At 38.1% G+C, this 57,671-nt stretch carries 53 protein-coding genes, 1 rRNA gene, 2 pseudogenes and 1 other annotated feature (1 of these 57 only partly in view); of the genes and pseudogenes, 46 read left to right on the top strand and 10 right to left on the bottom strand.

Annotated elements, in window-relative coordinates; translation table 11 throughout:
• From IGK54_RS11450 to IGK54_RS11430, 5 genes are all read left to right on the top strand, one after another.
• Window positions 1-222: the 3' portion of an LPXTG cell wall anchor domain-containing protein gene (locus IGK54_RS11450; protein WP_048955723.1), read on the top strand. Its footprint begins 180 nt before the window's first position; 222 of the gene's 402 nt are visible here — the last part of the coding sequence; its start codon lies beyond the left edge, outside the window; the stop codon is at window positions 220-222.
• A 46-nt stretch (window positions 223-268) separates the two neighbouring features.
• Entirely contained in the window at window positions 269-493 is a 225-nt protein-coding gene (locus IGK54_RS11445) for a hypothetical protein (protein WP_002378909.1), read from the top strand.
• Between the two features lie 162 nt (window positions 494-655).
• Complete coding sequence (locus IGK54_RS11440; RefSeq protein ID WP_430602999.1) at window positions 656-2,665, top strand: BglG family transcription antiterminator; 2,010 nt, start codon at window positions 656-658, stop codon at window positions 2,663-2,665.
• A gap of 1 nt (window position 2,666) precedes the next feature.
• The gene (locus IGK54_RS11435) at window positions 2,667-2,966 is read left to right on the top strand and encodes a PTS sugar transporter subunit IIB (protein WP_142957664.1); all 300 of its coding nucleotides are present in this window, start codon (window positions 2,667-2,669) and stop codon (window positions 2,964-2,966) included.
• A gap of 14 nt (window positions 2,967-2,980) precedes the next feature.
• The gene (locus IGK54_RS11430) at window positions 2,981-4,348 is read left to right on the top strand and encodes a PTS ascorbate transporter subunit IIC (RefSeq protein WP_002355097.1); all 1,368 of its coding nucleotides are present in this window, start codon (window positions 2,981-2,983) and stop codon (window positions 4,346-4,348) included.
• Between the two features lie 64 nt (window positions 4,349-4,412).
• Here IGK54_RS11430 and IGK54_RS11425 read toward each other — a convergent pair whose 3' ends face one another.
• Entirely contained in the window at window positions 4,413-5,387 is a 975-nt protein-coding gene (locus IGK54_RS11425; RefSeq protein WP_002414146.1) for an alpha/beta hydrolase, read from the bottom strand.
• A gap of 211 nt (window positions 5,388-5,598) precedes the next feature.
• On the opposite strand from IGK54_RS11425, the gene rbsR reads away from it, so the two are divergent.
• From rbsR to rbsU, 4 genes are all read left to right on the top strand, one after another.
• On the top strand, window positions 5,599-6,594 hold the full coding sequence (rbsR, locus tag IGK54_RS11420; protein ID WP_002359151.1) for a ribose utilization transcriptional repressor RbsR: 996 nt from the start codon (window positions 5,599-5,601) through the stop codon (window positions 6,592-6,594).
• A gap of 91 nt (window positions 6,595-6,685) precedes the next feature.
• Window positions 6,686-7,603: a ribokinase gene (gene rbsK, locus IGK54_RS11415; protein WP_185938174.1), complete on the top strand. Its 918-nt coding sequence runs from the start codon at window positions 6,686-6,688 to the stop codon at window positions 7,601-7,603.
• A 15-nt stretch (window positions 7,604-7,618) separates the two neighbouring features.
• Window positions 7,619-8,014, top strand: a complete 396-nt coding sequence (rbsD, locus tag IGK54_RS11410; RefSeq protein ID WP_142957662.1) for a D-ribose pyranase — start codon at window positions 7,619-7,621, stop codon at window positions 8,012-8,014.
• 20 nt (window positions 8,015-8,034) lie between these two features.
• Window positions 8,035-8,922, top strand: coding sequence for a ribose/proton symporter RbsU (gene rbsU / locus IGK54_RS11405; protein WP_142957661.1), 888 nt, complete (start codon window positions 8,035-8,037; stop codon window positions 8,920-8,922).
• A 19-nt stretch (window positions 8,923-8,941) separates the two neighbouring features.
• Here the strand turns inward: rbsU and IGK54_RS11400 are convergent, their stop codons facing one another.
• Window positions 8,942-9,826, bottom strand: coding sequence for a LysR family transcriptional regulator (locus IGK54_RS11400; protein WP_002365269.1), 885 nt, complete (start codon window positions 9,824-9,826; stop codon window positions 8,942-8,944).
• A 107-nt stretch (window positions 9,827-9,933) separates the two neighbouring features.
• On the opposite strand from IGK54_RS11400, the gene IGK54_RS11395 reads away from it, so the two are divergent.
• From IGK54_RS11395 to IGK54_RS11360, 8 genes and pseudogenes are all read left to right on the top strand, one after another.
• Entirely contained in the window at window positions 9,934-10,515 is a 582-nt protein-coding gene (locus tag IGK54_RS11395; protein ID WP_002355105.1) for a DapH/DapD/GlmU-related protein, read from the top strand.
• Window positions 10,515-11,252, top strand: coding sequence for an SDR family oxidoreductase (locus IGK54_RS11390; protein ID WP_002359155.1), 738 nt, complete (start codon window positions 10,515-10,517; stop codon window positions 11,250-11,252). The genes IGK54_RS11395 and IGK54_RS11390 overlap by 1 nt, the downstream gene beginning before the upstream one ends.
• A gap of 180 nt (window positions 11,253-11,432) precedes the next feature.
• Window positions 11,433-12,746 carry an NCS2 family permease gene (locus IGK54_RS11385; protein ID WP_430602995.1) on the top strand — a complete coding sequence of 438 codons (1,314 nt, stop codon included), beginning with the start codon at window positions 11,433-11,435 and terminating at the stop codon, window positions 12,744-12,746.
• Window positions 12,747-12,905: 159 nt separating this feature from the next.
• Window positions 12,906-14,120, top strand: a complete 1,215-nt coding sequence (gene thiI, locus IGK54_RS11380) for a tRNA uracil 4-sulfurtransferase ThiI (RefSeq protein WP_033599395.1) — start codon at window positions 12,906-12,908, stop codon at window positions 14,118-14,120.
• A gap of 129 nt (window positions 14,121-14,249) precedes the next feature.
• The gene (locus IGK54_RS11375; protein ID WP_002365189.1) at window positions 14,250-14,897 is read left to right on the top strand and encodes a redox-sensing transcriptional repressor Rex; all 648 of its coding nucleotides are present in this window, start codon (window positions 14,250-14,252) and stop codon (window positions 14,895-14,897) included.
• 63 nt (window positions 14,898-14,960) lie between these two features.
• Window positions 14,961-15,449: a thiol peroxidase gene (gene tpx / locus IGK54_RS11370; protein WP_002367321.1), complete on the top strand. Its 489-nt coding sequence runs from the start codon at window positions 14,961-14,963 to the stop codon at window positions 15,447-15,449.
• 49 nt (window positions 15,450-15,498) lie between these two features.
• Window positions 15,499-15,738: a binding site (T-box leader), on the top strand.
• A 103-nt stretch (window positions 15,739-15,841) separates the two neighbouring features.
• Window positions 15,842-18,484 carry a valine--tRNA ligase gene (locus IGK54_RS11365; RefSeq protein WP_002375712.1) on the top strand — a complete coding sequence of 881 codons (2,643 nt, stop codon included), beginning with the start codon at window positions 15,842-15,844 and terminating at the stop codon, window positions 18,482-18,484.
• 76 nt (window positions 18,485-18,560) lie between these two features.
• Window positions 18,561-19,963, top strand: a pseudogene (locus IGK54_RS11360) (IS3 family transposase).
• Window positions 19,964-20,046: 83 nt separating this feature from the next.
• Here IGK54_RS11360 and IGK54_RS11355 read toward each other — a convergent pair.
• Both IGK54_RS11355 and IGK54_RS11350 read right to left on the bottom strand, forming a co-directional pair.
• The gene (locus IGK54_RS11355) at window positions 20,047-20,646 is read right to left on the bottom strand and encodes a TVP38/TMEM64 family protein (RefSeq protein ID WP_002355114.1); all 600 of its coding nucleotides are present in this window, start codon (window positions 20,644-20,646) and stop codon (window positions 20,047-20,049) included.
• Complete coding sequence (locus IGK54_RS11350) at window positions 20,639-23,203, bottom strand: YfhO family protein (protein ID WP_142957669.1); 2,565 nt, start codon at window positions 23,201-23,203, stop codon at window positions 20,639-20,641. The genes IGK54_RS11355 and IGK54_RS11350 overlap by 8 nt, the downstream gene beginning before the upstream one ends.
• Before the next feature lie 248 nt (window positions 23,204-23,451).
• Here IGK54_RS11350 and IGK54_RS11345 point away from each other — a divergent pair, with 248 nt between their 5' ends.
• The 4 genes from IGK54_RS11345 to IGK54_RS11330 all read left to right on the top strand — a co-directional run bounded on the left by IGK54_RS11345 (window position 23,452) and on the right by IGK54_RS11330 (window position 26,525).
• Window positions 23,452-24,774 (top strand): bifunctional folylpolyglutamate synthase/dihydrofolate synthase, encoded by a 1,323-nt coding sequence (locus IGK54_RS11345; protein WP_002355117.1) that lies wholly within the window; start codon window positions 23,452-23,454, stop codon window positions 24,772-24,774.
• Entirely contained in the window at window positions 24,758-25,417 is a 660-nt protein-coding gene (locus IGK54_RS11340) for an HAD family hydrolase (protein ID WP_002385286.1), read from the top strand. Before IGK54_RS11345 ends, IGK54_RS11340 begins: the two co-directional genes overlap by 17 nt.
• Before the next feature lie 55 nt (window positions 25,418-25,472).
• On the top strand, window positions 25,473-26,171 hold the full coding sequence (gene radC / locus IGK54_RS11335; RefSeq protein WP_002365188.1) for a RadC family protein: 699 nt from the start codon (window positions 25,473-25,475) through the stop codon (window positions 26,169-26,171).
• A 153-nt stretch (window positions 26,172-26,324) separates the two neighbouring features.
• Window positions 26,325-26,525, top strand: coding sequence for a cold-shock protein (locus IGK54_RS11330; RefSeq protein WP_002355121.1), 201 nt, complete (start codon window positions 26,325-26,327; stop codon window positions 26,523-26,525).
• 105 nt (window positions 26,526-26,630) lie between these two features.
• Here IGK54_RS11330 and rnjA read toward each other — a convergent pair whose 3' ends face one another.
• From rnjA to IGK54_RS11315, 3 genes are all read right to left on the bottom strand, one after another.
• Window positions 26,631-28,316, bottom strand: a complete 1,686-nt coding sequence (gene rnjA, locus IGK54_RS11325; protein ID WP_010823193.1) for a ribonuclease J1 — start codon at window positions 28,314-28,316, stop codon at window positions 26,631-26,633.
• 1 nt (window position 28,317) lies between these two features.
• Window positions 28,318-28,530, bottom strand: coding sequence for a DNA-directed RNA polymerase subunit epsilon (locus IGK54_RS11320; protein WP_002355123.1), 213 nt, complete (start codon window positions 28,528-28,530; stop codon window positions 28,318-28,320).
• 305 nt (window positions 28,531-28,835) lie between these two features.
• Window positions 28,836-29,222 carry a YbaN family protein gene (locus IGK54_RS11315; RefSeq protein ID WP_002355126.1) on the bottom strand — a complete coding sequence of 129 codons (387 nt, stop codon included), beginning with the start codon at window positions 29,220-29,222 and terminating at the stop codon, window positions 28,836-28,838.
• Window positions 29,223-29,450: 228 nt separating this feature from the next.
• Here IGK54_RS11315 and efrA point away from each other — a divergent pair, with 228 nt between their 5' ends.
• The 19 genes from efrA (at window position 29,451) to IGK54_RS11220 (ending at window position 49,872) form a co-directional block, all read left to right on the top strand.
• Window positions 29,451-31,178, top strand: coding sequence for a multidrug efflux ABC transporter subunit EfrA (gene efrA, locus IGK54_RS11310; RefSeq protein ID WP_010818536.1), 1,728 nt, complete (start codon window positions 29,451-29,453; stop codon window positions 31,176-31,178).
• Window positions 31,175-32,944, top strand: coding sequence for a multidrug efflux ABC transporter subunit EfrB (gene efrB / locus IGK54_RS11305; RefSeq protein ID WP_430602991.1), 1,770 nt, complete (start codon window positions 31,175-31,177; stop codon window positions 32,942-32,944). The genes efrA and efrB overlap by 4 nt, the downstream gene beginning before the upstream one ends.
• 97 nt (window positions 32,945-33,041) lie before the next feature.
• Window positions 33,042-33,533 carry a gamma carbonic anhydrase family protein gene (locus IGK54_RS11300; protein ID WP_002355129.1) on the top strand — a complete coding sequence of 164 codons (492 nt, stop codon included), beginning with the start codon at window positions 33,042-33,044 and terminating at the stop codon, window positions 33,531-33,533.
• A gap of 13 nt (window positions 33,534-33,546) precedes the next feature.
• Entirely contained in the window at window positions 33,547-34,698 is a 1,152-nt protein-coding gene (gene wecB / locus IGK54_RS11295) for a non-hydrolyzing UDP-N-acetylglucosamine 2-epimerase (protein WP_425136028.1), read from the top strand.
• A 73-nt stretch (window positions 34,699-34,771) separates the two neighbouring features.
• Entirely contained in the window at window positions 34,772-35,449 is a 678-nt protein-coding gene (locus tag IGK54_RS11290) for an HAD family hydrolase (protein ID WP_002398687.1), read from the top strand.
• Window positions 35,450-35,656: 207 nt separating this feature from the next.
• Entirely contained in the window at window positions 35,657-37,042 is a 1,386-nt protein-coding gene (mltG, locus tag IGK54_RS11285) for an endolytic transglycosylase MltG (RefSeq protein WP_002375722.1), read from the top strand.
• Window positions 37,043-37,302: 260 nt separating this feature from the next.
• Window positions 37,303-37,782, top strand: coding sequence for a transcription elongation factor GreA (gene greA / locus IGK54_RS11280; protein ID WP_002355133.1), 480 nt, complete (start codon window positions 37,303-37,305; stop codon window positions 37,780-37,782).
• Between the two features lie 150 nt (window positions 37,783-37,932).
• Window positions 37,933-38,664 carry a cell wall-active antibiotics response protein LiaF gene (liaF, locus tag IGK54_RS11275; RefSeq protein ID WP_002381168.1) on the top strand — a complete coding sequence of 244 codons (732 nt, stop codon included), beginning with the start codon at window positions 37,933-37,935 and terminating at the stop codon, window positions 38,662-38,664.
• Complete coding sequence (locus tag IGK54_RS11270; RefSeq protein ID WP_002365182.1) at window positions 38,661-39,764, top strand: sensor histidine kinase; 1,104 nt, start codon at window positions 38,661-38,663, stop codon at window positions 39,762-39,764. Before liaF ends, IGK54_RS11270 begins: the two co-directional genes overlap by 4 nt.
• A complete protein-coding gene (locus tag IGK54_RS11265; RefSeq protein WP_002355137.1) occupies window positions 39,739-40,371 on the top strand; it encodes a response regulator in 633 nt (210 codons plus the stop codon). The genes IGK54_RS11270 and IGK54_RS11265 overlap by 26 nt, the downstream gene beginning before the upstream one ends.
• 103 nt (window positions 40,372-40,474) lie before the next feature.
• On the top strand, window positions 40,475-41,140 hold the full coding sequence (locus IGK54_RS11260; RefSeq protein WP_002355139.1) for a potassium channel family protein: 666 nt from the start codon (window positions 40,475-40,477) through the stop codon (window positions 41,138-41,140).
• A gap of 54 nt (window positions 41,141-41,194) precedes the next feature.
• Window positions 41,195-41,524 (top strand): HesB/YadR/YfhF family protein, encoded by a 330-nt coding sequence (locus IGK54_RS11255; RefSeq protein ID WP_002355140.1) that lies wholly within the window; start codon window positions 41,195-41,197, stop codon window positions 41,522-41,524.
• 203 nt (window positions 41,525-41,727) lie between these two features.
• On the top strand, window positions 41,728-42,666 hold the full coding sequence (locus tag IGK54_RS11250; protein ID WP_002373102.1) for a glycosyltransferase family 2 protein: 939 nt from the start codon (window positions 41,728-41,730) through the stop codon (window positions 42,664-42,666).
• Between the two features lie 209 nt (window positions 42,667-42,875).
• Window positions 42,876-43,946: an ABC transporter ATP-binding protein gene (locus IGK54_RS11245; RefSeq protein WP_002355142.1), complete on the top strand. Its 1,071-nt coding sequence runs from the start codon at window positions 42,876-42,878 to the stop codon at window positions 43,944-43,946.
• Window positions 43,946-44,821, top strand: coding sequence for a carbohydrate ABC transporter permease (locus IGK54_RS11240; RefSeq protein ID WP_002355143.1), 876 nt, complete (start codon window positions 43,946-43,948; stop codon window positions 44,819-44,821). Before IGK54_RS11245 ends, IGK54_RS11240 begins: the two co-directional genes overlap by 1 nt.
• Window positions 44,822-44,825: 4 nt before the next feature.
• The gene (locus tag IGK54_RS11235; protein WP_002355144.1) at window positions 44,826-45,644 is read left to right on the top strand and encodes a carbohydrate ABC transporter permease; all 819 of its coding nucleotides are present in this window, start codon (window positions 44,826-44,828) and stop codon (window positions 45,642-45,644) included.
• The gene (locus IGK54_RS11230; RefSeq protein ID WP_002359171.1) at window positions 45,628-46,917 is read left to right on the top strand and encodes an MBL fold metallo-hydrolase; all 1,290 of its coding nucleotides are present in this window, start codon (window positions 45,628-45,630) and stop codon (window positions 46,915-46,917) included. The genes IGK54_RS11235 and IGK54_RS11230 overlap by 17 nt, the downstream gene beginning before the upstream one ends.
• Window positions 46,918-46,940: 23 nt before the next feature.
• A complete protein-coding gene (locus IGK54_RS11225; protein ID WP_010824159.1) occupies window positions 46,941-48,221 on the top strand; it encodes an extracellular solute-binding protein in 1,281 nt (426 codons plus the stop codon).
• 97 nt (window positions 48,222-48,318) lie between these two features.
• Window positions 48,319-49,872, top strand: a complete 1,554-nt coding sequence (locus IGK54_RS11220) for a bifunctional metallophosphatase/5'-nucleotidase (protein ID WP_002407966.1) — start codon at window positions 48,319-48,321, stop codon at window positions 49,870-49,872.
• Window positions 49,873-49,937: 65 nt separating this feature from the next.
• Here the strand turns inward: IGK54_RS11220 and IGK54_RS11215 are convergent, their stop codons facing one another.
• Together IGK54_RS11215 and IGK54_RS11210 are read right to left on the bottom strand one after the other, a co-directional pair.
• Window positions 49,938-50,900 carry a phosphoglycerate dehydrogenase gene (locus IGK54_RS11215; RefSeq protein WP_002355148.1) on the bottom strand — a complete coding sequence of 321 codons (963 nt, stop codon included), beginning with the start codon at window positions 50,898-50,900 and terminating at the stop codon, window positions 49,938-49,940.
• Window positions 50,901-51,048: 148 nt separating this feature from the next.
• Window positions 51,049-52,059, bottom strand: a complete 1,011-nt coding sequence (locus IGK54_RS11210; protein ID WP_002368301.1) for an NAD(P)/FAD-dependent oxidoreductase — start codon at window positions 52,057-52,059, stop codon at window positions 51,049-51,051.
• Between the two features lie 204 nt (window positions 52,060-52,263).
• Between IGK54_RS11210 and IGK54_RS11205 the strand changes: the two genes are divergently transcribed.
• Both IGK54_RS11205 and IGK54_RS11200 read left to right on the top strand, forming a co-directional pair.
• Entirely contained in the window at window positions 52,264-52,854 is a 591-nt protein-coding gene (locus tag IGK54_RS11205) for a peptidylprolyl isomerase (protein WP_002355150.1), read from the top strand.
• A 164-nt stretch (window positions 52,855-53,018) separates the two neighbouring features.
• Window positions 53,019-53,225, top strand: coding sequence for a DUF3955 domain-containing protein (locus IGK54_RS11200; RefSeq protein ID WP_002355151.1), 207 nt, complete (start codon window positions 53,019-53,021; stop codon window positions 53,223-53,225).
• A gap of 33 nt (window positions 53,226-53,258) precedes the next feature.
• Here the strand turns inward: IGK54_RS11200 and IGK54_RS11195 are convergent, their stop codons facing one another.
• A complete protein-coding gene (locus IGK54_RS11195) occupies window positions 53,259-54,425 on the bottom strand; it encodes a MalY/PatB family protein (protein WP_010822123.1) in 1,167 nt (388 codons plus the stop codon).
• A 183-nt stretch (window positions 54,426-54,608) separates the two neighbouring features.
• On the opposite strand from IGK54_RS11195, the gene IGK54_RS11190 reads away from it, so the two are divergent.
• The 4 genes and pseudogenes from IGK54_RS11190 (at window position 54,609) to IGK54_RS11175 (ending at window position 57,639) form a co-directional block, all read left to right on the top strand.
• The gene (locus IGK54_RS11190) at window positions 54,609-54,977 is read left to right on the top strand and encodes a CvfD/Ygs/GSP13 family RNA-binding post-transcriptional regulator (protein WP_002365178.1); all 369 of its coding nucleotides are present in this window, start codon (window positions 54,609-54,611) and stop codon (window positions 54,975-54,977) included.
• Between the two features lie 64 nt (window positions 54,978-55,041).
• Window positions 55,042-55,413: a hypothetical protein gene (locus tag IGK54_RS11185; protein ID WP_002385270.1), complete on the top strand. Its 372-nt coding sequence runs from the start codon at window positions 55,042-55,044 to the stop codon at window positions 55,411-55,413.
• Window positions 55,397-55,645: pseudogene (locus IGK54_RS11180) on the top strand (hypothetical protein). The gene IGK54_RS11185 and the pseudogene IGK54_RS11180 overlap by 17 nt, the downstream one beginning before the upstream one ends.
• Before the next feature lie 433 nt (window positions 55,646-56,078).
• Window positions 56,079-57,639, top strand: a 16S ribosomal RNA gene (locus tag IGK54_RS11175).
• The last annotated feature ends 32 nt before the right edge of the window (window positions 57,640-57,671 follow it).

Raw genomic sequence — 57,671 nt, 5'->3', positions numbered from 1 at the left:
ACAGAACAACCAGTCACTAATAAAGATAAAAAAACGTCACAACAACAAGACAAAGTGAGCAGAAAAAACACTGCTAAAACGAATCCCACAGCTGCACAGACGTCCTTACCAAGGACAGGTGAACGAAATAGCACATGGCTTTACAGCCTTGGTATTGCCTGTTTACTCGTAGCACTAATAAGTTTCTATTATTTGAATAAAAAAAGGAAAAAGGAAAAATAATGTGCTGTTTTTATAAACAGAGTCAATTGTAGAAGGAGGAATATAGATGGAGATTACGATGTGGATTTGGATTTGTGCTGGCTTGGCCGTCCTTTGTTTTGCTTTATTTTTACTGTTCTTAGTAAATAGCATGAATTTTGTTCATCAAGCAAAGCCTAAGCAGTCTTTAGTAAAACAATCAATGTTTAGTTGGCTGCTTCTGGTGATGTGTGGTGGCTGGGTAGCAATAGCTATCTTGCTGAATATCGCATTACAAACACAATTAACATAATGACAACCCGTTGTAAGTTTTTAAGAAACTTGCAACGGGTTTTTGTTAACTTTAAAATAAAGAACGGTACAATTTATCAAAAAAGTACAGTAGACATTTGTACCCAACTTAGATAGAAATTAAAGCGCTATCATTATATGATGATTACAGGAGGACACAGCTGTGAATTATAAAATAAGTTATCTCCTTGACGAGTATGCAGGGCAAAAAATTGCGCTCTCTTTGGCTCAACAAATAACCGATCTTTCGCAACGAGAATTAGTGACACAACTTTCGACAATAGGCGGAGAAGTTCAACAGAATACCGTCAGCATTCCAAACCTTTCCGCAAATGAATGGGGAAAACAACTTTTTCAACAACGTCAAGTGATCTATAGCGAAACAGAAAGACAAGCACTTATTTTTTTGCTCACTTATTCAGAAATCGAAGAACTATCGGTGTATCATTATCAAAATTTTTTAGACGTTTCGAAAGGCACTATTTTAGCGGACATCAAAAAAGTCCGACACCAACTAGCAACTGAAAACATTGCTTTATCCTACGAACGAAAACGAGGGTTTTACCTAGAAGGAGATGAATTTCGGATTCGTCGTTTCGGGAAAAATTGGCTTGCCCGCCTCTTACAACAAAAGTCGGGCACCTTCGCTTTATTTTGCTGGCTCAGTCAGCATCAAATGAGCCAATACGCAAAAATGCGTGACGGCATTCAATTAGCCGTCCAGGAAGCGCAGCTTCAACTAGTACCCAGCAGATTGGATGAAATTAGTTACTTTCTTGCTTTTTCTCAAAAAAGATTAGGCAAATATGGAACAGTCGTCTGGCCTGAGAACCAGTTAATTCAGTCCTTACGGGCTTATCCCGTCAGTCGTCGTATTTTAAGTGATTTAGTTGGGCCAGTGGCGAATGTAGAAACTGAGAGTCTTTTTTTCACGATTTGTTTAATGACAGCCTTGCAAGGAGAATTGCGAGATACGAAGTTAGAGTTTTTATTAGATATTTCTGGTGAAATTATTCGGAAAATGGAATTATTGGCCGTCGTTCAATTTGAACAGCCTCGTGAATTGCTCATGAATGTGTATTATCATCTGGTTCCTGCTTATTTTCGGATTAACTATGGCTTTTACTTGCCGAATGTTTTAATCAAGGATATTCGACAATCGTATCGGTCGCTTTATCATCTTTGTGAACAAGCGTTAGCTCCTTTAGAAAAATTAACGAAACGTTCAATCCCGCCAGAGGAAATCGGTTTTTTCACCATATTATTTGGTGGAGAAATTTTCGGGCAAAAAAATGAACAGCGGCAAGAAAAGCTAAAAGCGCTAATTGTTTGTCCCAGTGGCATCAGTTCTTCGTTGATTTTGCAATCGGAATTGCGTCGGCTATTTCCAATGATTGAATTTAAAGAAACAAATGCGGTGAGGGAAATAGAGAATGTATCTGAAAAAAGCTATGACATCATTTTCTCAACGGTCCCTATTGAAACAGCCAAAAAGGTTTATCTTACCAAGCCCATTATGAGCTCTTTGGAGAAAAATCAATTGATGCACCAAGTCCAATCAGATTGGCTATTGCCAGGTATTTCCATGCCAGATGTTAAAGATATTTTAGATGCGTTAAAACCTTATATTTCCTTAAAAAAAGGAGTCACAGAAGCGCAGTTATATCGTGTCTTGCATCGTAAAATGAACAAAATTTTAGAAAAAGAGGAGGATCTGCGTCCAATGTTATCGGAATTATTAACAACAGAAACAGTCCAAGTCCTGCCTGAAGTTGCAGACTGGCGAGCGGGAATTACAGAAGCTGCCAAGCCGTTATTAAAAAATGGCAGTATTACGGAAAAGTACATTGATGCGATGATTCAAAAAGTCGAATCGTTTGGGCCATTTATCCATATCTGTCCAGACGTAGCATTGCCTCATGCGCGACCAGAAGATGGCGTTAATCAGTTAGGCATGTCATTACTAAAAATCCAAAAAAGTGTCGATTTATTAGAAGATCCTAAGCATGAAATTCACCTTTTTATTTGTTTAGCTGCTTCAGATAACGAAACACATTTACGGGCCTTATCTAGTCTGACAAAAATTCTATCAAAAAAAGAATCATTACATCGTTTAGTGGCGGCTGAAACCGTCCCAGAAATACTATCAATTATCCAAGAAGGAGAGAAATAAGATGAAGATTTTTACAGTTTGTCAAAGTGGTTTAGGAACAAGTTTTATGGTGCAAATGAATATCCAACAAATTTTAGAGGAAGTCGGTGTTGATACAGATAATTTTCAAATTGATCACACAGATGTCGGGAGTGCCAGTGGTGATATGGCTGATTACTTCTTTGTCGAAAAAACATTGCAAGATGCTTTAGGGTCAATTCCTGCTGAAAAAATCATTCCTTTAAATGCGATTATTGATTACGAGGAAACGAAGGAGAAAGTCTTGAAAGTTTTAGATGACAATGGCATTGCACATCAATAAGAAGGAGGAAAAACATGGAAACTTTATTGAATTTATTTGTTTCAATTGTTAGCCAGCCAGCGATTCTGGTTTCATTAATTGCTTTGTTGGGATTAGTTTTACAGAAAAAGAAATTTTCTGATGTTGTTCAAGGAACGTTGAAAACATTCGTCGGCTTCTTAGTTTTAATTGGTGGCGCAGGGCTATTGGCGAACTCATTAACGCCCTTTGCGGAGATGTTCCAAACCGCATTAAATACACAAGGCGTGGTACCTAGTAATGAAGCAGTTGTAGCGATTGCCTTGCAACAATATGGGACACCAACTGCTCTGATTATGTTGGTGGGCATGGTTGTTAATATTCTGTTGGCGCGTTTTACACGTTTTAAATATATCTTTTTGACAGGTCAAGCGATGATGTACGTTTCGTGTTTGACAGCCGTTATTTTAGTGGGGGCCGGTTTTAGCGTTAGTTTACCAATGATTCTTTTAGGTGGTTTATTTGAAGGAACTTTATTAACAGTGACACCTGCTCTTTGTCAGCCCTTTATGAAACAAATTACTGGAAATGATAAAGTAGCAATGGGGCATACAGGGAATATTGGTTATGCGGCAAGTGGCTTTATTGGAAAAGTCTTTGGGAATAAAGAAAAGTCAACGGAAGATATTAAAATTCCTAAAAGTTTTGGTTTTTTAAGAGACTCAACCATCTCAATTATGATTTTGATGTCGATTGTCTATGTGATTTTGGCTTTGCTGGCTGGGACAGGCTATGTCGAGCATGAGTTAAGCAATGGCGAAAATGCGATTATCTTTTCATTAATTCAAGCAGGAACCTTTACGGCTGGTTTCGTAGTGGTTTTACAGGGTGTGCGGATGGTTTTAGGAGAAATTGTGCCAGCTTTCCAAGGAATTGCTAAAAAATTAGTGCCTAATTCTAAACCAGCACTTGATGTTCCCATTATCTTTCCTTATGCGCCAAATGCTGTCTTGATTGGGTTCTTTGTGAGCTTTATTGTGGGAACTATTTCAATGTTAGCGATGGTCGGTCTGAATACCACCGTGATTATACCCGGCGTTGTCGGGCACTTTTTCTGTGGTGCCGCGGCAGGCGTTTTTGGAAATTCCACAGGGGGACGTCGAGGAGCGATTTTAGGAGCTGCGTTTAATGGCTTATTAATTAGTTGGTTACCGTTATTTATTTTACCAGTCTTGGGTGATCTACAGTTAGCATCCTCAACGTTTGCGGATACAGATTATTTAATCCCAGGCCTATTTTTAGGCAAATTAGGTGAGGCAGGTCCGAGTCTTTTAGTAGGAGGAATCATTGCTTTTGTAGTGGTTGTTCTTTTGGCTAGCGCTGTTTTGACTATGCGGGAGAAAAAAGTCGCCGAAGAAAACTAAGTGTTTTCTTCTACAAAAAGGCAAGTGGGACAGAAGTCGTTGTGACTTCTGTCCCACTTGCCTTTTACCATTGTTCTTGGATAAACTGTGCAATTTGTTTCCGCGCTTGTCGTCCTTCTGGCAAGTACTGTTTCATTGCGAAAACGTGTTGCATGCCAGGCACCAATCGGCAAGTATCTTGTGGTCGTGGCCCTAATTGTTTTAAAAATTGGTGATAGGAAGGACAAAAAACTTCATGTGTGCCGCCCACGAAAAAAAGTGGCGGAAATTTTTGATAATCAAAGGACAAGCAATTTAAAGAAAGCGTGGAGTGATTAGCCGTGTCATCAATCTCTTGGGCAATTAATTGTAAATAGTTCATGCCAATCATTTTGTCCTTTTTTTGATAACTTTTGGCAACAGGAATGTCTAAATGTCCATCTAACCAAGGAGAAATTAAAACAGCAGCTTTTGGTAATCGTTCAGGGAAATCGATGGCTAAATTCTGCAATACGTTTAAAACCAATGTACCACCAGCAGAATCACCTAATAAAATAACATCTTCAGGATCATAATGCTGTAAAATTTCTTGATAAGCAGCATAGCAATGATTATAAATATCAGCAAAAGACTTATTTGGTGCTAATGGATATACAGGGATAAAATAATCTGTTGCAAAAGGGAGATCTTCAATTAGTTTATAACTAAAGTCTAATTGGCTATAGGCAAGATTCAATGTAAAGCCCCCACCATGCAGGTACAGTACAGCTTTCTTGGTAGGCGCAATAACGGAGTTTGACATGCGATACATCGTAGGAAATTGAGTCATTTCTTGAAGAGGAAAAAGATGACGTAAATGTTTTGGCAAAGTTACTTGTTCATTTAATGATCGTTGCCAATGATAAAAAGCCTTGGTGACTTTCGGATTTCGTTCAAGTCGAGCAATTTGGGAAAGACGTAAAGAATCTTCAAAAAGACAGGCTTTTAAGGATTTTTGACGAGAACGTGCGTGGAACAAATATGCGCTAGCTAACAACAAACCAATCGATTTCTTTTTCAATTAAGGCCCTCCATTCAGCAAAAAGTAAATCATTTTTTCTACAGTATAACATTTTAAAATTAGAACAACGAAATTTGTTGAAGGGATGAAAGGACGGTTTAAACGAATGTACGTATTTATTTGTGGTTGCGTAAAGTAAATGATTGTAGTAAATTAAATGAGATTAAGAGGTCCGGTGAATGGGCGCGTTCACGGCAAGGAGAGAAGTAGGATGACAAATAAAAAGGTTACAATTAAAGATGTTGCCAATGATTCAGGGGTCTCCATTACTACCGTTTCACAAATTTTAAACGGGAATGGGGCACGGTTTAGTGGGAAAACGGTCGAAAAAGTATTGGCTGCAAAAGAGCGATTAAACTATCAGCCCGACTATTTTGCGCAACGTATGGTGATGAAAAAAAGTAAGACGATTGGCGTAATCGTACCTGATATTACCAATCCATTTTTCGCGCAATTGATTCGAGGAATTGAAAGTGTTTTATACAAAGAAAATTTTATACTGATGTTATGCAATGCGGACCAAGATGTTACAAGAGAACATGAATATTTAACAGAGTTGATTCGTCGCAGTGTCGATGGTTTTGTGATTGCAAGTTCTGAAATTTCCAATCAAACGATTAATGAAACGCTACGTGCGAAAAAGATTCCATTTATTGTACTTGACCAAAAAAAAGCAGAAGGCTTTAGCGACGCTGTTTTGACAGACGATTATAGAGGTGGGCAACTAGCAGCAAAGCATTTACAAGAGCAACGACATGAACAGGTCGTCGTGGTAATGCCGCCACATGCGCCAGTCAATATTCAGCAACGTTTAAAAGGTTTTTGTTCTGTTTATACGGAAAAGGTCCAGTTAATCGAAACAGAATTATCAAAAACCGGCGGCTACCAAGCTGTCCCCGAAATTTTAAAAACAGAGAGCACCGGAATTTTTGCTATTAATGATGAAATTGCTTTTGGTTTATATCGAGGATTAGCAGAAGCGGGCAAAAAAATTCCTGAGGATTATAGTATTATTGGTTATGACAATGTTGATATGTGCGAGTATGTTTCGCCGCCGCTAACAACAATTGCTCAACCTGTTTTTCAATTGGGGCAAACTACGGCGACTTTATTATTGGAAAGAATCCATCAGCCTGCAAAAGATTGGGAGGAGCAAACCTTGCCTGTCCAACTGATTGAACGATTTTCGACAGCACCCTTGAAATAGCTTTCAAGGTGTGCTATATTTTTGTTGTGGAATTAAAACGTTTTACTAAAACGTTTTAATTAGAATGAAAAAATAAATTTTATTGAGGTGGATGAAAATGAACACGGTTACAATTATCGGAAGTATCAATTTAGACACAACATTAAGAGTCAAAGAAATGCCAAAACCAGGCGAAACAATTCACGCCATTGAACATTTTACAGCAGGTGGTGGTAAAGGAGCAAACCAAGCAGTTGCAGCGAAACGTTCAGGCGCAGAAACATATTTTATTGGTGCTGTGGGAAATGATGGCGCTGGAGCTATGATGACTGATTTAATGAGTCAAGATGAAATTAATTTAACTGGGGTCACCACTTTAGAAAAAACAGCTACTGGCCAAGCTTTTATTATGGTAGATAACGCTGGTGAAAATAGCATTATGATTTACGCGGGAGCCAATAACGCCTTTACGCCAAAACAAGTACAGGAACATCAAGAAATTATTGAAAAAAGTGATTTTGTGATTGCCCAATTTGAAAGTGCGATTGATAGTACGATTGCAGCGTTTAAAATTGCTAAAAAAGCAGGCGTCAAAACGATTTTAAATCCCGCGCCTGCGTTAGAACAAGTTCCTGAAGAATTACTAAACGTGACAGATATGATTGTACCAAATGAAACAGAAACTGAAATTTTAACAGGCATTAAAATCACAGATGAAGCGAGTATGCGTAAAGCCGCAGAAGCACTTCACCAATTAGGGATTGAAGCAGTAATTATTACAGTAGGTAGTAAAGGCGCCTTTTATGACGTCAATGGACGAAGTGGTATTGTGACTGCTTTTAAAGTGAAAGCGGTTGATACAACGGCTGCTGGCGATACTTTTATTGGCGCATTAAGTAGTATATTAGAGAAAGATTTTAGCAATTTGGAAGAAGCTATTCGTTATGGAAACAAGGCGTCCTCGTTGACTGTTCAACGTTTTGGAGCCCAACCTTCGATTCCTTATCAACACGAATTGGCAGACAAATAAAAAGGAGCGAGCGACATGAAAAAAACAAAAGTTATTAATTCAGATATTTCCCGCGTTATCGCACAAATGGGTCATTTTGATAAATTAAGTATTGGTGATGCAGGCATGCCAGTGCCTCGGACTACAGAAAAAATTGATTTAGCAGTTACCAATGGCGTCCCTAGTTTTATGGAAGTTTTAAACAATGTCCTTGAGGAATTGGCAGTTCAACGAATTTATTTAGCAGAAGAAATTAAAACAGAAAATCCTGACATGTTGACAGCAATTAAAACTCGTTTACCAGAAACTCCCATCAGTTTTATTCCTCATGCAGAAATGAAACAAGAATTAAACAACTGCCATGCATTTATTCGGACAGGGGAAATGACCCCATACGCAAATATTTTATTAGAAAGTAACGTTGTCTTTTAAACGAGAGAGGGGAAATAGAGATGAATGCGACTGCATTATTAATCGGTTTAGGACCGCTTCTAGGTTGGGGGCTTTTCCCAACAATCGCTTCCAAAATTGGTGGTCGTCCAGTAAATCAAATTCTCGGTACCAGTTTAGGAACATTGATTTTTGCCGCTGTATTTTCAATGATTAATGGTTTGACTTTTCCAGCGGGCATGGATTTATTCTTTTCAATTTTATCTGGTGTCGGTTGGGCCTGTGCGCAAATCATTACATTTAAATGCTTCACGATGATTGGGTCATCACGTGCTATGCCAGTAACGACCGCGTTCCAACTTTTAGGGGCTTCTCTCTGGGGTGTCTTTTTCTTAGGGAACTGGCCAGGTGCGACAGCCAAATTGTTAGGCGCATTTGCCTTAGTGTTAATCATGATTGGTGCCAAAATGACGGTCTGGTCGGAAACGGAATCCGCTGAGAGTGCTGGGATTATGAAAAAAGCAGTTCTTCTATTAGCCGTTGGTGAAATCGGCTATTGGGCGTACTCTGCAGCACCCCAAGCGACAGCAATTGATGGCATGCATGCCTTTTTACCACAAGCAATAGGCATGGTAATTGTGGCAGTTATTTATTCAGCAGTTGTCACTATTAAGGGTGGGGAAACATCCCCATTTATAGAAGCTGTTTCTTACAAACAAATTTTTTCAGGCTTTTTCTTCGCCTTTGCAGCGTTAACTTATTTAATTTCAGCGCAGCCAGATATGAACGGCTTGGCAACTGGCTTTATTCTATCCCAAACATCAGTTGTGCTTGCAACGTTGACAGGTATTTGGTTCTTAGGTCAAAAGAAAACAGCCAAGGAAATGACCGTAACGATTATCGGCTTAGTTTTGATTTTGGCAGCAGCTACGATCACAGTGATGATTTAAAAAAGTATTCAACGACCTATTATTCAGGGCGTTGAATACTTTTTTTTATTTGTTCTAAAAATAATGCAGCAGCTGTGGAAAGAACCGTATTTTTGCGCCAAATTAAACTAATTTTGGCTGTTAAAGCAGGATATAGCGGGATAAAACGTAAATTTGTTTGCTTTGTTTCTAGAATACCATCAATGCTTAGGGCGCTACCTAGCCCAGCTTCTACCATCAGTGAAGCGTTGTAAAGTAAGTTGTAGGTCCCAACGATTCGGAACTGATCTAGACTTGCTTCGAGCCAATCAGAGAGTTGGCTCGGAACTTGTGCTTGTCGAGAAATAAATAAAGGTTCTTCTTTTAAATCGGCTGCAGTAATAACATTTTTAGTGGCTAAGGGATGGTCCTTTACAGTAATTAAGCCCCATGTATCTACAATTGGTAATGTTAAATAGCTATATTTTTGTTTAGGTGCAGGCTCAATAATTAAACCAAAATCTAATAATCCTTTGTCTAGCCGTTCTATTACATCATCTGCATTCCCACTGTATAAATGAAGGTGAATATCAGCTGAGTGCTGGCTTGTTATTTGTTGTAGTGCATTCGCTAAAAAAGACATAGCTTTTGTTTCGCCGCCACCAATCGTGATTTCGCCATTAATGAATTCATTTTGCGACAAGTTGGTGACTGTTTTATTCGCTAAGCTTAAAATATCTTGCCCTTGTTTAGCTAAATATTCTCCTTCAGGTGTTAATTGTATTTGTCGATTTCCTCGTATAAATAATGTCACGCCTAATTCTTCCTCTAATTCTTTTAATTGCTTAGATAATGTTGGTTGTGATACATGCAATTGTTTGGCTGCGCCACTAATCGTTTTTTCTTGGACCACTGCTAAGAAATAGTGAATCACTCGTAATTCCATTACTTTCCCTCCTATAACTAAAACGCATACTTATCTATTTATTATAAGTATTAGACAGAGGAGTTGTCACGTATTACGATAAATTTAGCAAAAGGAGGCGATTAGGAATGCTTACAAAAAATCTCCAAGAACTAATTGCAACAGGTAGCATTGATAAAGATGAACCACTATTTCAACTTATTCATCAGATTCAAGAGGAAAATAGTCGCTATTTAATAGAATTAAATCAACAAGCCTATACACATAATGAAGTAAGGAATCTTCTTGCCACGATTATCCAAGACAAAATTGACGAAACCGTTACGATTTTATTGCCTTTTTATACAGATTTTGGACGCAATATACATTTTGGTAAAAATATTTTTATTAATCGGGCAGCTATGTTTGTTGATTTAGGGGGCATTATAATTGAAGACAATGTTTTAATTGGTCCGCGCGTTAATCTCTTAAGTGTCAATCATCCGGAACTGCCAATGAAACGGCGAGGCGTATTGCTAGCACCAATTACCATTAAAAAATTTGCGTGGTTAGGCGCGGGTGTCACTGTTTTACCAGGTATTACGATTGGTGAAAATGCTATCGTAGCAGCTAATGCGACTGTAACTAAAGATGTGCCAGCTAACGCTATTGTTGCAGGAACACCAGCTAAAATTATTCGTTGGATTCAGGAAGATAAGGAGGAAATATAATGAAATCATTATCAGAAAAAGTTATTGTTATCATGGGCGCTTCCAGTGGCATCGGTGAGGCAACAGCCCGTTTACTTGCCAGAAAAGGAGCGAAGTTAGTCATTGCAGCACGTCGACAAGAACGTTTAATTGCTATAAAAAAAGAACTTCCTGAAGCAACGATTCTCGTGCAACAAGCAGATGTAACGAAAGAAGAGGAAGTTCAGCGTGTAATCAAGCTTACAATGGAAAAATATGGACGAATTGATGTTCTTTTTAACAATGCAGGAGTTATGCCAACGGCGCCTCTTATTGAAGCACCAAAAGGAGAATGGCGTCAAATGCTAGATATTAATATTATGGGTGTTTTAAATGGCATTGCGGCAGTTCTTCCAATTATGGTTGAACAAAAATCAGGGCAGATTATTGCTACTGATTCTGTGGCAGGACATGTCGTTTATCCAGATTCGGCTGTCTACTGTGGAACAAAGTTTGCTGTTCGAGCAATTATGGAAGGATTGCGACAAGAACAAAGAGAGAATAACATTAAATCAACGATTATTTCACCAGGTGCTGTACAAACAGAACTTTATCAAACAATTTCTAATCGAGTAGTAGCTGAAACGTTACATCTAGAACAGTTAAGTTGGGGCTTAAAGGCGGAAGACATTGCGCAAGCAGTGGTCTTTGCCATAGACACGCCAGATCGTATGTCAATCAGTGAAATGGTTGTTCGCCCGACCACACAAACGATTTAATTTAAAAAGTATTCCTAGAAAGGAATACTTTTTTTAATCGTGATTGTTCGTTTTTTACAGAATTTAGAATTTGATATTTACTTATTTGTTGGTTTATTATATGATTAAACACGTTGTTTCATTAATAAATTGAATATTTTACGAACATTGTAAAATATTTAGATTTTAGGAGGACGGAACATGAAAGAAAAAATAAGTTCATATTTTGAACTTGAACAATTGAATACGAATATGAAACGAGAAATGTTAGCTGGTTTCACCACATTTATCTCAATGGCGTATATTTTGTTCGTTAATCCAACCGTACTTGGTGCTTCTGGCATGGACGAAGGCGCTGTTTTTACTGCCACCGCTTTAGCGAGTGCTTTAGGTTGTATTTTAATGGGTGTGTTGGCGAAATATCCGATTGCGACAGCACCAGCTTTAGGAATTAATGCATTCTTTGCTTATTCAGTCTCTGTTGGTATGGGGATTCCTTGGCAAACGACATTAGCAGGCGTTTTTGTGGCTTCATTGATATTTATTTTAATTACAATTTTTAAATTACGCGAGCTAATTATTGATGCAATTCCTGCAGACTTGAAATTTGCCATTTCAGGTGGGATCGGGTTGTTTATTGCTTTTCTTGGTTTAAGCCAAGGTGGCTTAATTGTGGCTAATGATGCGACACTTGTTGGCTTAGGACCTTTGAACGTTGGCTCAACGTGGGTCACCATTGTCGGCTTAGTCGTAACTGCAATTTTGTTAGTTCGTCGAGTGCCTGGTGGTATTTTTATTGGGATGGTGATTTCAACGATTGTTGGTTTAGCGACAGGCGTTATTCCAATGCCTGATAAGATTATTTCAAGCGCGCCAAGTTTAGAACCAACATTTTTAGTGGCGTTAGGACATGTGAAAGATATCAATACGATTCAAATGTGGGTCGTGGTTTTAACGTTCCTATTAGTAACATTCTTTGATACCGCTGGTACGTTGGTGGGCTTAGCCAATCAAGCAGGTTTTATGAAGGACAATAAAATGCCGCGTGTGGGGAAAGCTTTAGCCGCTGATTCAACAGCGATGTTAGCTGGTTCTCTACTAGGGACATCGCCAGTTGGCGCGTATGTTGAATCATCTGCGGGGATTGCTGTGGGTGGTCGTTCAGGAATCACAGCTATTACAACCGGGATTTTATTTATTTTCAGTTTGCTATTTTCTCCTTTGTTAGCAGTTGTCACTTCGCAAGTTACAGCACCAGCGTTGATTATTGTTGGTGTTTTGATGGCACAATCCTTAAGCAAAATTAAATGGAATGAGATGGAAATTGCGATTCCTTCCTTCTTAATCTTGTTAGGAATGCCATTGACATACAGCATTTCAGATGGGATTGCCTTAGGCTTTATCTTCTATCCAATTACAATGATTGCGGCAAAACGCGGGAAAGAAGTTTCGCCAATTATGTATGGCTTGTTCTTTGTTTTTGTCGGATTCATGTGGATCCTGAATGCGCAATAAGTAAGAGAGAAAGTTATCAAATAGTTGATTCATAAGACAATGAACTTATGAATCAACTATTTTTTTTCGACTAAGCACTAGAAAAACGCCCCTTATTTGATGTATAATTTGCAAAGACATTGACCTGTGAAGATACAGGAACAGAGAGGAATTAATTGAGTGAAGTATACAGAAATTATGGTTCGCTATGGCGAATTATCAACTAAAGGAAAAAATCGTAAAACGTTTATCATGCAGTTAGCACAAAATGTGAAACGTGCGTTAGCTGATTTTCCAGCATTGAAAATCCATGCAGATCGAGATAGAATGCATATTTTATTAAATGGGGAAGATAGTGAAGAAGTGATTCCAAAACTAAGTAAAGTGTTTGGAATTCAAAATTTTTCGCCAAGTATTCGTATTGAAAAAGAAATGCCAGTGATTCGTGCAATGGTTCAAGAGGTTGTTCGGGAAGTTTATACGCCAGGTAAGACGTTTAAAATTACTGCTAAACGTTCGGACCATTCATTTGAACTTGATTCAAATGGCTTGAATCAAGAATTAGGTGGGGCTGTTATTGAAGCCATTCCGGAAATTCAAGTACAAATGAAAAAGCCTGATATCAACTTAAGAATTGAAATTCGTAAAGATGCGGCGTATTTATCTTATGAAACGATTCGCGGTGCGGGTGGATTGCCAGTGGGCACCAGTGGTCGTGGTATGTTGATGTTGTCAGGAGGCATTGATTCACCAGTTGCTGGTTATTTAGCTATGAAACGTGGCGTGGAAGTGGAAGCTGTCCATTTTGCTAGTCCGCCTTATACAAGTGAACAAGCGTTACAAAAGGCTAAAGATTTAGCTGAAAAATTAGTTCCTTATGTAGGAACTATTCAATTTATTGAAGTGCCCTTTACAGAAATTCAAGAAGAAATTAAACGAGTCGTTCCCCAAGGCTACTTAATGACCATTACACGACGTTTAATGTTACGCTTAACAGATGCAATTCGTGAAATGCGGAAAGGTTTAGTCATTATTAACGGTGAATCGTTAGGACAAGTGGCTTCGCAAACACTTCAAAGTATGGTAGCAATTAATGAGGTTACCTCAACACCGATAATTCGACCCGTTGTTTCAATGGATAAGACAGAAATTATCGAAATTGCCGAAAAAATTGACACGTTTGAATTAGCCATCCAACCCTTCGAAGATTGTTGTACAATTTTTGCGCCACCGCAACCGAAAACACGACCTCGCTTGGATAAAGCGCAAGATTATGAAGCGCGCTTAGACTTAGAAGGTTTAATGGCTCGGGCCTTAGAAGGACTCAAAATTACAGAGATTTCAGCAGAAACAGCGAAAGATAAACAAGAAGACGAATTTGCAGATTTCCTATAAGAAATAAATACAGTGACGGTCGCTTAGACGTCACTGTATTTATTTTGTACTTATTTCACAAACAAGTTGCTCGGAGAGGGGAACCGTGATAAACTGAATATGTGAAGTAGGTAACAAGGAGGACAGAGGATGGAGAAAAAAATGCCTAAAGCAACGGCAAAACGTTTGCCGGTTTATTTACGTTATTTAAAAATGTTAGGGGATTCTGGTGTTAAACGCATTAAATCACGAGAGTTTAGTGAAATGATCCAGATTCCTTCTGCAACGATTCGGCGTGATTTTTCCCACGTTGGTGAACTGGGTCGAAGCGGTTATGGTTACGATGTGCCGTATTTAATTGAGGTATTTAGTAATATTTTAAATACGCAAGAAGAAAAAAGAATTGCTCTGATTGGTTGTGGCAATTTAGGCAAGGCATTATTAAAAAATAATTTTAGACGCAACGAGAATTTGAATATTGTCTGTGCTTTTGATAATGATTCGGCTTTAGTTGGCACCACGATTAATGGGTTATTAGTTCATGATATGTCTGAGTTAGAAGCATTCGTTCGACAAGAAGGGGTCACGGTAGCCATTTCTACAGTACCAAGTCACCATGCCCAAAAAGCCATCGACAAAATTGTTCAAGCGGGTGTGACTGCGATTTTAAATTTTGCGCCAGACCGTGTCAGTGTGCCAGCCAACGTTAGTGTGCAGTATATTGATTTAACAACGGAACTGCAAACACTGATTTATTTTAATGAAACTTTTTCACTAGCAAATAGCCCAAAGCAATAAAATTGTCTTCATAAAAATCCTCTACTATACTTATTATTGAAAGTGGAAAAGGAGGATTTCAGAATGAATGTTACAAGAAAAGGGCACGTATTAGAATTGACAGGTGAACAGCCGGAAGTTGGCACAAAAGCCCCCGTCTTTTCTTTGAAAAATTTAAACAACCAAGAAATCAACTTGGCAGATTATAAAGGTAAAACGGTTTTAATTAGTGTGGTTCCTGATATCGACACACGTGTTTGTTCACTGCAAACGAAACGTTTCAATCAAGAAGCGGCGAAATTAGACGGTGTTCAGATTATCACGATTTCCAATAACACAGTTGAAGAACAAGCAAATTGGTGTGCCGCTGAGGGTGTCGAAATGGAAATGCTTCATGATACTGAAGACTCATTTGGTGCAGCTTATGGTTTGTATATTCCAGAAATGGGCCGTTTAGCACGTGCTATTTTTGTGATTGACCCAGAAGGAACGTTAGTTTATGAAGAAATCGTCTCAGAAGTTTCGTCGGAACCCGATTATCAACAAGCGTTAGAAGCTGCAAAAAAAGTGTAATCCCTCTAGATTACAAATTGACTTTGCTTGCGCTTCATTGTAGAATGAAGCAAAGACAGCGAACAAGAGGAGTATCATTGGCGTCGTTTTAGAGAAAAAGTCGTTCAGGTGCAAGACTTTTACACAACCAGTGAGAAGGTAGCTTGTGAGTCAATGGTTTGAACACAGTACGTTAGTAGAACGATTCGTTTCGTGAACGTTATCTCACGAATGAGTGGCATTTGAATGAATTCAATTCAAATGCAATTTAGGTGGTACCGCGTAAATAAGATGAATCTACGCCCTAAAATACGAAAGTATTTTAGGGCGTATTTTAGTGTTTAGCCCAAAAAAACTCATTTGTAAAATAATTACCGCTCCAAATCGCGTATTTTAAGAAAGAAGGGGAAAAAATGTCAGAAGAAAAAAACTTACCAACGAAATATCAACCGACAGAAATCGAAGCTGGCCGTTATCAAAAATGGCTAGATCAAGATTTATTTAAACCAAGTGGCGACAAAAAAGCGAAGCCCTATTCAATTGTTATTCCACCACCCAATGTAACAGGAAAACTACACTTAGGGCATGCTTGGGATACAACATTACAAGATATGATTATCCGCCAAAAAAGAATGCAAGGCTTTGATACGTTATGGCTACCAGGAATGGACCATGCCGGAATTGCCACGCAAGCAAAAGTAGAAGAGAAACTAGCACAACAAGGAATTTCACGTTACGACTTAGGTCGTGAAAAATTTGTTGATCAAGTGTGGGAATGGAAAGAAGAATATGCTTCTCACATTCGTGAACAGTGGGCAAAAATGGGCCTTTCTTTAGATTACAGCCGTGAACGTTTTACTTTAGATGAAGGGCTATCTGAGGCCGTTCGTAAAGTGTTTGTCTCTCTTTACGAGAAAGATTTGATTTACCGTGGTGAATATATCATTAACTGGGATCCAAAAGCGAAAACAGCATTGTCTGATATTGAAGTAATCCATAAAGATATTGAAGGAGCTTTTTACCACATGAGCTACCCATTATCAGATGGTTCTGGCGTTGTTGAAATTGCGACAACGCGTCCTGAAACAATGTTGGGAGATACGGCGATTGCGGTCCATCCAGAAGATGAACGGTATCAGGAACTTATTGGTAAGACAGTTGTCTTGCCATTAGTCGATAAAGAAATTCCAATTATTGCAGATGACTATGTAGATATGGAATTTGGAACAGGGGTTGTAAAAATCACACCTGCTCATGATCCAAATGACTTTGAAGTCGGTAATCGTCATGACTTACCTCGAGTAAATGTTATGAACGAAGACGGCACGATGAATGAACTGGCTGGAAAATATGAAGGAATGGATCGTTTTGCTGCACGTAAAGCGATTGTCTCTGACTTGAAAGAATTAGGTCGCTTAATTAAGATCGAAACAATGAATCACAGCGTGGGCCATTCAGAACGAACAGGCGTTGTCGTGGAACCTCGTTTATCGACCCAATGGTTTGTAAAAATGGGACCATTAGCTGAAAAAGCAATAGAAAATCAAAAAACAGAAGACGCTGTTGAATTTTATCCACCACGCTTCAATCAAACATTTTTACGTTGGATGGAAAATATTCATGACTGGGTTATTTCGCGACAATTATGGTGGGGCCATCAAATTCCTGCTTGGTATCACAAAGAAACGGGCGAGATGTATGTTGGGATGGAAGCACCAGCCGACAGTGAAAACTGGGTTCAAGATAGTGATGTCTTAGATACATGGTTTAGTTCTGCATTATGGCCATTTTCAACGATGGGTTGGCCGGACGAAGCAAGCGAAGATTATCAACGTTACTTCCCAACAAGCACATTAGTTACTGGCTATGATATTATTGCCTTTTGGGTAAGTCGTATGATTTTCCAAAGCTTAGAGTTTACAGGCGAACGTCCCTTCCAAAATGTCTTAATTCACGGCTTAATTCGTGATGAGCAAGGACGCAAAATGAGTAAATCATTGGGGAATGGGATTGATCCAATGGATGTCATCGAAAAATATGGCGCAGATGCGTTACGTTGGTTCTTATCAAATGGTTCAGCACCTGGTCAAGATGTTCGTTTTAGTTATGAAAAAATGGATGCTTCTTGGAACTTTATCAATAAGATCTGGAATGCAAGTCGTTTCGTTATTATGAATGTAGAAGGTATGACTGCTGCAGATATTGACTTTAGTGGTGAAAAGACTGTCGCTGATCGTTGGATTTTAACGCGCTTAAACGAAACAGTCGCCCGTGTGACAGAATTATTTGATCGCTTTGAATTCGGTGAAGCAGGTCGCCAATTATACAACTTCATCTGGGATGATTTCTGTGATTGGTATATTGAAATGAGTAAAGAAATTCTTTACGGAGAAAATGAAGCAGCTAAACAAACAACACGGAGCATCTTGGTGTACACATTGGATCAAATCTTACGCTTATTGCATCCAATTATGCCATTTGTAACAGAAGAAATTTGGGAAAAAATTCCGCATCAAGGTGAGTCATTGGTTGTGGCAGAGTACCCAGTTGTTCATGAAGAATTTAACGATGAAGCAGCAGCTCGAGGAATGGAAGTTCTGAAAGAAGTTATTCGTTCGGTTCGGAATATTCGAGCAGAAGTGAATACACCACTTTCTAAACCAATTACTTTGTTAATTAAAACAAACGATACAGAAGTAGAAGAATTTTTAACAGCTAATACTAGCTACTTGGAACGCTTCTGTAACCCAGAGGAATTAGTCATCAGTCGTGAAATAGAAGCGCCAGAATTAGCCATGTCCGCTGTTTTAACAGGCGCAGAACTATTCCTACCATTAGCTGGGTTGATTAATATCGAGGAAGAAATTGCTCGCTTAGAAAAAGAATTAGACAAATGGACAAAAGAAGTCAAACGTGTGCAAGGCAAACTTTCAAATGAACGTTTTGTGTCAAATGCACCAGATGAGGTCGTGGAAGCAGAACGTGCAAAAGAAAAAGACTACCTTGAAAAACAAGAGGCTGTCAAAGAACGGATTGCCCAATTACGTTCAATCTAAAAAAGAAAAGACAACAAAACCTGAGCCGACCCCCAAAAGTTAGACCTAGAAATCTAACTTTTGGAGGTTTTTTTGTATGGCAAAATACAGTTTTGAATTTAAACTTAAACTTGTTCATGACTACTTATCTGGTCAAGGAGGTCTAAGGTTTCTCGCAAAGAAGTATGGGTTTAAAGATAGTTCTCAAATAAGCAAATGGATAAATGCCTATAAAGAACTTGGTGAAGAAGGCCTACTTCGCAGTCGAAAAAATAAGAATTACTCTGTTCAATTTAAGCTAGATGCGATAGAGTTATATTTAACAACAGAGTTGTCCTATCAAGAAGTAGCTAATCTTCTAAAAATGAACAATCCATCATTGATTGCGAATTGGCTTAGAACGTATCAGAAGTTTGGTATAGAGGGACTCTCTAAACAGAAAGGACGTCCACCTACCATGTCTAAAAAGAAACGAAATGAACCCCAACCACTACCAAGTGAACGATCTCAAGTAGAGAAACTAGAAAAAGAAAATAGAATGTTAAAAATTGAGAATGCCTATTTAAAAGAATTGAGGAGACTGCGTTTAGAGGACGAACAAAAAATGAACGAATCGCACGAATCATTCACAGTCTCCGAAGACACTTTCGATTAAAAGATATTTTGGAAACCCTAAGGTTTCCAAAATCTACTTACATGTACTGGCAAAAACGCCTCGACAGAACAGCTTCAACACAAATCATCGAAGAAGAAATTCAAGCGATTCGTAAAAAACATCAACATTATGGCTATAGAAGGATGACCCAAGAATTGAAACGACGTGGATTTCAAGTGAATAAAAAGAAAGTCCAGCGATTAATACAAAAGTTAAAGTTACAAGTCAAAGCTTTTACTAAGAAATCAAGAAAATATAATTCCTATAAAGGAACCGTTGGTAAAATCGCTAAAAATTTGATTCGTCGCCGATTTAAAACCTCTGTTCCTCATCAAAAAATTACAACTGATACAACTGAATTTAAGTACTTTGAAGCAGATAACGCAGGCATCTTTCGTCAGAAAAAACTATACTTAGATCCATTTATGGATATGTATAATAGTGAAATTCTAAGCTATAGCCTTTCTACTCAACCAAATGGTAAAACAGTTATGGAAGGTCTGAAAGAAGCAATTTCTCAAACAAATGATTGTCCCTATCGGCGCACCTTTCACTCTGATCAAGGCTGGGCTTATCAAATGAATGTCTATATACAAACATTAAAGGACAACAATATCTTTCAAAGTATGTCTCGAAAAGGAACCTGTTTAGATAATTCTCCTATGGAGAATTTCTTCAGTATCCTAAAACAAGAAGTGTACTATGGAAAAATCTATCAAAGTCAAAATGAATTGAGAGAAGCAATTGAGAACTACATTTATTATTACAATCATCACCGAATCAAGGAAAAACTTAACTGGAAAAGCCCAGTAGAATTTCGACAATTCAATCAAAAAACTGCATAAAAATAGAGTGGAAAAATCCACTCTATAAAAAGTCTAACTTTTTGGGGTCACTACAACCAAACGTTGGTTTTGTTGTCTTTTTGTTATAATTTGCCAAATAATTGAAACAAATACAACATTAAGTAGCTGTAAGTAGCCACAGACCAGAATTTCAATAAAAGAACAATTTTCATGAATTCTTTTAAAGAAATATCTGTAATTCCCGCCACTAAACAAACAATATCATCTGGAGCGAAGGGGACTAACATAGTAAAGATTAAGAGCTTTTTGACATTGTGTTCATTTTTGTCTAAAATCTCTTCAAATTTTTTGTATTTATTGGGTGAAAGGATTATTTTTACAAAGCTACGTCCATAGTAACGAACCAGTAAAAAGCCAATAAACTCACCAATAATCAATCCAAGATAGCTATACAAAAGGCCTTGCAAATTGCCAAACATCAACATTCCTGCAACAGAAGAGATTCCTCCAGGTAGAATAGGAATAATCACTTGGACGATTTGTAAAAGAATGAAACACAGAACCGCATAGTTACCAAACTGTTTAATAAAAGCTTGCAAGGAAGCAACAGAATGAAAAATTCCTCTGGAATATCCCCATAGAATTAAGCCGAAGAAAAGCACCAGTCCAACTAGGGGTAACCACCGAATGAGTCCATTTAAAAATTTTTTCTGATTAGTCATGAGTGGCCTCCTGACGTTTTCGACGGTATTTTTTAAAGCCAAGATAACCAGCCGTTCCCAGTAAAATCGTTCCGCTGACGGCAGTACCGAGATAAATCATTCTTGGATGATAGGCAAAGGTTAACTGCTGTTTGCCAGCTGGAACTTCAACAGCTAAAAAGCCACCTAGAATGCGCTGTGTTTTTAATGGTTCTTTTTGTAGCGACGATTTGACTTGCCAATCTTGGTCATAAGGAATGGACGTATACAGTAACTGAGTGTCATTTCCAGGTACATTCAGTGCGCCATTTAAATGGCCTTTTTTAGTTGCATTCACGTGAAGAGCTTGTTGGCGTAATTTGTCAACCGCACGATTAAAGGCTGTTTGGTCTAAAGTTTGAAGTTGCCAATTGGTTAAATCAACCACTTGTTCAGCAGTTAGTGACAGGGTCACGGTAGTTCCTTTTTCAAAATGCCCTAAATTGAACAGTTGATTGGTTGCAATATAAATCGGCGTCGAGATAACTTGTTGGTTTACCTTCAATTGTGTAACCTTTTTCCATTTTAAATTCGGAATATAAAGATGCAAGTCACCAGTGCTATTCACTTTAAAGGTTGCTTCAATTGTTTCGTTGGTATGATGGGGTTCATTTATCAACGAAGCTGTTTTAAAGTAAGGTTTATCCGTCGGCACGAGCGTTTGCAGGAGTTCTTCTTGGGCATCTAAAGGATCATTTTTTGCTAATTTTAACTTGGTTAATGCGGTTGGCGCCAAAAAGCCCATACCGATCGCTTCATCATTTTCCATGATTTTCGTGGAACCAACTGTTTTTAGCAATTTTTCACTCGTAGGTTTTTCAATTGGTAAAAAGTCATATTTCACATTTAAAAGTAAATTGGTTAGTTGTGAATTATCCACATAGGCAATCCGGCGATCATTTTTTCGATACAAACCTAGCGCACTTAATGTGTCTTGGGTAGTGGCAGTTAAAGTCGAAGTATAGCTAGAAACGCCAGCATAGCCATAAAGTAAAGGATTATTGTAGCCGTTATTGATTTCACGGAACCCTGTTTCTTTGGAAGGAATGACTTGTTTCATGCGATAAAGTTCTGGTGCTGAGGCCATTTTTTCATCGATTAATTGGCTGTGTTTTCGGTAATCTTGGGCAAATGTTGCTTGGCTACCAAAGGGCATGTGTTTAAAAGAAATCCAGAAATTCGTTGTTAATTCTGTGCTGACCAGTAAGAATAAAGCCACGACTACATAGTTTCTTAAGGCCTTTTTGTGTGCTAAACGCAAGCAAACGAAAATCAACCAAATAAAAAGTAAACTTAGCCATAAATAATTGATCGAAATTAAGAGATTCTTTTGTGGACCATAATACAAAGATCCGTAGCCAATGACTAACAGCAGACTAAAAATAATAGGTGCGGACCAAGGAATGGTCACTCTTGTAAGCCAAGCTTCATAGGCAAAGACAATCAATAAAAAGCTAAAGATAAAGACATTTCGGTAAGGGAACCCAGCTGGGCTTTGAAACATGTGCCAGACAGTATTAAAGGCTTCTAACCAAAAGCTTAAAAAGAGAATGAATAAAAGAATTGCTGAAGCTATTCTTTCTTTTAACGCAATTTGTTTCGTTTGAAAATAGGCAACACAGAGGAGTGTCACAAATAATCCAGCAAAAACGGTTGGTAAATGGTCTAAACGCAACTCATAATTAATAGAACCTAAGCCTAATTGCGAGAAGAACGAAGTGTTGAACTTAGGCGTTAAGAAGAACGTCGAGACATCAAAATCTGCTTTTTTTGTATAAAGCATCCCTTCTGCTGCAGGTAATAATAAAAAGCTAGTTGCGGTTCCTGTTAAAAAAGAAACGAGGATGAATAACGGACTTTGTTTAAAAAATTGCCGAATAGCATGGGCTTGGGTATTCTTTTTAAAGAACCAATAGATACTGTACAAAACAGCAAAGAGACAAATCATATAACCCATGTAGTAATTCGTCACAATCGCTAAAAACAGGGTGATACTGTATAAGCCCCATTTGCGTTGATCCCATAAACGTTGGAGTCCCAATAAGATAAGCGGGAATAGAATCAGTGCATCCAACCACATAAAGTTTTGGCTATAGACGGTGACAAAGCCACAGAAACTATAGGACGTTGAAAAAAGTAACGTGGTGCCATCAACTTTTTGATAGGTGTATTTTAAATAGCTAAACATCGTAGTGCCCATCAAGGCAAGTTTTAAGGTAATAATCCATAAAATTGCTATAGGTAATTGTTCATAAGGAAAAAAGAAAGCCAACACATTAAAAGGGCTCAGTAAGTAATAGGCTGCCAAAGGAACAATCGACTCACCAATCTCATTGGAAAAAGAGTAGAATGTAGTTATTCCCTCGTGAAAAGAGCGTTTTAAAAAACTCAAGAAAGGCATATATTGTGTGCCTAAATCACTAACTAATAAGTTGTTGTCACCAAAAGGCGCAAGTTGTAATGTCATCCATACAAGCAACAGAAGTAAAAACGGCAAGAAAAAACTTCCTAACCATAAAAGCTTCGATTTGTTTTTCATCAAAATAAGTCCACCTTTATAAAAAAATCATGAATAAGCGTGTTGAACGCTCTAAAAATAGTTTTTAATTGGCTGGCTGGAATGAACCATCCAGAATGTTAGTTTACCATAAGTTCATTAATGTATCCGCTAATAACGCAAAATTATGAAAAATGCAAAAAGTTTTCAAGAAAAAGTTTCAATTGGTTATTAGTGAAAAAGTCACCTAACTTAGTTATAATGTAGAAGAAGACAAGGAGTTGGACAAGATGCAATTAACAATAGAAGAAGCCATTGAATGGATTCATAGCCGGTTACCCTTTGGTTCAAGACCTGGTTTGGATCGGATTAATGCGTTATTAGAAAAAATTGATCATCCAGAAAACAAAGTGCCAACGATTCATATCGCAGGAACCAATGGTAAAGGCTCAACCGTGACATATTTACGCTGTCTATTAGAAGAAATGGGCTTGAAAGTCGGAACCTTTACCTCTCCTTATATTGAATCATTTAATGAAAGAATTGCGATAAATGGTCAACCAATTTCAGACGAACAATTGATTACCTATGTGGAAAAGTATCAACCAATCATTAAAGAATTAGACCAAATCACTGAAGTGGCTGGAATTACAGAATTCGAAACATTGACAGGAATGGCCTTGGACTATTTCGTGAATGAACAAGTGGATATCGCCGTTGTTGAAGTTGGCTTAGGTGGATTACTTGATAGCACCAATGTCGTGAAGCCATTATTGACGGGAATTACGACAATTGGGAAGGATCACACAGAAATTTTAGGTGAAACAATTGCTGAAATTGCCTATCAAAAAGCGGGTATTATTAAAGAAAAAGTCCCAGTAGTAACAGGCAACATTTGTGCTGATGCGCTAGCAGTCATTGAAAAAGTCGCACAAGAAAAACAGAGTCCAATTTTTCGTTTTGGCAAAGAGTATCAAGTGGAATATCTACATCCTGATACACAATGGGGGGAAGTATTTAATTTCTATGGAGAAATGGGCAAACTGACAAAGATTAAAGTTCCCTTGTTGGGGCGTCACCAAGTAGAAAACGCGGCGGTAGCTATTCAATTATTTGACAAGTATTGCCAACTACAACATTTGCCGTTTAAAGAACGAGACATTACTCAAGGGTTAGCTAAAGCGCAATGGCCAGCTCGAATGGAACGTCTTAGTGATGAACCGTTGATTGTTTTAGATGGTGCCCACAATGATCATGCAGTAAAACGCTTAGTTGAAAACTTGCGCAAAGAGTTTCCACAACACACGATTCATATTTTATTTTCAGCTTTAGCAACTAAAGATGTGGATGAGATGATTCAGGACTTAAAGCAAGTACCGAATGCGCATCTTTACTTAACTAGCTTTGATTACCCTAAAGCTATTGCACTTACAGAAATGGAAAAATATGAAGACGATTTAACAGAAATTGTGTCTTTATGGCAATTTGGCTTAGGCGAAATTTTAGAAAAAATGTCGACAGATGATTTATTATTAGTAACAGGTTCATTATATTTTGTTTCTCAAGTAAGAGAATTACTTTTAACTATAGGAGGAAATGATGAAGAAATTTGATGGCGTAATTTTTGATATGGATGGGTTGCTTTTTGATACGGAGTTGATTTACTATACATCTACTCAAAAAGTAGCAGATGCAATGGGGTTACCATATAGTAAAGAAGTCTATTTAGACTATGTTGGGATTTCCGATGAAGAAGTACAAGAGAATTACCGACGTATTTATGCATCCTATGGTCATGACACAGTGGAAGAATTTATCCGCCGTTCTTATGATGATACCCTGCAAGAGTTTCGATCTGGTAACGTACCTTTAAAACCAGGGGTGGTGGAATTCCTCGACTTTTTAGATGATCAAAAAATTCCTCGATTAGTTGCTTCAAGTAACGTCCGTCCAGCTATTGAAATGTTATTAAGCCATGCTGGGATTCAGGATCGTTTTGTAGGAATTGTTTCAGCAGAGGATGTTAAACGAGCAAAACCGGACCCAGAAATTTTTCAAAAAGCTCGTCAACTTTTAGGAACAGAAGCCCCGAAAACCTTGATTTTCGAAGACTCATTTCATGGGGTAAGTGCGGCTCATAGTGCGGGCATTCCAGTGATCATGGTACCTGATTTATTGCAACCAACTGAAGTTATCCAAGAGAAAACATTACATGTCTTGGAGAGTTTACATCAAGCGCCGCATTATTTAAAATAATAAAAACAATACTCCTTTGCGTAGTTTATTAATGACTAGCAAAGGAGGTTTTTTTATGCAAGTATCGGATCTGTTTATTCGTGAGATGCCGAGTGATTGTTTACCACGAGAACGGCTCTTAGCGATAGGAGAAAAAGCATTATCGAATCAAGAGTTGTTGGCGATTCTGTTACGTACTGGCTCAAAAGAAGCAGACGTGATGACTGTTGCCGCAACGCTGTTAAAACAGTTTAAGCAACTTTCTTATTTGCAGCAAGCCACGTTGAACGAGTTAATGGCTATTAAAGGCATTGGCCAAGTGAAAGCCATTGAATTACGTGCGGCCATTGAATTAGGGTGTCGAATTTATCAAAGTAGTCAAATCAAATTTGGTAAAGTTACGTCCAGCCAACAAGTCGCTCAACGATTACTCCAAGAGATGAAGGGGCTGCAACAAGAACATTTAATTTGTATTTACTTGAATACCAAGAATGACATTATCCAACAGAAAACGATTTTCAAAGGATCACTGAATCAAAGTATTGCTCATCCACGCGAAATTTTTCGGGAAGCGGTTAAATATTCATCTGCTCGCATACTATTAGCTCATAATCATCCATCTGGCAATCCGACACCGTCTCCACAAGATATTCAATTTACCAAACGAATGGAAGAATGTGGCGAAATGATGGGGATTCAATTGTTGGATCATATTATTGTTGGTGATAGCGGATACATTAGTTTGAGAGAAGAGAATTTTTTTGCTTCAGAATGAGGACAATTCTTGCAAAAATATTTTATCACGTGTAAAATGAAAGGGTAATCTTGTTTGGAATTATGTAGACTTTTTAAATTTTTTTAAATATTCTATTGGAAGCGAGCAAAGTTACGACTATTTATGTGCAAATGCACGAGGAGGAACAAAAGAATGGAACAAGGAACAGTAAAATGGTTTAACGCAGAAAAAGGTTTTGGGTTTATCTCACGCGAAGACGGAAGCGACGTATTCGTACACTTCTCAGCTATCCAAGGTGATGGTTTCAAAACTTTAGAAGAAGGTCAAGCAGTGACTTTTGATGTTGAAGATTCAGACCGTGGCCCTCAAGCAGTTAACGTAGAAAAAAACTAATAAAAAATAATCCAAAAACACCTAACGCATGTTAGGTGTTTTTTTGTTAGAAAAAATAGAGAAGAAAAATGTTTGTCCATTTTTCTTCTCTATTAAATGAGAGCTTTATTGATCACTAACTGTGGCAGTCATAATCATTGGCAGAATCATTGGATGACGTTCTGTTTGTTCAAACAAGAAAGGCTGTAAAGCGGTCGTCATGGCTTCGCCTAATTTTGCTTCGGTACAGTTTTTATCTTTCATTGCTTCACGTAGAGCATTGAATAAAAGACGTTGGCCTTCATGAATCATATCACCAGACTCACGCATGTAGACAAAACCACGGGAAAGAATGTCCGGACCAGCCATAATTTCTTTATTTTTAATATCAACCGTTGCTACCGCTAAAACTAAACCTTCTTCAGATAAGATACGACGATCCCGTAAAACAACATTCCCGATATCGCCGACACCATTTCCATCAACGTACACGTCATTAGCGTTGAAGTGACCAGCAGGACGTGCGCTATCAGTCGTTAAAGCTAAGACATCGCCGTTGCCCATGATAAAGCAATTTTCTTCAGGAACCCCTGTATCTTGAGCGAGCGAAGCATGGATTTTTAACATTCTAAATTCACCATGAACAGGCATGAAATATTTAGGCTTCATCAAGCGAAGCATTAATTTTTGCTCTTCTTGTCCACCGTGACCAGAAGTATGGATATTATTGATTTTTCCGTGGATAACTTCCGCACCGGCTTCAGATAATAAGTTGATTAAACGGTTAACACTTGTCGTATTCCCAGGAATCGGTGAACTTGAGAAAACAACCGTATCGCCTGGTTGAATACTAATTTGGCGATGTGTACCGTTAGCAATCCGACTAAGCGCGGCCATAGGTTCTCCTTGAGAGCCAGTACATAAAATCATTGTTTCATTTGCTGGCAATTGATTCAGTTCCGCCGCATCGACAAACGTTCCTTTTGGCACTTTGATGTAGCCTAAGCGTTCGCCATTGACAATGGCATTTTCCATGCTACGACCAAAAACAGCAATTTTGCGACCGGTTTTCACGGCTGCATCAGCAGCTTGTTGTAAACGGAAAATGTTTGAAGCAAAACTGGCAAAGATAATCCGACCATCAATTTTTTCAAAGATTTTTAAAATAGAGGTCCCAATTGTTTTTTCGGATTTTGTAAAGGTGGGTATTTCAGCATTGGTACTATCCGAAAGAAGACAAAGGACGCCTTCTTCACCTAATTTTGCCATTCTGTGTAAGTTGGCTGGCTCGCCAACGGGTGTAAAGTCAAACTTAAAGTCACCTGTTGCGACAATGTTACCAGAAGGCGTTTTAACCACAACGCCCAAGGCATCAGGAATACTGTGAGTCGTCCGGAAAAAGCTAATCGCTGTTTTTCTAAAACGAATCACCGTATCTTCATTAATTTCGTGTAATTCCGCTTCTCGCAATAAACCATGTTCATCTAGTTTGTTGGTAATTAAAGCCAAGGCTAGTGGTCCCGCATAGATTGGGATATTCGCTTGACGTAAAAGATAAGGAACGCCACCAATATGGTCTTCATGACCGTGGGTAATAACGAGTGCTTTGACTTTATGCAAATTTTGAACGATGTAGCTATAATCTGGAATCACGTAGTCAATCCCAAGTAAATCATCTTCTGGGAATTTGATCCCAGCATCAATAATGATAATTTCATCTTGGAATTGTACCCCATATGTGTTTTTTCCAATTTCGCCTAAACCACCGATTGCAAAAACGCCAGTTTCGTTATTTTTTATGTTTACTTTCATGTTAAAACTCCGTTAGAGTGAAGTCCGCATGTTCTTGCTCGTAAGCAAGATGTTTTTCGTCTAATAATTGAACGTATTCAATATTGTATGGGGTATTTTCTTCAACTAATTGGCGCACGATTACATCGCTATCGGCTTCCATGTAAAGAGATTTTGTGTCTTCTCTTTTTGGGTTTCTGATTTTTGTTTCTTGATAGTATACTTTGTAAATCATCGATTCATTTCTCCTTCAGCTACTAATAGTAGCAATTTATAGTTTTTTTCATTTTAAGACAGAAAATTAAACACAACAAAACGAGGTGCTGATCACCTAAAAAAGAATGCTCATCAAAAACATCTGTTAATGATGAAATGAAGCCTCGACTTTGCTTCATTCTGGGTATTTGATTTTATGTGTTCTTTTTTCAACCGTCCCGTGTGTTGTGAATAACAACAATTAAGCTTATTTTATCATAGAATGATAAGGAAGTATAGAAACACTCACTGGACTTTTAAAAAAAACAAACTTCTTGTTTCGCCTTATTCTTGATCAAGTTCGAGTGCCTTTTTTTTAGGACGCCAATACCAACTTAAGCCAATCACGTGGGCTAAATAAACAATCGCTAAAGTCGTAGTCATCAACGTATTTCGGACAATTAAACACGGAATGGCAAATAAAAGAAACATGGAAATAAATAGTTTCCATTTGCCTTTACGAGTAATTTTTTTCTCAAAGAAGGCTTCTTGGATATATTTTTGATAATAAGAAGAAGCTAAAAATTTGTTATAAAGTTTATCTGAACTACGCATCCAAAAAAAGGCCGTTAATAAATAAAAACCAGTGGTGGGTAAAAGCGGCAAAAAGATTCCTAACGTGCCTAAAGCAAACGTACAGGAACCGAGAAAAATGAAGAATAATTTTTTCATTCAAAGGGTCCTTTCAGTTTTTCCCAATTATGGCACAATCAAAAGGAAGTAGCAATTTTAATCGTATAAGTAAATCATTAAAATTATCTATTTTTTAGAAAATCTAAAAGAGAAAGGATAGAAAGAGAAAGGCTGTTTTTTCTAGCCAGACAGCTTGTATTACCGATTTCTTTTTGATACAGTGGGAGTACTAGAAAATTTAAAGTAAGATAAGAAGGAGATGATTAATTGAAGTTAATGTGGCGTTACACAATGCGTTATAAGAAATTACTTTTTGCTGATTTTATTTGTGTGTTTGGTTTTATTTTGATTGAATTAGGTTTGCCGACCATTTTAGCACGAATGATTGACAAAGGAATTATTCCTAGAGATATGGACTATATTTATCAGCAAGGGATTTGGATGGTTGTAATTACGATTATTGGTGTCGCAATGAATATTTTGCTGGGGTACTTTGGTGCCAGAATTACAACAAACATTGTTCGTGATATTCGTGATGATTTATTTGAAAAGATTCAAACTTTCTCACACAGTGAATATGAAAGTATTGGGGTTTCTTCCTTAATTACGCGAACTACCAATGATGCATACCAAATTATGCTCTTCATGGGAAATATTTTACGTCTTGGCTTTATGACGCCAGTGATGTTTATTGCCAGTCTTTACATGGTGATGCGGACGAGTCCGTCGTTAGGAATGTACGTTTTAGGTGCCTTGCCTTTTCTACTGCTAGCCGTTGTCGGAATTGCTCGTTTGTCAGAACCGTTATCTAAAAAGCAACAAAAGAACTTAGATGGAATCAATGGGATTTTAAGAGAAAATCTTTCTGGATTGCGGGTAATACGCGCATTTGTTAATGAAAAATTTGAAGAATCTCGTTTTAATAAAGTTAATGAAACTTACACTAAAAGTTCAAAAAGTTTGTTTCGTTTAATGGCAGCAGCCCAACCAGGCTTCTTTTTCTTATTTAATATTGTGATGGTCTTAATCATTTGGAGCGGGACTGTTCAAATCAGCCATGGGGATTTAGAAGTTGGGAATTTAATTGCTTTTATTGAATATATTTTCCATGCGCTGTTCTCGTTTATGTTATTTGCCAGTGTCTTTATGATGTATCCGCGGGCTGCGGTTTCGGCTTCACGGATTCAAGAAGCCTTAGACATGGAACCAGCTATTCGTGAAGAAGAAGGCGTAACAGAAACAGCTACTAAAGGCTATCTAGAGTTTAAAAATGTAACCTTTGCCTATCCTGGACATGCGGAAAGCCCAGTTATCCGCAATGTAAGTTTTAAGGCGTCACCTGGTGAAACAGTGGCCTTTATTGGGAGCACAGGTAGTGGAAAATCAACATTAATTCAATTGATTCCACGGTTTTATGATGTATCAGAAGGTGAAATTTTAATCGATGGAGTGAACGTAAAAGAGTACCAACTTAGTGCATTACGCAATAAGATTGGCTATATTCCACAAAAAGCGTTACTTTTTACTGGTACAATTGCTGATAATCTTCGCTACGGTAAGGAAGATGCGACGTTAGAAGAAATGGAACGAGCAATTGACATTGCTCAAGCAACAGAATTTGTTTCACAAAAACCGCAAGGCTATGATGAACCTCTTTCAGAAGGTGGCACGAACTTTTCTGGTGGTCAAAAACAACGTTTAGCTATCGCACGGGCGATTATTCGCAATCCGGAAATTTATATATTTGATGATAGTTTTTCTGCGTTAGATTATCAAACAGATGCAAATTTACGAGCGCGTCTGAAAAAAGAAACAACAGAATCCACTGTTTTAATTGTGGCACAACGTGTTGGAACAATTATGCATGCGGACCGCATTGTTGTTTTAAACGAAGGCGACGTGGTCGGAATTGGCACACATCGTGAATTACTTGAGACTTGTCCAATTTACTATGATATTGCGGCTTCTCAATTGTCAGAGGAGGAATTAGCATGAAACACGCCTTTTCTTCTATGAAACGAATCGGTCGCTATATTAAACCGTACCGAGTGACGTTTTATTTAGTTATTTTATTTACAATATTAACCGTGGCCTTTAATGCAGCGTTGCCTTATTTGACTGGATTACCAACGACAGAAATTAGCCGTAATATTGCGGCTGGCGAATCCATTAATTTTGATTATGTAATCCAATGTTTAATTTGGATTTTAGTTGTGGGAACAGGTTATTGTGTGGCACAATTTTTGTCAGGCTTTTTAATGACGAATGTCGTTCAACAATCCATGCGCGATTTACGTCGCGATATTGAAGAAAAAATCAATCGTTTGCCAGTTTCTTATTTTGATAAGAACCAACAAGGAAATATTTTGTCACGGGTGACGAACGATGTGGATGCTGTCAGCAATGCGATGCAACAAAGTTTTATCAATATTGTTTCAGCAGTCTTAGGTATTGTGATGGCGGTAGTGATGATGTTCTTAATCAATCCGCTGATGGCGATTTTTTCAGTGATTATGATTCCGTTGTCTCTGATTATTTCCAGAACAATTGTTAAAATATCCCAGAAATATTTCCAAGGAATGCAAAATTCTTTAGGAGACTTAAATGGTTATGTTCAAGAAAATATGACTGGGTTCAGTGTCTTAAAACTATATGGTCGGGAAAAAGAAACCCTTGAAGGCTTTAAACAAGTCAATCATCGTTTAAATGGTTTTGGTTTCAAAGCATCCTTTATCTCAGGATTAATGTTGCCATTGGTTCAAATGACCGCTTATGGGACCTATATCGGGGTAGCTGTCCTTGGTAGTTACTATGTGGTTGCTGGTGTGATCGTAGTGGGGCAGTTACAAGCGTTTATTCAATATATTTGGCAAATTAGCCAACCAATGGGGAATATTACGCAGTTGTCTGCAGCTTTACAAAGCGCTTCAGCTTCGACCATGCGGATTTTTGAAATCCTAGATGAACCAGAAGAAGAACTTAACGATCAAGATGTTTCTTTGCCAGAACCTATTTTAGGCTCTGTTGAATTTGAAAATGTCAGCTTTAGTTATGACCCAGAAAAACCGTTAATTCGTAATTTGAACTTTAAAGTTGATGCGGGCCAAATGGTTGCGATTGTGGGACCAACTGGCGCTGGGAAAACAACCTTAATCAACTTACTGATGCGTTTTTATGATGTAACAGAAGGCGCCATTAAAATTGATGGCATTGACACGAAAAAAATGAACCGTAGTGATGTCCGATCTGTATTTGGAATGGTATTGCAAGATGCTTGGTTGTATAAAGGTACCATTGCAGATAACATTCGTTTTGGGAAGTTAGATGCCACGGATTATGAAGTTGTGGATGCAGCGAAAACGGCCAATGTGGATCACTTCATTCGGACAATGCCAGACGGGTATGAAATGGAAATCAATTCTGAGGGAGATAACGTTTCCCTTGGTCAAAAACAATTGTTGACCATTGCCCGAGCGGTAATTTCTGATCCAAAAATTTTGATTTTAGATGAGGCGACTAGTTCAGTCGATACACGCTTGGAAGCCTTAATTCAAAAAGCAATGGATCGTGTTATGGAAGGACGAACGAGTTTCGTTATTGCCCACCGCCTATCAACTATTCGTGAAGCTGATTTAATTCTTGTTATGAAACAAGGAGAAATCATTGAAAAAGGTACGCATCATGAGTTGCTGGAACAAGGTGGCTTCTATGAAAAACTATACAATAGTCAATTTGCTGAAGAAGGCGACTATGAGGAATAAAAAAACGGCTGTCTGAAAAGACAGTCGTTTTTCTTGTCTTTTTTACTATGAAAGTGAGGAATTCTTGTCTATACTTAATGAAAAGAGGTGACAGAGTTTGAAAAAAGAATATTTTATTGCTGCTAGTGCAGATGTCTATGGAAACGTACAACTAGCGAAGGATAGTAATATTTGGTTTCAGTCGGTCTTAAGAGGTGACAGTAACACAATTACCATTGGTGAAGGTAGTAATATTCAAGATGGCACGATTATTCATGTTGATGAAGATGCCCCGACAATTGTAGGCAAGTATGTAACGGTGGGCCATCAATGCATGTTACACGGTTGTAAAATCGGTGATGGTGCTTTGATTGGCATGGGTTCAACGATTCTAAATAACGCTATTATTGGAGAAAACAGCCTGATTGGTGCGGGCTCTTTAGTGACAGAAGGCAAAATTATCCCGCCAAATGTTTTAGCATTTGGTCGACCCGCGAAGGTTATCCGTCCGTTAACGGCAGCAGAAATAGCCAGTAATCATACGAACGCCTTACATTATATTCAACGAGCAGAAGAATTTCGCCAACAAAAATACCCGAAACTAACATAGAATTAGGAGGAAAATGATGAAGAAAATTAAAGTAATGACGGTTTTTGGAACACGGCCAGAAGCAATCAAAATGGCCCCTTTAATCAAAGTTTTAGAAGAGCAAAGTCAAGGATTTGACTCTGTAGTAGTCGTAACAGCGCAACATCGCCAAATGTTGGATCAAGTGTTAGAAGATTTTCAAATTACACCGAATCATGATTTAAATATCATGAAAGATGGGCAAACCTTAACAGATATTACAAGTCGTGTTTTGAATTTATTAACTGAGGTTCTTGTGACAGAACAGCCGGATATTGTCTTGGTTCATGGCGATACAACCACGTCATTTGCGGCTGCATTGGCAGCTTTTTATCAACAGATTCCGGTGGGACATGTGGAAGCAGGATTACGGACCTGGCAAAAATATTCTCCGTTTCCGGAAGAAATGAATCGTCAACTGGTAGACGTGTTAACTGATATTTATTTTGCCCCAACCACTCAAAGTAAGGACAATTTAATCAAAGAAAATCATCCAGAAGAACATATTTATGTAACTGGCAATACAGCGATTGATGCGATGGTGTACACCGTTGATGCCCACTATCAAAATGATTTATTGGAAAAAATCCCTACAGACCAACGCATTGTACTAATCACAATGCATCGTCGTGAAAATTTAGGCCTGCCAATGGCAAATGTGTTTAAAGCTGTTCGTCGACTTGTAATGGAACATCCAGAAATTGAAGTCATTTTCCCTATGCACAAAAATCCCAAAGTCCGTGAAATAGTAGCGGAACACTTAGGTGAATTAGCTCGTGTGCATTTAATTGAACCATTGGATGTCAAAGATTTTCAAAATTTTGCAGCGAAAAGTTCTTTAATTTTAACTGATTCTGGCGGTGTGCAAGAAGAAGCTCCTTCCTTAGGTGTGCCAGTTTTAGTTTTACGAGATACAACGGAACGTCCAGAAGGCGTAGCGGCAGGAACATTGAAATTGGTTGGTACAGACGAACAAGTAGTCTATCAAGAGGCGAAAACATTATTGACTGATTCTGATGCTTACCACGCGATGGCGCATGCACAAAATCCGTATGGGGATGGTCAAGCTAGCCGCCGAATCGTTGAAGCCATTGCCTATGAAATGCAGCAATCAGATAAAAAACCAGATACGTTTACAGCAAAATAAATAAAAAGGCAGAGAAACGCTGAAAAGGTGCTTCTTTTGCGTATCTTATTTTGAAGAATCAATTAGACAAAAAATGCTAGAAAGTAGTGAAGTGAAGATGTATCAAACGATTTTATTTGATTTAGATGGCACAATTACGGATTCTGGTAGCGGCATTATGCGTTCTATTTTATACGCAACAGAACAATTAGGCTGGCCAGCTCCTAGCGAGGAGACGTTACGTTCTTTCATAGGGCCGCCTTTATATGAGTCGTTTTTGCACATGGCGCCTTCAGCTGAAGCAGCGCAACAAGCCGTGAGTCATTATCGAGCGTACTATCAGAGAAAAGGTATGTTTGAAAATCATGTGTATCCAGGGATCCCAGAGGTACTAACAAGGTTAAAGGAAGCGGGAGCAAAGTTATACATTGCGACTTCCAAGCCAGAAGAATTTGCTAAAAAGATTATTACTCATTTTGATTTAGATCGTTATTTTACAGGCATCTATGGAGCGAGTATGGACGGTCATCGTTCTAAAAAAGCAGATGTGATTCAGTATGCATTAACGGAAGCTCAATTAGACCCAACCAAAGAAGCAATTATCATGGTTGGTGATCGTAATCATGACATTCTTGGTGCTCAACAAAATGGCTTAGATAGTATAGGTGTCTTGTATGGATTTGGTGAAGAAACAGAATTACAAGAGGCGGGAGCAACATTCCTAGTACAATCGCCTAAAGACTTAGGTGCTATTTTGCTACAAAATTCTTAATAGAAAATGGATTTTCGATAAATTTAGGAGGATTTTAAGATTTATTATCGTTTCAATAGAAAAGCGCCATCATAGGCTTTAAACGTTGTCAATGATGAATTTTTTATCAGGGAATGACGGTCTTTTTATTAAAAACATTTAATTTTAAAGAGGTTTCATGTATAATAGTTTCAGTCATAAACGATAGAATAGTAAGGAGGGTTAGTTTTGGCTAATGATAACCAAAATAACCAAGATCCCAAATCTTCGCTTAGAGATCAAGTAACTGGGTCTTTAAAAGGTAGAAATGATGGCGATCAACCTGATTCCTCTGAAAAAAATGATAGGTCTCCCCAACCTTCATCTGATGAATCACAAGAAACAGCGAGCCGCACAACACAAACACGTGCAGGTTCTAGAGCTGCTCGAAGACGTGGGAAAGACAAGACAACACAGACAGTCGAAGAGCCAACCCCGATTGAAACAGACGAAAAGCCAACAAATACAAAAAAACAAACACGTAAAAAAGAAGATCGTTTAGTCGGTCGTATCGTGTTAATTGTAGTTTCTGTATTGGTTTTAATGATGGCAATCTTTGGGTTTACTTTTTATAAATATGTAGATGCTGGGCTACAGCCACTAGACAAGAACAATAAGAAGCTTGTTCAAGTGCATATCCCAGAAGGATCTTCTAATAAGCAAATTGCTGCGGTTTTAGAAGAAAGCAACGTCATTAAAAGCGGAATGGTTTTTAACTACTACGTAAAATTTAAAAACTTAACAGATTTTCAAGCGGGCTATTATCAAATGTCTCCAAGCATGACACTCGATGAAATTGGTGAAATGCTAAAAGAAGGGGGCACGCCAGAACCAACTAAAATCGCAGATGGCAAAGTAACGATTCCTGAAGGCTACGATATAGATAAAATTGGCGAAGCCATTGAAAAAAATACGGATTTCAAGAAAGCAGATTTCATTGCATTAATGAAAAACGAGGACTTCTTCAATCAAATGAAGGCTAAGTATCCTGATTTACTTGAAAGTGCTGCAACCGCAGAAGGTGTTCGTTATCGCTTAGAAGGCTATTTATTCCCGGCAACTTATGATTACTACAAAAAAGCAACACTTCCTGAATTTGTCGAACAAATGATTGCTAAAATGAACACAGTAATGGAACAATATACGCCGACAATTCATGCAAAGAATTTAACCAATCAGCAAGTCTTAACGTTAGCTTCATTGGTTGAAAAAGAAGGAGTCAAAGAAGCAGACCGCAAACAAATTGCGCAAGTATTCTTTAACCGCTTGGCTGCCGATATGCCGATCCAATCAGATATTTCTATTTTGTATGCTCTAGGAGAACACAAAGAAACTGTAACGTATGCTGACTTGGAAGTGGACTCGTCTTATAACTTGTATAAAAATACTGGTTATGGACCAGGACCATTAGATAGCCCAAGTGAGGAGTCAATTAAAGCAGTCTTGAATCCGACACCAAGTGACTATTTATACTTTGTAGCAGATATTTCTACAGGAAAAGTATACTTCTCAAAAACATATGAAGAACATCAAGTATTAGTAGATCAGTATGTCAATAATTCAAGTAGTGAATAAAATGAAAACATAAAAGAGCTTGGTGAATCAATTTTGTATGATTCACCAAGCTTTTAGATACTCAAAAAGTAATCTGTTTAACAGAGGGAAAGAGTAGCAACTAGAAATTTATATAAATAAAATTTAGCAAAATCACAAAAATTCAATAATTATATTTACAATTTAGAAAAAGCGTGGTACTCTTTTGTGGATTGAAAGCGGAATTTTTTTCAATAACCAACCAAGAACTACGTATCGTTAAGCGAAAAAGGAGAATTAACATGGTAGAAAAAGTATATCCAATGACTCTTGAAGGAAAAGAAAAATTAGAACAAGAGCTAGAAGAATTAAAAACAATTAAACGTAAAGAAATCGTAGAGCGTATTAAAATCGCTCGTAGCTTTGGGGATCTTTCAGAGAACTCAGAGTATGAATCAGCTAAAGATGAACAAGCTTTCGTTGAAGGACGTATTACAACGTTAGAAAATATGATTCGTTTTGCAGAAATCATCGATAATGATGGCGTGGACCAAGACGAAGTTTCCATCGGTAAAACAGTTACTTTCCAAGAATTGCCTGATGGAGAAGAAGAGGAATACACAATCGTAGGAAGTGCCGAAGCCGATCCATTTTCTGGTAAAATTTCTAACGATTCACCGATTGCGCAAGCCTTAATTGGTAAACAATTAGGCGACCAAGTGATTATTGCAACACCTGGTGGCGACATGACAGTTAAAATTACAAAAGTTGAAGCAAACTAAATAATTGAGTAGGGCAGGCAGCTTCCAAGGCCTGTCCTTTCGCAATCTATGACATTTAGGGCTAAAGTCCTATGGTAACCTAAGGCGCAAACCACTATGATTAAATAAAATAAACGAGTAAAATAAATGACATAGGGAGGAGGCAAATCTATGAATAATCCTTGGCGCTTTTTTATCGTCGCAGAAGCATTACTTTTTATTCTGGCGTTATGGCAAATTGTACATAATCCTGGATTAGCTGTTTTATTAACAATTGGCGTTTTACTTGTGGCCTATGTTTCCAGGAAAGCATCTAAAACACATTTTAACAACTTTCAATTCGTCCTCGGCGTTGTTTTTATTGTCATTGGTGCAATGAACAGCACGGCTGTTTGGTTTATGTTGATTTTTGGCGTACTCTTTATCGGCTTAAAAGGCTTTGAGATTTCAGGCGTGGATATAGCTGAGCGAGCACCTTGGCGTAAAAAACAAATGATTATGGTGGAGACGGCGGCAAAAGAACCTAAAAATGGCAAACGATTTAAACGCCGCTGGTTTGCCAACGAACGCATTGGTAACAATATCTATGAATGGGACGATATCAATATTGATTTAATCTCTGGGGACACCATTATTGATTTAGGTAATACGCTACTACCGAAAGAAGACAATATTATTATTATTCGTAAAGGTTTTGGCCGCACGCGAATTCTAGTGCCGTTAGGTGTAGCTATTTTGTTAGAACATTCAACTTTTTACGGAACGGTACGTTTTGAAGAAGAAAAATATCAATTGAAAAACGAATCATTAAAAATTTACAGCAATGATTATGATACCAATCTTCGTCGTTTGAAAATTATGACGAACACTTTAGTAGGAGATGTTGAGGTGATCCGTGTATGACCGATCGGATTTCAAGACGCATGATTTCATTATATGCGTCCCTTAGCACCTTTATTGTTATCTTAATTACATTGTTTTCATATTTTCATTCGATTAAACAAAACCGGTGGTTATTAGAGCTTCTTCAGAGAAAAGTCTTTTATCTACCACTAATTGTGCACATTGTTCTCATATCCTTACTAATAGGCTTATTGACCTTTTTACTGATTTCATTGGTTCAAAAAGGGCAATATGGACGGATTGAAGAAAAACTTCGGTTATTGGCCAACGGTAATTATGAAAGTCCAGTCTTAAACAAACCAACGACCAGTGAAAATCAAGATCATTATCTAACCGAAGTCGAACAAGATATTTGGTCGATTAAAAATAAATTATTAGAGATGTCTAAAGAATTGCAATTATTAAACAGTCGACCGCAATTAATGGATGGGCAAACAAAAGAAGAAATTTTAGAGAACGAGCGGCATCGTTTGGCGCGGGAGTTGCATGATTCAGTCAGTCAACAACTTTTTGCAGCCATGATGATGTTGTCTGCCTTAAATGAACAAGCACAACGAACAGAAACCCCTGAACCATATCGCAAACAACTAGCCATGGTGGCAGAAATCATTAATGCCTCTCAATCGGAAATGCGCGCGTTACTATTGCACTTGCGTCCTATCAGTCTAGAAGGAAAAAGTTTGCGTAAAGGTATTGAACAATTACTGAAAGAACTACAAACAAAAATTAAAATTGAATTGATTTGGGATGTTGAAGATGTTCATTTAAATAGCAGCATTGAGGATCATCTTTTCCGAATTGTGCAGGAATTACTTTCAAATACCTTAAGACATGCCAAAGCAAAGGAATTAGAGGTATACTTACACCAAGTCGATAAAAACGTGCTATTGCGTATTGTTGATGACGGTGTCGGCTTTGATATGAAGGAACAAAGTAATAAAGCCGGTAGTTATGGCTTAAATAATATCCGAGAACGTGTTGTCGGCATGGGCGGTACAGTTAAAATTATTAGTTTTAAAGGGCAGGGAACCAGCGTTGAAATTAAAGTTCCTGTCATAAAGGAGGAAACTGCAAGTGATCAAAGTAATGTTAGTGGATGACCATGAAATGGTCCGTTTAGGCGTTTCATCATATTTATCTATTCAAGAGGATATAGAAGTCGTAGGCGAAGCAGAAAATGGTAAGATTGGCTATGAAAAAGCATTGGAACTACGTCCAGATGTTATTTTGATGGATTTGGTAATGGAAGAAATGGACGGCATTGATTCAACAAAAGCGATCTTGAAAGATTGGCCAGAAGCCAAGATTATTATTGTGACGAGTTTTATTGATGATGAAAAAGTGTATCCGGCGATTGAAGCTGGTGCAGCGGGCTACCTATTAAAAACATCAACAGCACATGAGATTGCTGATGCAATTCGGGCGACTTATCGCGGAGAGCGTGTGTTGGAACCTGAAGTGACGCATAAGATGATGGAACGGTTAACAAAAAAACAAGAGCCGGTGTTGCACGAAGATTTGACAAACCGGGAACACGAAATTTTAATGTTGATTGCACAAGGTAAAAGTAATCAGGAAATAGCTGATGAACTCTTTATCACTTTGAAAACAGTTAAAACACATGTTTCAAACATTTTAGCAAAACTAGATGTGGATGATCGGACCCAAGCGGCGATTTATGCTTTTCAACATGGTTTAGCCAAATAAATATCAGATAAATCCATAAATAAATTCTAGGAAATCCTTCTAGGAATTTATTTATGGATTTGTTATACTAATTTTAACGAACAGACAGGAGCGGTCAGAAGAAATGAAACAAAATTTTGCAATTATTGGTTTAGGACGTTTTGGCGGCAGCATATGCCAAACTTTGGTGGAAGCTGGTCAAGAAGTTTTGGCCATTGACAGCAGTGAAGACCGTGTCAATGAATATATGAATATTGCAACGCATGCAGTGGTGGCTAACGCCCAAGATGAAATGACGTTGCGTTCTTTAGGGATTCGGAATTTTGATCACGTAGTGGTGGCAATTGGTGAAGATATTCAAGCGAGTATTTTAGTAACATTAATGGTTAAAGAGATGGGGGTTCCCAATGTCTTAGCCAAAGCAGTCAATGAATATCATGCCCGTGTCTTAGATAAAATTGGGGCAGACATGGTCGTTCACCCAGAGCGGGATATGGGCATTCGAATTGCTCACAAACTTGTTTCACGCAATATTTTAGATTATATTGAATTATCTAGCGAATTTTCATTAGCTGAGGTTCGGGTCACCAATCCTAAATTTTACAATAAAACCTTAGCAGAATTAAATTTCCGTCAGCGATTTGGTTTAACTGTGGTAGCGATCCGCCGCTCGAAAACAGAAGTAATTGCTTCGCCAGATGCTTCTGAAATTGTTCGAGAAAACGACAATTTATTAGTTATCGGTGATACCGCAGACGTTGATTTATTAGATGAAAAAATGAATGGCTAAGCACTTTATTCTCTAAAAGCACTGCGCTGTGCTACAATAAATGGCGACAGAGATGTGAAGGAGGAACAAAGAATGAAATTAGAAGTGACACCGAAAGCCCAACAATGGTTTAAAGAAGAAACCGGGGTTCAGCCTGAGACAGGCATTCGTTTTTTCGGAAAAATTTACGGAAAAACACCTGTTCATGATGGTTTTTCCATTGCGATGTCTGTAGAAGCGCCAGATGAGCCAATGATTAAAGAGAACCTAGATGGGATTACCTATTTTATTGAAGAAACAGATGATTGGTTCTTTAAAGGGTATGATTTGATTGTTGATTATGATGAAAAGAATGATGAACCGCGTTATCAATTTGAAGCAAACCAAGAAGATTTAACAAAATAATTTTAGTGCTAAACAAAAGAGGCTGAAGTAGTGCGTAGGACTATTTCTGTTGCTTTCGTTTAACCGCTAGTCAGCCTGAGAAAAAATCGTTTTGGATTTTTTCTCAGGTTCTTTCTATTTAAGTTATTTTTAGTTGGATATCGTTATTTAATAAGGCTATTATATGGTATAATGATAATTAACTGAAGTGTGGAGGAAATAAAATGTTATCAATTGTTGTCCCTTGTTATAATGAGGAAGCAGCGATTCCGCTGTTTTTTGAAGAAGTAGAAAAAATTAGCCAGCAACTGTCTCATTCAGTAGAATATATATTTGTGAATGATGGCTCAAAAGATAATACGTTAGCTGTTTTAAGACAGCTTTATCGCGAACATCCAGAGAAGGTCCGTTATCTTTCTTTTTCACGAAATTTTGGGAAAGAAGCGGGCTTATACGCTGGTTTAAAAGAAGCAACAGGTGACTTAGTGACAGTCATGGACGTTGATTTACAAGACCCGCCTGAGTTATTACCTCAAATGATTGAGATGATTGAAACCAGTACAGATTTAGATTGTGTTGGCACACGACGCATAACAAGAGACGGCGAACCGCCCATTCGTAGCTTTTTTGCTCGGATGTTCTATAAACTCATTAATCGAATTGCTGAGACAGAAATGGTGGATGGTGCCCGTGACTTTCGTGTTATGACCCGACAAATGGTCGATGCGATTTTAGAGTTATCTGAGTATAATCGTTTTTCAAAAGGGATCTTTAGCTGGGTCGGCTTTAAAACAGAATATATTGAATTTAAAAATCGAGAACGAATTGCTGGAGAAACCTCTTGGTCTTTCTGGAGTCTATTAAGTTATTCAATTGACGGGATTGTCAATTTTTCAGAGACACCATTGAATATTGCTTCATACGTTGGCGCCTTTTCGTGTATTGGTTCTGCACTAGCAATGTTAGTGATTATCTTTCGAACATTAGTTAATGGTGATCCAACAAGCGGCTGGCCTTCAATGGTTTGTATTGTACTTTTTGTAGGTGGTTTGCAACTATTATGTTTAGGAATTATTGGCAAATATATCGGCAAAATTTTCTTAGAAACGAAAAAAAGACCAATTTATATTGTAAAGGAATCAGAAAAAGATTCTAAAAAATAACCAAAAAAGCAGAGAAAAATTCTCTGCTTTTTTGTTATGCGTTAAAAAAAGTGTAAACAGGCTTTTCAGAAAAACAACATTTTTTACATAAAAAATACATTAACTTTACCTATTTTTATCTTAATGAAACAGCTTTGCTCTCGCGGTTGTAAGAAATAAATGTTAAAATCAAAAGGTATGCTATTAAATGTTTTTTTGGAGGTTGGGTCATGATAGAAGTTATCGACTTGAAAAAAGTATTCGATAATGGGTTTGAAGCGTTAAAATCGGTCAATTTTACGATTGAGCAAGGGGACTTGGTTTGTTTGTTAGGACCAAGTGGGTGTGGGAAATCCACAATTTTAAACTTAATTGCAGGTTTATTACATCCAAGTGATGGAGATATTCAGTTTCGACAGCAATCGGTTGTCAAAACAGCACCAAAAGATCGGAACATCGGGTTCGTTTTTCAAAACTATGCCTTATATCCACATATGACTGTTCTAGAAAACGTAATGTTTCCTTTGACGGTAGGAAGTAAGAAAGTTCCCAAGGCAGAGGCACAAGCTATTGCCGAAGAATATATGAAACTAACGAATATTGAAGAGTTAAGCCATAAAAAGCCAGGCACACTTTCTGGTGGTCAACAACAGCGTGTTGCGATTACCCGGGCGTTAGTTCAAAAACCAGATGTTTTATTATTAGATGAGCCTTTAAGTAACTTGGATGCACGTTTGCGTTTGAAAATTCGTGAAGAAATCCGCCGCTTGGTGAAAGAAGTAGGGATTACAACAATCTTTGTAACGCACGACCAAGAGGAAGCGCTATCAATCAGTGATAAAATTATTTTATTAAACGAAGGGGTTATTCAACAAAATGATGAACCTCAAAACCTTTACTTAGAACCAAATAACTTATTTGTTGCTCAGTTCATAGGTAACCCAATTATTAATTTATTGTCTGTTGAAGTGAAAGACGGCAAAATGTACCATGAAAGTTTTGAAATTCCGCTTGAGCGTTTTGAGCAAGCACGCTTTAAAATGCCAATGACTGATGGGAAATATACGTTTGCTTCTCGTCCAGAAGATGTGGTACCAACTGAAACAGGTCTCTTTACCACAACGACAGATTTAGTGGAATTGATTGGTCGAGAACGTATTTTACGATTTACATTAGGAAATGAACAAGTGAAATCAATTGTAAGTGTAGAAGAAGCGATTGAAGAAGGAGACACTTTATCTTTTGATTTTTCATATAAAAAAGTATTTATCTTTAACGAAGCGGGAGACCGGGTTTACTAATGAAAAAATACAATCCAGAAAATCAACCAAAAGCATGGCTCTTCCTTCTGCCATCATTAGGAATCATTTTACTGTTTAGCGTTTATCCACTGTTTCGTTCTTTGTGGATGAGTTTCCAAAAAGGTTCCTTAATTAACCAACGCTACGCTGGTTTAGAAAATTATCAACGTGTATTGAATGATCCAATCTTCTATAAAGCGTTAAAAAATACAGCGCTCTATGCATTTGCTGTGGTACCGATTGCCTTGATAATTTCCCTAGCAATTGCTTGGATTATCTTTGAAAAAGTTAAACATAAGAGTTTCTTTGAAACGATTTTCTTTATGCCCTATGTAACGAGTACGATTGCCATTGGGATTGTCTTCCGTTACTTCTTTAATGGCGATTATGGAATTGTCAATTACGTCTTAGGCTTTTTCGGCATTCCTTCTGTCAACTGGCTAGATAATGTTCAAATGAGTATGCCAACATTGATTATTTTTGGGGTTTGGACGAGTTTAGCATTTAATATTATTATTTTGTTGGCTGGACTGAGAAATATTGATGAAGAACACTTTAAAATAGCGAAAATGTTTGGCGCCTCAGACGGCGAAATTTTCCGACGTATTACGTTTCCGCAGCTAGTCCCGACCATTGCCTTTTTATTAACGGTCAATTTAATTGGCGCCTTTAAAGTTTATACACAAGTTTATGCTTTATTCGGTGGTCGTGCGGGGATTGCCAATAGTGCCACAACCGCAGTGTACTATATTTATGACAAATTCCACATTGCAGGACGTCCCGGAATTGCGATGGCCGCCACAGTGATTTTATTTGTGATTATTTTAGTGGTCACTTTCTTACAAAATAAACTCTTAAAGAAAGTGGGGCAATAAGCCAATGAAAAAAGTTTTAACGATTATCGCATTTGTTTTCTTAGGCATTTTAGCCGTTATTACGTTATTTCCGTTTGTCTATATGATTTTAGCTGGTTTAATGAGTTACTCTGAAGCGACCAGCATGCCGCCAACCATGTTTCCGAAACAACCACAATGGCAAAACTACACAGAGGTCTTTCAAAAAGCACCCTTTCTTCGGTATTTCTTGAACACAGTCTTTGTTTCAGGCGTTACAACGATTGCTACGGTAGTCACCGCCGTGTTAGCTTCATTCGCGTTAACGAGTTTGAAGTTCCGTTTTAAAAATGTGGTCATTGCTTTGATGATTTCGTTGTTAATGGTTCCATATGAATCTATTATTTTTACCAATTATCAAACGATTGCGCAATTAGGTTTGTTAAATACTTACAGCGCCTTAATTATTCCATTTTTAACTAGTATTTTTTATATTTACTATTTAAACGGGTATTTAAAAGGTATTCCTGATACTTTTTATAAGGCTGCCAAGATTGATGGCGCTAGTGATTTAGAATACATTTGGCGTATTTTAGTACCAATGTCAAAACCAGCGTTGGTAACAGTAGGGATTTTAACATTTATTTCTAGTTGGAATTCTTTCTTGTGGCCATTGTTGGTGACGAACGAGAAAAAATACCGTCTATTGAATAATGGACTATCGGCCTTTGCGACAGAGAGCGGTAGTGACGTACATTTACAAATGGCTGCTGCAACATTAACCGTTATTCCAATTTTAATTATTTACTTGATTTTCAGAAAAGAAATTATCAGAGGAGTTGCAAAAAATGGAATCAAAGGCTAAAACAACTGTGACTTTTCACAGTGGCATTTTAACAATTGGAGGAACCGTGATTGAAGTGGCGTATAAAGATGCCCACATCTTCTTTGATTTTGGTACAGAATTTCGACCAGAATTAGATTTGCCTGATGATCACATTGAAACCTTAATTAATAATCGTTTAGTGCCAGAATTAAAAGACTTATATGATCCACGTTTAGGTTATGAATATCATGGTGCAGAAGACAAAGAGTATCAACACACCGCTGTTTTCTTATCTCATGCCCATTTAGATCATTCGCGCATGATTAATTATTTAGACCCAGCTGTTCCGTTGTACACATTAAAAGAAACGAAAATGATTCTAAATAGTTTAAATCGCAAAGGTGATTTTTTGATTCCATCACCGTTTGAAGAAAAGAATTTTACCCGAGAAATGATTGGTCTTAATAAAAACGATGTGATTAAAGTTGGCGAAATTTCAGTGGAAATCGTACCTGTTGATCATGATGCGTACGGTGCTTCGGCATTACTGATTCGCACGCCTGACCATTTCATCACATACACAGGTGATTTGCGCTTACATGGCCATAATCGTGAAGAGACTTTAGCTTTTTGTGAAAAAGCCAAACATACTGAATTATTAATGATGGAAGGCGTAAGCATTAGCTTCCCAGAACGTGAACCAGATCCAGCCCAAATAGCGGTTGTCAGTGAAGAAGATCTTGTTCAGCACTTGGTTCGTTTAGAACTAGAAAACCCGAATCGACAAATTACCTTTAATGGTTATCCAGCAAACGTGGAACGTTTTGCTAAGATTATTGAAAAGTCACCACGTACAGTCGTTTTAGAAGCAAATATGGCTGCGTTGTTACTTGAAGTATTTGGAATAGAAGTTCGTTATTATTATGCTGAATCTGGTAAAATACCAGAATTGAATCCAGCGTTAGAAATCCCGTATGACACGTTACTAAAGGACAAAACAGACTATTTGTGGCAAGTTGTGAACCAGTTTGACAACCTCCAAGAAGGTAGTTTATACATTCACAGTGATGCACAACCGTTAGGGGACTTTGATCCACAGTATCGCGTGTTTTTAGATTTGTTGGCTAAAAAAGACATTACTTTTGTCCGCTTAGCTTGTTCAGGACATGCAATTCCAGAAGATCTGGATAAAATTATTGCATTGATTGAACCTCAAGTATTGGTTCCAATCCATACGTTAAAACCAGAAAAACTGGAAAACCCGTATGGTGAAAGAATATTGCCAGAACGTGGCGAGCAAATTGTTTTATAAATTTTTTTAAGGGAGAGAAAAAAATGAAGTTCAAAACTCTAGCAACAACAGTGTTAGCAACCGCAGCTATTTTCGCATTGGGGGCTTGTGGTAACGGTAATGGGGCCAAAGAATCAAACGATATTGTGAAAGAAGTGAAGGAAGATACGACAATCACTTTCTGGCATGCAATGAATGGGGTTCAAGAAGAAGCGTTAACAAAATTAACGAAAGACTTCATGAAAGAAAATCCAAAAATTAAAGTGGAATTACAAAATCAATCTGCTTACCCTGATTTACAAGCCAAAATCAATTCGACTTTAACTTCACCAAAAGATTTACCAACAATTACGCAAGCGTACCCAGGCTGGTTATGGAATGCTGCACAAGATGAAATGTTAGTGGACTTAAAACCATATATGGATGATGACACAATCGGCTGGAAAGATGCAGAACCAATTCGTGAGGTATTGTTAGATGGCGCCAAAATCGACGGCAAACAATACGGCATTCCATTTAATAAATCGACAGAAATGTTATTCTATAATGCTGATTTGTTGAAAGAATATGGTGTTGAAGTACCGAAAACATTAGAGGAATTAAAAGAAGCTTCTAAAACAATTTACGAAAAATCCAACAAAGAAGTCGTTGGTGCTGGTTTTGACTCGTTAAATAACTATTACGCAATTGGAATGAAAAACAAAGGCGTTGATTTTAATAAAGACTTAGATTTAACAAGCAAAGATTCACAAGAAGTCGTGGACTATTACCGTGATGGTATCGAAGCAGGTTACTTCCGCACAGCTGGTTCAGATAAATATTTATCTGGCCCATTTGCAAACAAAAAGGTAGCAATGTTTGTCGGTAGTATTGCTGGTGCTGGTTTTGTTCAAAAAGATGCTGAAGCTGGTGGCTATGAATACGGTGTTGCACCACGTCCTGAAAAAATCAACTTACAACAAGGAACAGATATTTATATGTTCGATAGTGCTACGCCAGAACAACGGACAGCGGCATTTGAATTCATGAAATTCTTAGCTACTCCTGATTCACAATTGTACTGGGCACAACAAACAGGTTATATGCCAATTTTAGAATCTGTTTTACACAGTGATGAGTACAAAAACTCTAAGACAACCAAAGTACCTGCACAACTTGAAAACGCAGTAAAAGATTTATTCGCTATCCCAGTAGAAGAGAATGCTGATTCAGCCTATAATGAAATGCGGACAATTATAGAAAGTATTTTTGCTTCATCAAATAAAGACACGAAAAAATTATTGAAAGATGCAACATCACAATTTGAACAAGCATGGAACCAATAATCAATAAATAAACAGACGTGGGAGGTTGGGATCTGAGTCGTTATGGCTCGTGTTCTAACCTTCCTGTTCTTTTGGGCGGAAGAAGGAGAGAAACAAAATGCAAATAAAAATTTTAGCAACAAGTGATATGCATGGGTATATTATGCCGACAAGTTATAGTGAAAAAAAGATGGATTTGCCTTTTGGAACCGCAAAAGCAGCAACCATGCTGAAAAAGTTACGTGCGTCTGCCGAAGGACCAGTTTTTCAAATTGAAAATGGGGATTTTATTCAAGGTTCGCCGCTTAGTTACTACGTAAGAAAAGCAGAAACACATTCAGTGGAAGCCATCACTAAAATCATTAATCAAATGAATTATGATGTTAGCATTTTAGGCAACCATGAATTTAATTACGGTTTAGATTATTTAAAGGAAACGATTGCCAGTTATCAACAGCCAGTTTTAGCTGCCAATATTCTTGGTAAAGATGGACAACCTTATTTCGGTCAGCCGTATGTCATCATAGAAAAACAAGGGGTTAAAGTAGCCATCCTTGGCGTGACGACTCAATATATCCCTCATTGGGAACAGCCGGCAACAGTCAAAGATTTAACGTTTAAAAGTGTCGTTGAAACAGCGGCAGAATACGTGCCAAAATTACGGGAAGAAGCGGACCTAGTTGTTGTTGCTTACCATGGCGGTTTTGAAAAAGATTTAGAAACAGGGGAACCCACGGAATTACTAACAGGAGAAAATGAAGGCTACGATTTATTGGAAAAAGTTCCTGGGATTGATGCCTTAGTCACTGGTCACCAACATCGAGAAATTGCTACAAAACTGAATGGAATACCTGTGATTCAACCAGGTTTTCGAGGAGCTTTCGTTGGAGAAATTACTTTAGAAATTGAACCTATGGCTAAAGGCTATCGCGTTATTGGAAGTGATGCAGCTATTCATCCTGTTGGAAACGAACAACCAGATGCAGAAGTTTTAGCTTTGACAACAGCGTTACATGACGAGGTAGAAGAGTGGCTTGACCAACCAGTGGGAAATGTGGAAGGGGATATGACGATTCAAAATCCGAATGCCGTACGCCTCAAAGAACATCCATATATAGAATTTATTAATAACGTCCAAATGGCTTCAAGCGGAACGGATATTTCAGGGACTGCACTTTTTAACAATGAAGGCAAAGGATTTAATAATCAAATTACGATGCGCGATATCATTACCAACTACATTTATCCAAATACTTTGGCTGTATTGCGTGTCACTGGACAAGACCTCCGTGAAGCGTTAGAACAAAGCGCTACTTATTTTGTGTTAGAAAAAGGCCAACCAATTTTTAACCCGAAATATGTCGATCCAAAACCACAATACTATAATTATGATATGTATGAAGGCATTGAGTATACGCTTGATTTAAGACAACCGTTTGGTGAAAGAGTGACGAAACTTAATTATCATGGCAAAGCAGTGCAAGCAGAAGATGTTTTGGAAATCGTGACAAATCAATACCGAGCAGTCGGTGGCGGAAACTATCAAATGTTCCAACCTGAAAAAATTATTCGAGAAATTCAAATTGACATGACGGAACTGATTGCAGAATATTTGAAAAAACATCCAATCATTCAAGCGTCGACAAATGATAACTTCAAGGTTATCTGGTAAAAAATAGCAAAAAAAAGCCTTCAACCATGCAATTACTTGAAAGATGGTTGAAGGCCTTTTTTGAGTTAATAGCCTTTTTTTAAGGAAACTTGGTTTTTGACGAGGGTCTGATCCGTCACAAATTGATTTAAGTTTGGAATAAAAATCGCCAGTAATTTTGATTTGAACTTCGGTGTCATGCCAGAAATATGAGGTGTTAATAAAACATTCTGCATCTCCCATAAAGGGCTATCTTCGGGAAGAGGTTCTTCTTCAAAGACATCTAAGGCAGCAAAAGCAATGGTTTTATTGTTTAAGGCAGTTATCAAATCGTTCGTTGCTACTGAGGCGCCTCGACCAACATTTACGAAAATTGTTTCAGGAGCCATTTTTTCAAAAAGTGCCTGATTGTATAAATGTTTTGTTGTTTCAGTCAAAGGAAGAATGTTCACAACAATGGACATTTCATGGATAATTTTACTCATATTCTTCTGTGAATAGCATTCAATGAAGCCTTCCGTCACATGTCCAGAGGTATTCACGCCATAAACTTGAAGATTTAAACCTTTAGCAAATTTAGCTAATTGTTGTCCGATTTGCCCGGTGCCTACGATTAACATTTTTTGCCCAGAAAGTTGTTGATAGGAAGGGGCTGTTTGATTCCATGTGTGTTGCATTTGTTGTTGGATACTTTCTTGCAGTCCGCGGGTATGTGCTAATAAAACGCCTAAAACATGTTCTGAGATAGAAACACTATGGATTCCGCTACCATTAGACAACAGAATGCCTTTTTCTCTTAATTTATCAAAATCCATATAATCAGCACCAGCAGAAATGAGCTGAATCCATTTTAGGTGACTAGTATCAGAGGCTAATAAACGCGGACCAATTTCTTTATGCCAGCCTAACATAATTTCGATGGCCTCTTCTTCAGCAGAGGATAAATGATCGGTAGATGTTTTAACTAGATAATTGGGCGCCACAGCTTTCACTTGTTCCAGTTGTTCTTCATTGAATACTTCATTTAAATAAATAATTGGTTGGTTCATCTTTCTTCCTCCTAGCACTTTTTATTGTATCAAAAATAAATTTAAAAGAGAAAAAGAAAGGCTTTTCAGTAAAGCAGAAAGCCAAGGACAAAAATCCGATTTAGATTTTTGTCCTTGGCTTAAAAACTGCTAAAGTCCAGTGCTAACCTTATTTAGGTACGCCGTTTTCAAATAAACTTGTACTATGAACTGGTTGACGTCGAGCATCGGGCCGTAAGTAATGTAAAGCATTATTTACGGCAGTAGGTGCCTCACCAAAGCCTGTAGCGATTAATTTCACTTTTCCCTCATAGGAACAGATATCCCCTACAGCGTATACACCAGGAATGTTAGTTGACATATCGGAATGAACATTAATAGCATTTCTAGAAACGTCTAATCCCCATTCTTTGAGGTGTGTTAAAGAAGAAGTGAAGCCATAATTGATAATTAAATCATCCAGAGGGAGATCCAATGTTTGGTCACCTTTTGTCTCCGTTAATTGGATGCCTGTGAACGTTTCATTTTCCTTTAAAATATCACTAATGATATAAGGAGTTCTGATAGAAACGCTAGATTTTTCCAGTTGTTCCACGCTATGTTCATGGCCGCGAAATTGTGGGCGACGATGGATAATAGATACTTCTTCTGCAACGTTTTCTAGCATTAAAGCCCAGTCAATTGCGGAATCGCCGCCACCAGCAATCGCAACTTTTTTGCCAGCGAATTTTTTCATGTCAGTCACATAATAATGGATTGACTCACCTTCAAAGGCTTCAACATTTTCGATAGCTAAACGTCGAGGTTGGAAAGCGCCGTTACCAATCGCAAAGATAACCGTTTTAGAATAATGTGTGCCTTTAGTTGTGTCTAAGCGCAAAAGTCCATCTGCTTCCTGTGCAAGGTGTGTGACCTCTTCTTCCAAACAAACATCGTGCTGAAATGGCTGCATCTGTTTTTCCAAATTGGCAATTAACTCACCGGCTTTAATAGCAGGGAATCCAGGAATATCATAAATATATTTTTCGGGATACAGCATTGTTAGCTGACCACCTAATTGCGGCAGGCTATCAATGATTTTCGTTTTCGCTTTACGAATTCCCGCATAAAAAGCGGCAAATAATCCAACAGGACCGCCGCCGATAATCGTTAAATCATAAATATCTTTTTCATCAGACATTTGAAAATTCCTCCTAATTCATTTAGGGTTGAGACAACTATTGATCGTTTTGCGAACACTTCACAAAATAGCACGGCTTTTCGAAAAAAGCAAGTTTGGCTAACGAATCAAAGCATTCTTTAATCATTGGAAAAAGATCATAGCAATTTTCAGCATTTTTCGATATGATGGAACTATAAAATAATTATCTAGGAGGACATTCTCATGTCACAATTTCCACAATTAGATTTAGAAAATGCTAAAGGCCCAAAAGCGGTCATTAAAACAAACCGCGGCGACATCACTGTTCAATTATTCCCAGAACAAGCGCCTAAAACGGTTAAAAATTTTGTTGAATTAGCGAAAAAGGGCTACTATGATGGCGTTATTTTCCATCGTGTGATTCCTGATTTTATGATTCAAGGCGGTGACCCAACCGGAACAGGAATGGGCGGCGAAAGTATTTATGGAGAAGCATTTGAGGATGAATTTTCTCGGGATGTTTTCAATTTGCGTGGCGCATTGTCAATGGCAAATGCTGGTCCTAACACAAATGGCAGCCAATTCTTTGTTGTTACTAATCAAAATGTTCCAGCTCAAATGATGAGTCAGTTAGAAGACGCTGGTTTTCCAGAAGAAATTATTGAAGCTTACAAACAAGGCGGAACACCTTGGTTAGACTTCCGTCATACTGTTTTTGGTCATGTTGTGGATGGTATGGATGTAGTGGATGAAATTGGTGGAGTCCAACGGGATGCCCAAGACCGTCCAACATTTGACGTCGTGATGGACACAGTTGAAATCATTGGTGAATAAATTTAACCAATTGAAAAAGAGAGTATCAACGAGGGACAAATTCGTTGGTACTCTTTATTTTTTTCTTAAAACGACTAACTTTTTTTTAAAAGCATCCAAATCGCTTCTTTTAATGAAGTCTTTATAGGATACTGAGTTAAAGAATAGAAGGAGAGGAAGCAAATTTGTTAGAAAAATACAGATATCCAATGGCCTTGGCTTTGTTTGCAGTGATACTCCCATTTATAGGAACGTTTTTTACGTATGTAGATCAGCAAGGAATCGTTCATGAACCAGGATTTTATACAATCATAATTGGAGAAATTTTACTTCTATTTTCAGGTATCTGGTTCGTCAGAGTTTATTTAGCTAAACGCAAAAGAAAGAATTAAAAACAGCTGTCCTAAAAACTAGGACAGCTGTTTTTAATTAAAGGCTTTTTTGATACGTAAAAGGCCTTCTTCGAGAGTTTCTTTTGAACAAGCTAAGTTTAAACGCATGTGTTGAGAACCTTGGGGACCAAAACTAATTCCTGGATTTAGAACCACTTTCCCCTTATGAATTAAGGTATCGCGAAGTTCCCGATCCGTTAGCGAATAAGAACTAAAGTCTAACCATAAAAGATAGGTTCCTTCAGGCTCCATTACACGAACGCTAGGCATCTCTTCACGGAAAAAAGAAAGGGCAAAATCAATATTTTCTTTTAAATAATCCAGTAACGCCGTTAGCCATTCTTCCCCTGTTTGATAGGCAGCTGCCGTTCCAACGTAGCCAAAAGTATTGATGCCGCCTTGATGATTTTTGTCTTGTAAAGATACGAAAGATTGCCGTAGTTTTTCATTAGGAATGAACAGCATTGAATTTTTGATCCCCGCTAAATTAAAGGTTTTCGTTGCTGCGGTTAAGGTAACAGTGAATTCCTTAAATGCTTCATCAGCGACAGTGAAGGAAGTGAAGGTATGCGGTTTGAAAATCAAATCCTGATGAATTTCATCGCTAACCACAGTTACTTGGTGTTTTTGGCATAAACGGCCAATTGCTAGCAATTCTTCTTTTGTCCAAACACGTCCACCAGGATTATGGGGATTACAAAAAAGTAACAGTTTCACCTTTTCTTCGATTATCTGTTGTTCCATTTTAACCAAATCAACCTCATAATGTCCGTTAACTTCTAGCAAAGAATGGCGCACAAGTCTACGCTCATTTTGTTTTACCACATCTGCAAAAGGGGGGTAGACTGGATCACAAATCATGACAGAATCAGCAGGTGCTGTATACGCTTGAACGGCTGTGGCCAAACTGGGTACCACGCCACTATTAAACAAAATTTCTTCTTTTTCAACAATCAATTGATGGTGTTGCCGTTGCCAATCTTGAATTGCTTGATACAGTTCATTAGGTGCAATCGCATATCCTAGAATGCCCTGTTCAATAACTTGTGACAAAGCATCAAGAATAGGCTGATGCACTTTGAAATCCATATCAGCAACCCATAAAGGTAGTAAATCTTTTTCGTGGTAACTCGTTTCAACGGTGTCCCATTTAACACAATTCGTGTGGCGACGCTCAATGGTTTCATTAAAATTAAACATAAGATAACTCCTTTTCTTCTATATAAAGTCTTACTTCCTATAGTATAGTAGATTTTGCTTAAAAGATGAAACAATAGTTTTAACAACTAGGGAAGAAATAATGCACAAACGTTGAAAAAATGCTATTATTTTAAATGAGTAGAAACGGAAAAAGAAATTTATCGTATGAAAAGAGGAAATTTGATGAAGTACAAAATTGGTATGGTACTTTCTGGCACAATTACCGGACTTCAACCATATGGCGCATTTGTTTCTTTAGACGAAGAAACACAAGGACTGATTCATGTTTCGGAAGTACAAGCTGGCTTTACCAAAAATATCCATGGACTCTTAACCGTTGGACAAAAAGTAACCGTTCAAGTTATTGATGTTGATGAATATTCTCAAAAGATTAGCTTATCTTTACGGACCCTTGAAGACAAAGTTCATTCAGTGAACCATCGACGCAAAAAATATTTTACGGATAAGAATAAAAAAATTGGCTTTGCAACCTTAGACAAAGAACTTCCAGAATGGATTGATGAAGCAATGGATAAATTGCTTGAAAAATAATTCTGTATTTTTTCAGAAAGTGTGTTACAATTTCTTTTGTTAGTGAATCTAAAAATTAATTGAGGTGGATGTCGTGTCTAACAAAAAAGTCGCTGGAACAATCATACTGAACTTAAACGATGGTAGTAAAAAATTTTTGATGCATCCAATAGGTGAAGCGATTGAGTTTGCGATGGCAAAAGTTTCTGATGAGATGACGGGTTTAGCTAGTATGCTACAATGGTTCAAAGAAGAGGTTCAATTGGACGTTACTTCAATTAGCTTAGTAGAATTAACTAACGCGCATATCAATAAAGAAAATGTTCCGCTGTTTGTCTTCGAGATGGATGAACAAGCACTTAAAAATGAAATGGATAAAGACTATACATGGGTAGCACCTGCAGAATTAAAAACGATTTGGTCAAAATATCATATTGAAGGTGTCCCAATGTTTTAAACAAAAAAGAAAGAATCTGTCGATAATCGAACAGATTCTTTCTTTTTTTATGTTGGACGTAAAAAAGTTAATCGAACTATTTCAAATATATGATTCAAATTGTTCGATTTTTAGTAAGTAATTAAACTGTTTTGATAGACAATTAGGATTTAAAAAGTTTAAAAACGAAATAATTGAAAAGAATGAAAACAGATTGAAAACTTCTTTTAATTTTTTTGAAAAAAAGTGTTGACCAAACATCAAAATCTTGATATATTATTACATGTCGCAAGGCGAGTCACACAGCTGAGCGATTCAGAAATCAATAATTAAATAACAATTCTTGATTTCAAATCTCTCGAAAAAAGTTTGAAAAAACAACAAAAAAGTTGTTGACAAATAACAAACGAGATGATAAGATATAGAAGTTGTCACAACAGACAACAACAACCAAGCAAAACAACTTAAAAAAACTTTTTTAAAAAGTTCTTGACATTCAAACGAAAGTTTGTTATGATATAAAAGTTGCTGCGAGGTAACGTAGACCTTTGAAAACTGAACAAAGAATAGACGAACCAAATGTGTAGGGCGTCTTGATTCAATTCAAGACAACAAACATTTTTAACAAGCAAGCAATATGCTAGCAAACAAATTGAGCTTAACAATCGTAAGATTGTTCTAACTTTTATTATGAGAGTTTGATCCTGGCTCAGGACGAACGCTGGCGGCGTGCCTAATACATGCAAGTCGAACGCTTCTTTCCTCCCGAGTGCTTGCACTCAATTGGAAAGAGGAGTGGCGGACGGGTGAGTAACACGTGGGTAACCTACCCATCAGAGGGGGATAACACTTGGAAACAGGTGCTAATACCGCATAACAGTTTATGCCGCATGGCATAAGAGTGAAAGGCGCTTTCGGGTGTCGCTGATGGATGGACCCGCGGTGCATTAGCTAGTTGGTGAGGTAACGGCTCACCAAGGCCACGATGCATAGCCGACCTGAGAGGGTGATCGGCCACACTGGGACTGAGACACGGCCCAGACTCCTACGGGAGGCAGCAGTAGGGAATCTTCGGCAATGGACGAAAGTCTGACCGAGCAACGCCGCGTGAGTGAAGAAGGTTTTCGGATCGTAAAACTCTGTTGTTAGAGAAGAACAAGGACGTTAGTAACTGAACGTCCCCTGACGGTATCTAACCAGAAAGCCACGGCTAACTACGTGCCAGCAGCCGCGGTAATACGTAGGTGGCAAGCGTTGTCCGGATTTATTGGGCGTAAAGCGAGCGCAGGCGGTTTCTTAAGTCTGATGTGAAAGCCCCCGGCTCAACCGGGGAGGGTCATTGGAAACTGGGAGACTTGAGTGCAGAAGAGGAGAGTGGAATTCCATGTGTAGCGGTGAAATGCGTAGATATATGGAGGAACACCAGTGGCGAAGGCGGCTCTCTGGTCTGTAACTGACGCTGAGGCTCGAAAGCGTGGGGAGCAAACAGGATTAGATACCCTGGTAGTCCACGCCGTAAACGATGAGTGCTAAGTGTTGGAGGGTTTCCGCCCTTCAGTGCTGCAGCAAACGCATTAAGCACTCCGCCTGGGGAGTACGACCGCAAGGTTGAAACTCAAAGGAATTGACGGGGGCCCGCACAAGCGGTGGAGCATGTGGTTTAATTCGAAGCAACGCGAAGAACCTTACCAGGTCTTGACATCCTTTGACCACTCTAGAGATAGAGCTTTCCCTTCGGGGACAAAGTGACAGGTGGTGCATGGTTGTCGTCAGCTCGTGTCGTGAGATGTTGGGTTAAGTCCCGCAACGAGCGCAACCCTTATTGTTAGTTGCCATCATTTAGTTGGGCACTCTAGCGAGACTGCCGGTGACAAACCGGAGGAAGGTGGGGATGACGTCAAATCATCATGCCCCTTATGACCTGGGCTACACACGTGCTACAATGGGAAGTACAACGAGTCGCTAGACCGCGAGGTCATGCAAATCTCTTAAAGCTTCTCTCAGTTCGGATTGCAGGCTGCAACTCGCCTGCATGAAGCCGGAATCGCTAGTAATCGCGGATCAGCACGCCGCGGTGAATACGTTCCCGGGCCTTGTACACACCGCCCGTCACACCACGAGAGTTTGTAACACCCGAAGTCGGTGAGGTAACCTTTTTGGAGCCAGCCGCCTAAGGTGGGATAGATGATTGGGGTGAAGTCGTAACAAGGTAGCCGTATCGGAAGGTGCGGCTGGATCACCTCCTTTCTAAGGAATATTACGGAAATACACATTTCGTC

Source organism: Enterococcus sp. DIV2384 (genome assembly GCF_050534975.1).
In the GTDB taxonomy this organism is placed as follows: domain Bacteria; phylum Bacillota; class Bacilli; order Lactobacillales; family Enterococcaceae; genus Enterococcus; species Enterococcus faecalis.
This window is presented reverse-complemented; position numbering and strand designations above follow the sequence as displayed.

Excerpts from the sequence above, each read along its gene's own strand:
- IGK54_RS11445 (WP_002378909.1), top strand. The coding sequence starts at position 269 with ATGGAGATTACGATGTGGATTTGGATTTGTGCTGGCTTGGCCGTCCTT.
- IGK54_RS11435 (WP_142957664.1), top strand. The coding sequence starts at position 2,667 with ATGAAGATTTTTACAGTTTGTCAAAGTGGTTTAGGAACAAGTTTTATG.
- IGK54_RS11430 (WP_002355097.1), top strand. The coding sequence starts at position 2,981 with ATGGAAACTTTATTGAATTTATTTGTTTCAATTGTTAGCCAGCCAGCG.
- rbsR (WP_002359151.1), top strand. The coding sequence starts at position 5,599 with ATGACAAATAAAAAGGTTACAATTAAAGATGTTGCCAATGATTCAGGG.
- rbsK (WP_185938174.1), top strand. The coding sequence starts at position 6,686 with ATGAAAATGAACACGGTTACAATTATCGGAAGTATCAATTTAGACACA.
- rbsD (WP_142957662.1), top strand. The coding sequence starts at position 7,619 with ATGAAAAAAACAAAAGTTATTAATTCAGATATTTCCCGCGTTATCGCA.
- rbsU (WP_142957661.1), top strand. The coding sequence starts at position 8,035 with ATGAATGCGACTGCATTATTAATCGGTTTAGGACCGCTTCTAGGTTGG.
- IGK54_RS11400 (WP_002365269.1), bottom strand. The coding sequence starts at position 9,826 with ATGGAATTACGAGTGATTCACTATTTCTTAGCAGTGGTCCAAGAAAAA.
- IGK54_RS11395 (WP_002355105.1), top strand. The coding sequence starts at position 9,934 with ATGCTTACAAAAAATCTCCAAGAACTAATTGCAACAGGTAGCATTGAT.
- IGK54_RS11390 (WP_002359155.1), top strand. The coding sequence starts at position 10,515 with ATGAAATCATTATCAGAAAAAGTTATTGTTATCATGGGCGCTTCCAGT.
- IGK54_RS11385 (WP_430602995.1), top strand. The coding sequence starts at position 11,433 with ATGAAAGAAAAAATAAGTTCATATTTTGAACTTGAACAATTGAATACG.
- IGK54_RS11375 (WP_002365189.1), top strand. The coding sequence starts at position 14,250 with ATGGAGAAAAAAATGCCTAAAGCAACGGCAAAACGTTTGCCGGTTTAT.
- tpx (WP_002367321.1), top strand. The coding sequence starts at position 14,961 with ATGAATGTTACAAGAAAAGGGCACGTATTAGAATTGACAGGTGAACAG.
- IGK54_RS11365 (WP_002375712.1), top strand. The coding sequence starts at position 15,842 with ATGTCAGAAGAAAAAAACTTACCAACGAAATATCAACCGACAGAAATC.
- IGK54_RS11355 (WP_002355114.1), bottom strand. The coding sequence starts at position 20,646 with ATGACTAATCAGAAAAAATTTTTAAATGGACTCATTCGGTGGTTACCC.
- IGK54_RS11350 (WP_142957669.1), bottom strand. The coding sequence starts at position 23,203 with ATGAAAAACAAATCGAAGCTTTTATGGTTAGGAAGTTTTTTCTTGCCG.
- IGK54_RS11345 (WP_002355117.1), top strand. The coding sequence starts at position 23,452 with ATGCAATTAACAATAGAAGAAGCCATTGAATGGATTCATAGCCGGTTA.
- IGK54_RS11340 (WP_002385286.1), top strand. The coding sequence starts at position 24,758 with ATGATGAAGAAATTTGATGGCGTAATTTTTGATATGGATGGGTTGCTT.
- radC (WP_002365188.1), top strand. The coding sequence starts at position 25,473 with ATGCAAGTATCGGATCTGTTTATTCGTGAGATGCCGAGTGATTGTTTA.
- IGK54_RS11330 (WP_002355121.1), top strand. The coding sequence starts at position 26,325 with ATGGAACAAGGAACAGTAAAATGGTTTAACGCAGAAAAAGGTTTTGGG.
- rnjA (WP_010823193.1), bottom strand. The coding sequence starts at position 28,316 with ATGAAAGTAAACATAAAAAATAACGAAACTGGCGTTTTTGCAATCGGT.
- IGK54_RS11320 (WP_002355123.1), bottom strand. The coding sequence starts at position 28,530 with ATGATTTACAAAGTATACTATCAAGAAACAAAAATCAGAAACCCAAAA.
- IGK54_RS11315 (WP_002355126.1), bottom strand. The coding sequence starts at position 29,222 with ATGAAAAAATTATTCTTCATTTTTCTCGGTTCCTGTACGTTTGCTTTA.
- efrB (WP_430602991.1), top strand. The coding sequence starts at position 31,175 with ATGAAACACGCCTTTTCTTCTATGAAACGAATCGGTCGCTATATTAAA.
- wecB (WP_425136028.1), top strand. The coding sequence starts at position 33,547 with ATGATGAAGAAAATTAAAGTAATGACGGTTTTTGGAACACGGCCAGAA.
- IGK54_RS11290 (WP_002398687.1), top strand. The coding sequence starts at position 34,772 with ATGCTAGAAAGTAGTGAAGTGAAGATGTATCAAACGATTTTATTTGAT.
- greA (WP_002355133.1), top strand. The coding sequence starts at position 37,303 with ATGGTAGAAAAAGTATATCCAATGACTCTTGAAGGAAAAGAAAAATTA.
- liaF (WP_002381168.1), top strand. The coding sequence starts at position 37,933 with ATGAATAATCCTTGGCGCTTTTTTATCGTCGCAGAAGCATTACTTTTT.
- IGK54_RS11270 (WP_002365182.1), top strand. The coding sequence starts at position 38,661 with ATGACCGATCGGATTTCAAGACGCATGATTTCATTATATGCGTCCCTT.
- IGK54_RS11260 (WP_002355139.1), top strand. The coding sequence starts at position 40,475 with ATGAAACAAAATTTTGCAATTATTGGTTTAGGACGTTTTGGCGGCAGC.
- IGK54_RS11250 (WP_002373102.1), top strand. The coding sequence starts at position 41,728 with ATGTTATCAATTGTTGTCCCTTGTTATAATGAGGAAGCAGCGATTCCG.
- IGK54_RS11245 (WP_002355142.1), top strand. The coding sequence starts at position 42,876 with ATGATAGAAGTTATCGACTTGAAAAAAGTATTCGATAATGGGTTTGAA.
- IGK54_RS11240 (WP_002355143.1), top strand. The coding sequence starts at position 43,946 with ATGAAAAAATACAATCCAGAAAATCAACCAAAAGCATGGCTCTTCCTT.
- IGK54_RS11235 (WP_002355144.1), top strand. The coding sequence starts at position 44,826 with ATGAAAAAAGTTTTAACGATTATCGCATTTGTTTTCTTAGGCATTTTA.
- IGK54_RS11230 (WP_002359171.1), top strand. The coding sequence starts at position 45,628 with ATGGAATCAAAGGCTAAAACAACTGTGACTTTTCACAGTGGCATTTTA.
- IGK54_RS11225 (WP_010824159.1), top strand. The coding sequence starts at position 46,941 with ATGAAGTTCAAAACTCTAGCAACAACAGTGTTAGCAACCGCAGCTATT.
- IGK54_RS11220 (WP_002407966.1), top strand. The coding sequence starts at position 48,319 with ATGCAAATAAAAATTTTAGCAACAAGTGATATGCATGGGTATATTATG.
- IGK54_RS11215 (WP_002355148.1), bottom strand. The coding sequence starts at position 50,900 with ATGAACCAACCAATTATTTATTTAAATGAAGTATTCAATGAAGAACAA.
- IGK54_RS11210 (WP_002368301.1), bottom strand. The coding sequence starts at position 52,059 with ATGTCTGATGAAAAAGATATTTATGATTTAACGATTATCGGCGGCGGT.
- IGK54_RS11205 (WP_002355150.1), top strand. The coding sequence starts at position 52,264 with ATGTCACAATTTCCACAATTAGATTTAGAAAATGCTAAAGGCCCAAAA.
- IGK54_RS11195 (WP_010822123.1), bottom strand. The coding sequence starts at position 54,425 with ATGTTTAATTTTAATGAAACCATTGAGCGTCGCCACACGAATTGTGTT.
- IGK54_RS11190 (WP_002365178.1), top strand. The coding sequence starts at position 54,609 with ATGAAGTACAAAATTGGTATGGTACTTTCTGGCACAATTACCGGACTT.